Here is a 57,671-nt window from a genome sequence, read left to right as displayed (position 1 = left end):
GGGCAAAACGTGGTTGTCTCTCGCTCCGGGCTGGCGGCAATGGCATACAACGAGGGGAAGGCGGGGGAAATGACCTCTGCCGGCGACAGTCTTTACCTGGGCGCGGAGCTGCCACTGGACCGGCTGCAGCGCTATGCGATTCTGGAGGAAATGGCTAACAGCCCGACGTGCTCAGCCGCACTGAATATCCACATTGGCCACGCACTCGCGCCGGACAAAAAAACCGGTCTGGCGTTCTCTATCGTGCCGGTTGATCCGTCATACACAGAAGGCGCGGCAAGGGCCAAAGAGCTACAGGACGATCTCGGCGCGATGATTAACCGGCATCTGCCGTCGCTGGCTATGACCATGGCGATTTTCGGCGTCTCCTATGTCCGCCCCTATGCCCGTACCGGCAAGGGGATCACCAGTCTGGAAAATAGCTATTACTCGCTGCCCTATTTCATCCAGGAGTTTTACAAAGGCGATCAGCTGGTGGGCTTCGGCGGAGATTATGTGCTGGCACCCGACACCCACACCCGCACGCTGTCTGCGCCGTGGTCGCTAGTCCCGATGAAAAATCCCTACTGGACGCCCACGCGCAACGTGCAGCCGGTCACGTCCGGCAATCGTGGCTACTCTCTGCTGTCGGAAGAGGAAGACAAGGAGGTTGCGGAGACGCAGAACTACGGCACCAGCTTCCTGGCGCATGCCTATGAACCCTTCCTGAACCTGGTCGGCGCGCTGAATGCGCTTAAGGCGACGCGCTACAACGCCGCCAAAATTGACCGGCTGATTGCCCTGACCACCAACTCACTCGATCCGGTCGTCGGAGCGAACTACACCCGCACCGTTTCGCAGACGCTCAAACGCCACGGCGAAGCGCTTCAGAAAAAAGCCGTGAACGGTAACACCATGCCAACCGTGATGAACCATGTGATTCCTGTGATGGGTGACGGTAAAAACGGTATTACGATTGATACGCAGTCGATACCCGCCGACATTACCGGCATTGAGGACGTGATGTTTCACCTGCGCCAGCTGTGCGCCGCGCTCGGTATAGACTCAACTATGCTGGGCTGGGCCGATCAAATGGCTGGCGGACTGGGTGAAGGCGGCTGGATTCAGACGGCCATTCAGGCGGCACTCCGGGCGCAGTGGCTGCGACAGGGTGCGCAGGAAATGATTTACCGACTGATCGACATTCACCTAGCGTTCAAATACGGCAAGGTGTACCCGGTTAACGATCGGCCCTATGTCGTGCAGTTTAACTCCATGAACACCGCCATTCAGGAAGAAGAAAGCCGCGAAATGGACGCCCGCGCCAACTTCATTACCCTTATGGTGCAGGTCATGGACGCGCTACAGGCCAACAACAAGCTGGCGGAAAATGACACGTTCATGCGCTACCTGTTCAGCGATCAGCTGAAAATGGACGGCGGCACGCTCGACAAGATGCTGGCGGAATTTGAGAAGAGCAGGAAGAAAGCGGATGCGCAGGAGGATGAAGGCGGCAGCGGAATGATGAATGAATCCGCGCCTGACAGCTCCGATCCGGTCAGCTGGACGCATGAAGAGCTGGTGGCATTTGCGCGTTACGTGACGACACCCGGCAGCTGACAACCAATAAAAAAAGGCCGCACGCCACTTTCAGGGGGTGTGCGGTTGATAAAAATCTTATCAATGCGGATATACCTGGATGACAAAAACAGAGGTGCTGTGCGTAACGAAATTATCATTCGGAATTGGTACTATTCATGGCTATCCATAACCCGTAATAGCGACAGATGAATGTATGTAAAATTTATATAACAACCTTTTTCACATTAGCCCGTCTGCGTTAACAAAACTTAGCATTTTAGTTTTACTTTTAAAAACATTTTTTAACGGACTATAGATTTACCCTGCACTAATTATTAATCGCGTTGTTTAAAACCTCACCATTCAGCAACATGTAAGTGACTGAATTTAAATTTTCACTTCATAAATATATAGCCAATTTAGCATAATTTTTGAGAATAATGCCAGACCAAAAAAACCATATAGAGTTAAGCCTTACAAAGTTGTACTTCCCGGTGTTATCTAATTTCCATGGACAAAACAAGAGGTAATTTTGCCCGGATAATTAAAATGACTATTACTGGCTTAGTAAATCACGCTGATTATTAATAAGCGTTATTACATGAATACTTGTTAACGTATTAATTGCAGGAAAAAAACCGCACGCAGGTAAGCCTTCATGCGGTAACAGACAGCCAGTTATCAGGAGACTGTTTTTGTGGTATCAGATGCAGCTAATCAGGCCAACTGTAAACAAAGTGCTGCACAGCAACAGCTTCAACACCTTTTTTAATTCTCACAACCTGCTGCGGGCCGTGCTGCGGCTGAGCCATTGCGCTCTTCATTACGGCTGCTGCTGGCATAACTTTTGCCCCCCCATCGGACTGGCATTTCTGTGTCGCTATCACTACCTCCGGTTTTGCTTTAGACACAGGTCTCTTTGTATTTACGGTGCGCCGTTTCTGGCTGAGGCTTGCGAACTGCTCTTTACGGGCATCAGCCTGTTCGGGGTTCTGTTTCTTGAGACATACCGGGCAGTGTTCAGTATTACGATGATGTACCACCGCTACTGTCATTGCCTGCTGCGACGTATAGAGGGTGCCGATAAAAGTCCGGCTTTCAGGCGATTTCGGGAGTAAGTTACAGCCTTCCCGGTGCAGCAGCGTGCCGCTTTCATAATGAAAAGACACGTAGTATTTCTTTGCTTTTAACATGTTAATTCCTTAAGCAAGGATGATCCTGATTATACAGGAAAAGGATAGTGATATTGATTCTTATTATTAATCTTAAATTGCGGGCAGACACTACTATATATTCAGCCTGGTACTGACATATATACGCCCGAAAGAGACGATCTGGCAAGCGGAGTAATTTAAACTGAATTAACCGCTGAAACCTGAATCAGCTCTAATTTGCGACACTATGACAAATTGCCGATTCAGTGTAGCAGCGAAATGACCTGCCAGTCTGACGATAGAATATCTTCAGGCGTAGGATCATAGAAAAATAGCACGCCCGTTTCACCCATGACGATAAATGTCTTCTGGCTGTCAGCGTCATTCTGAGTAAAAACGTGAACGGGTGTATTACCCCATTTGGCACGACGGCAGATGACGCTTTCAGTCTGGCTGATAGCGGTCATAGCACGCTCAAACAGTAGTGTCGCCGGGGGTGGCGTGTCGGGGATGTCAGGCATGAAATGCTCCTTGTGCGAAAAGAAGCGTCACTACAGGAGGTTCCAATCTCCGGGTGGTGACGTTGACAGGGTTGGAACTACCGGTGCACAAGAAAACCGGCCTACCCGAAGGTAGCCCCACCAACGCCACCATAGATACGCCCGGAGTAATCCGGACGTGGTAGCGCCGAAGGCACAATGTGCCAGTTCTCATGCTTTTTCAGGGTTCCAAGCCTGGCCGCTGGATCTCTTCAGCGGCGCGCACACTATAGCCACCGTGCTGATAAATTCAATATGTCTTATGTGAAATTATCCACTGGTCAATAGATCCAGCCATTATTAAAGAATCACTAACCCCATAAATTACAACCTTTCTACCATCCTTTCGTGCAGGCAACCGCCAGCACTGCCGCCGCTTTACGGGGCATCCCATAGTAATTAAGAGGAAGTTATGGAAGCACTCCGCACGGTAACGGATCGTTTTTCCCTGATTGATAAAATCCGCCGCTTTACTCCACAGAATGACCGCAATTACCTGCTGCGATCGGTGCGCGAAACGTTCGCCAGCTCCGAAACTCAGGAGCGCATTCAGCTGGGAGAAATGTTCGGCTATTACGGCCACGGACGTCGCGCCGCCTATTACGCGAAGACCGGACGGCTAAACCTGCCGGAATTTGCAGTCGTCATGATTGACGGTAAGCCGGTCACGCTGGAAAACGTACCATCAAACCGTACGCTGGAGGCCAGCGTGGATGATAACGGCATCGTGACTCACGTTCAGGAGATTCTGGACACCGAGCCTGGCAACATCGTTGACGGCATGAACCGTTCCCGCGCTGGTGGCTGGTCTTGGGCGACTGGCGGCGACGATAACGCCATTTCAAAAGTGACCAGCTTTCACGGCTTCGACTACGTGACCAATCCGAACTATATCAGCCAGGATCACCCTGCACTGCTGCTGGAATCGGCCAATGAACGCGCCGACGCCATTCACGCGGGGCTAATGGAAAAGGGGTATTCAGAAAATCAGGCGGCTGACATTATCCAGCACTTTGAAACCCTGCGTAGCCAGACGGCCATGCTGGAATCTGCGGATTCTTCGCTGCTGGAATCGGCGCTCCACATCGAGCACGGCAAGCGTCTGGAGCTGGAGGAACGTCTGCGCAGCGCGCAGCTGATGATTGAGAGTGCAGGCACCGTGGCAAAGGCGCGACGCCGGATTATGAAGGATGCGCTGGCTAACATGCCGCTGTTTTTAAGTAAAGCCCAGCAGGCGGCATTATGCCGTATGGATACGCCTGAAGATGCGCAGATTGTCGCTGCAATGCTGGAATCAATCGGCACAAATGCGACGGCAACACTGCCAATCGGATCAGCCCACCAGCACACATTACCACAAACGCGCCCGCCAGCTGTGGTCTCAACACCACTGCTATGGATTAACCCAAAATAATAAGGCAAGAAGAAAACCGTGCCCTGAAAACTGGGGCACGTTTTAGTCAAAACTAAAAATTAGGAAAAAACTGAGTGTTGATCCTTTTTCGGATCGCGTTTATCATCCGCGCTCAAATTCAGTTTAGCGACTGAATGAGAGGACGAAAAAAAATCGCCTGTTAGCGCAGACGATTTTCAACAACTTTGCGTGGTTTTGCGGACCACACCGGCGTTGTGCCGAACAGCTTCTTTGACAGGAAGTTGCCATTTAAACCACTGTGACGCAGGCATTGCACCTTGTGTCTCGTGGATGACAACGTGCCTTAGTTCCCGACCTAAAAAGGAACTGAGACGTGTCTCTGTGCCGAACAATTAGGAACAAAAGACGTGCCTATAGTATCTAATAGCGCCGATCCCGGCAACACATTTCCCGCACATCGCTCAAATAACGAACACAGATCTATCCGAATTTCAGGCTTCAATCTCACTCATATAATTGAACTTTCCCCACTACCAAAATCACTCACACGCGTTTTAAAATTTGCCTGCAACCTGGCTGGTTCAACGTCTGACTTCATCATCGTTAAGTCACTCAGAAATCTGGCTGAAGATGCAGGGTGCAGTATCTCTACCGTTCAGCGCGCTTATCGCTTAGCCGTCAAGCTGGGTATCCTCAGCTATGAAGAACAGCGAGACGTTAAAAATCATAGCGTCAGCAAGCCCAGTAAATACACATTCACCAGCAAAGCGCTGTCGTTTGTTTGTGCAAGTCTGGAAGCGCTGAAAGAGGCCAATCTGGAGCCTTCAGGGCGTCAAACCATTGTCAGGAAGATAGTTGCTAAAGCATTCTTTAAAAACAATTTTATCCACGCTACCCCTAGTCAAAATGAACAAGCCACCCCTGGTCAAAGTGACCAACAAGAAGTAAGAGATCACTCCAGTAAAAGAAAAAAACTAAATGGGGAACCATCAAATTCTGACACGCTGGAAATGACTAAAGACAAGCCTGAGACGTCAGCACCTGCTAAAAAGTTTGGTTTTTACCAGAATACACAGAAGCAATTGGCAGCCGCATCGTCAGCAGCACAGAGCGAACGGCGCGCAGAAGAATTTCAGCGCAAAGGCGGAATACTGCATGAAGCGTATCAGGCGCTGAAGTCCAGCTTTAAAACTAAGTCTACTGGTGATCGAAGCCCTAAAAGCCGCCGCTATGTTGACTCGTTAAGCGGCGACTACTCAAAAGTTGATTATGCGATCCCTGAAGGCTGGCGCGGCTGTTAGTCGGTAATTACACCTCCGGCTTTCTGGTAGGCATTGAGTAGCGTCTCAATGGCATGCGTTTTCTGACCATACGGCGATCCGGTCAGTGAGGCCCAGATATCGTTGGTTTTACCAATTGCCGTGCGGATACGTCCGGCCAGTACATCAGCATAAGCACCCTGCTCTTTAAGCAGCTGATCGAGTAAGCGCTCTTGTGAGGCAGGACTAAAATCAGGCAGGTTCAACTGTTTTTTGTAGGCAGGCCAGTAGCGGTAAAGCTGCTGATAACGGCCCGCTGCCGTGGATGCCAGGCCATTGCTGTTAAGCTCTTTTGCGCGGCGATGTGTAAACGGGTGATCGCTGAAGTCGGTAAAGACTTCGCCCTGCTTTTCGCCCAGCCCTGTCACAATGACGTCATAGCCATTCGTGCGGGTTAATGGGTGGGTACTGGTGCCTTCGGAAAAGGCCAGCATGTCGCCAAAGGCTTTACGGTTCGAAGATTGATCCATAATGATTCCGCTCTCAGTGTTGATGAAGAGACGGACTGTATGGAGTTTGTAATTTGCGCTGGGAAGAAACGCCGCATGGTGTGGCCATTGTATTAGCTCATAGCGGGCATTAAGCACCTATAGTCCGCTCTGTGCCAGAAGCGGACTTTACCTCTACGTCAGCACGTTGGTACTAAGACCAGAAATTGCTCTCATGCTACATACCAAGATAAGTCTTCAGCAGCCTTGGGAAATCAGCCCTCATTGAGCAATACATCAATATCATTGGACACTATTGCCGTAATATTTTGAGTAATCTTTTCCACTGGCCAATTCCACCATGCCAGCTTTTCCAGTGCCGCTATGGTTTCATCTGTAAAACGTTTTTTGATAACTTTAGCAGGATTTCCTCCCACAACCGCATATGCCGGTACATCAGAAGTAACGACCGAGCGTGAAGAGATAATTGCACCGTTGCCGATAGTCACTCCTGGCATAATCAATGCATCATACCCGATCCATACATCGCTACCGATCACCGTGTCACCTTTGTATGGCAAATCACCAGCTTGTGGCATGGCTTTTTCCCATCCATTTCCGAAGATATAAAACGGAAAAGTAGAGAATCCAGAAAGCTTATGATTTGCTCCATTCATTATGAATTGAACACCTTTTGCGATAGCGCAAAAGTTACCGATGATTAATTTGTCGCCTACAAAAGGGAAATGATAAAGAACATTCCGTTCGAAGTTTTCTGAGTCCTCGGGATCATCGTAGTAGGTAAAATCACCAACAATAATGTTGGGATTTGTTATCGTATTTTTAATGAAACAAACCTGAGGAAAACCCTCCATTGGATGTCTACAGTATGGACTTGGCCCGTGCATAACTCCTCCCGATTTGAATAGTTCTATTACTTCAAGGCTAACACATCATGATGTGAGTAGTACTTTGGTTATAAGTAAAAATTCTCGCGTTTTGAACTTCTACTTTTCGCTCATAGCGGACGACCCGTTCACGTTAGGCTTCCTTGTGACAGCGGCGAAATTCGCTATTTCCGATAAAATAAAAAACCCTGAAGGGTTAGTGCATTGATTTATTGATAAAATTGTTTGTCGGGATGAATTTTTTATTGTTAAAGGAATGCCTGAAGCGGCTTAAAGTGACCTGTATTTTGACAGCAGAATTCAAAAAAGATCTACGGAACGTAAGGAAGGAATTAAGCCATCCCGTAGGATGGCTTAAGAGATACTGTTACTGAGATGACAGACCTCAGAAATGCGCCTGGCAGCACGCCGTTTACAGACATATAAAAGAAGTAGTTAACGGAAATTTTAACCAGCGTTTGTGCGGAACACGCTAACAGCGTCCCTCAGATTAGCGGCTCGACTTGCAAGTTCATCAGCAGACGATGCTGACTCTTCAACGAGCACGGCATTCTGCTGTGTGACCTGATCCATCTGAGTAACGGCAATATTTATCTGCGATACGCCTGCACTCTGCTCTTCTGAAGAAGATGAAATCTCTCTCACCAGCTGTGCTGTCTGTTCAATCGCATCCATACTCTCCTTCACTTTTTCACCTGCATCCCGGGCCATCGAAATGCCCTGCTCAGCATTCTCCACAGACTGTTCGATCAGTCCTTTAATTTCTTTCGCCGCGCCAGCCGAGCGCTGTGCCAGCGATCTGACTTCCGCCGCAACAACCGCAAAGCCCTTACCGTGCTCACCGGCCCGGGCAGCTTCAACAGCCGCGTTTAACGCGAGAATATTCGTCTGAAACGCAATCCCATCAATGACAGAAATGATTTCCTTAATCTGCCCTGCACTGCTGCTGATTTTCTCCATGGAACCCAGCACTGATTCCATTGCCTGACCGCCACGCAATGCCGCGCTGGTAGCCGAGCTGGCCATTTCTGCAGCATGGCGGGTGTTTTCAGCATTGTTGCCGATGATCGAAGAGAGTTGTTCCATACTGGCGGCTGTTTCAGCCAGCGATGCAGCCTGTTCTTCCGTCCTCGCAGAAAGATCGCCGTTACCGCGGGCAATCTCCTCAGATGAGGTGGCAATGGTGACAGCATTACTTTTTAATGTTTTTCTACCGTCACCGTCAGGCGCTGACTCATCTGCAGTAATGCCTTAAGCAGACCGGCTGTTTCATTGCGTCCTGTCACGGAAAAAGATGCGGTCAGATCGCCTTCTGCCACTTCAAGCGCAAGCTTGGACGCGGCACCGATAGGTCGTGTTACAGAACGGATAATAATCAATGCGAAAACGACAGAAAGCAGGACCATAAAGAGAAGAACGCTCAGCAAACCATACTGTGCATGCCGGTGGTCCGTAATCTGCTGGTTCAGCATGTCATTCAGTTCATTACCGCCCGCAATCGCGTAGGTGCTGAATCTGTTAATCGCGCTGGTAAAAAGTGCGGCATAGTCCTGAGGACTCTGATTCGTCATACTGCGGCTAATAAATAACTCACCTGCAGTTTTCAGGGCATTTTGGGCTTCCTGTACGGCCCCGTCGGCATCGGCACTGAATTTCTGCTTCAGCCCTGTATCAGACGAAAAAAGCTTCTCTGAGTCCTGAGCAAACATATCCAGATTATAGGCACCCGTGCTGATTAATGATTCCATACGGACAGAGTCAGCCTCACTAACGGCTTCTTTCCTTGCAAGCAGTGAAGTCCCGAACGCACGAATTTTACCCAGACTTTCGGTAAGCTCAGGCAATGATGAGAAATTGCTGGTAATCAGGCGGTACGTACTGATATCTGAATCAAGCGACAGACCGTAAAAATCCAGCACGTCGCGGTTTGTGTTAAGAAGTTTGCGGATGAGTTGCGCATGTGCGTCAAGGCTGGCCGTTTGATCCAGTTTCGAAGCATCAATGTCCTGCTGCAGCGCGTCCCACTGTGCACGCACCCCATTAATTTTATCGATTAAACCCGCACTGCCTTCTGTCTGCGCCATCTCTTTCTTGATGGCATCGGTGATAGTAACAATGTCATCTCTAACACTTAGACGCGATGAGGTGGCAGGATTTTTTTGCGCAATAGCGAGGGCTGTTTCAGCGCGATGGCGCTGTATCAGATTCAAGAGGGCAAGGATTTTGTTTTCAGCAGGCACTCCTGTGACTTCTTTCTGCTTGTCCTGAATATATTTATTACCTTCTGACACAAAAAGCACGGTAGGAACTGAAAAAAGAACAAGGCAAAACAAGCCCAGAATTGCAAACTTAGCGGTAAGATTAATATTGTTAAGAATATTACTCATTTTTACATCCTGCTGAATTAATTATTATAAGAACACAAATAATGCAGATTAAAAGCATCTTAATCATCATTATCGGTCAACTATTCATTAACTTTATAGCAGGCGTAAGAAAGAGAATATTTAGGTTGAATAGCAATAAGGTCTAACCTGTTACCCAGTAATTAGCCAATACTGATGTTAGTAATTACCTCATAAGGGGTAGGAAAGATTGTTAATATCAACTTCTCTCTTACAGCGTTTATACATGATTCATGTCCGCTTTGTGCCAGAAGCGGACATTACGAATAAAAAAATTTTTGTGTTGACCTGCGTAGAAAAAAACGGGTTTCTGTGTAGATAGCTAAACCTGAGAGCTTAAGCACCTCATCAACTTTCATTGTAAGGACGACCGGATGCCTGACTACCATTTCTATCAAAAAGGTAAACAGATAGTTGCGTTAGAAAATTCGGAAGAAAATCAGGCTTTTAATTTAATTAGCCAAGGCTATATAAAGCAATTTGAAGAGGTTAGTGCTACTACGAAAAAAAACGCACTCACGCGTCTTTCTCACATTCGTACAGATAATCGGATAGATCAGCGTAACTTTTTAGCAGGTGCTGGCACGATGCCGTTGATAGGCATTATGACAGCAGTCGCAGCTTTTCTATTACGAAAAAAATAACCTTGACCGTGACTAAGTCCGCTTTTCGCTCAAAGCAGACGATCAGATTTAATGATGTGCAGCCAGTGAAAACCGTCAGCTCAAGTCTGAGCTGACGCATATTATGAACCAGTAAAATTAGCTCGTTGCCTGCGCGCTGACAGACTCGAAAATGGCAAAGCTTAACCCCTTACCTTCACCAAATTCCTCCTCAATTTCTCCTGATACCGCCGTCAGCACGTCATTCAGCGTCAGCTCACCGCCGCCGAACATATCCCCCAACGCCTGCTGCTGGTGTAACAACTCGTCGTTGATCTTCTGCGCCATCTTTTTAAACGCGGCCCCGATACGTTTTGCGCTGCGGTTGTTTGCCACAATAAACAGCGCCAGCGCTTCGGCCTCTTTGCTGGATTCTTCAAATAATCCCTGCTGCGCCAGTACTTCCTGTATGGCCTGCCCGCTATCTTTAGCCTGGCGAACCAGTTTGATAGCATCCTGCAACGCAGCGATTGCCTGCTGATCGAGACCATCAACCGACTGCACTCCATCCACCAGGCCGTTGACGGCCTGCCGGTGAACGTCTCCGGATAACATCTGCATCTGTGCAAACTCGCTTGCCGCTGTGTTGAGCGCTGTCAGAATGTTGCGCATTTCCGGGTCCGGCTCTTCGGATACCAGCTTAACCAGCCGTTCGTCTTTGTAGGCACGGGCAAAGATCGCATTCTGCATGCGGTCAATCAGCTGCTTCGTCGGGCGCCCGTCTTCGGTCAGCAGGCCTGCGGTCGCTGTGTCGCCAATCTCTTTCATGAATGCCCGGATAAAGCCGTCGTTTGAGCGTGCCAGTAGGTTGCCGTCGTCGGACGGATTGAAGATGGCCATCAGACGCTCATCGAGCATTTCGGCATCGACAAAGGCCTTCTCACTCGCCGCCATTTCCTGCAAATCGGAGAGGTTGGAGTCTTTCGCAAACTGCGCACAGTCAACGTCGGTAATGCGCTCACGCACCAGTACCGGCATATCCATCTGCGCGATATCCGAAGCTTTAAGGCCGTAATCTTTTGCGTGCTCAATCAGATACTGGCGGTACTCGTCGGCCTGCCCCTGCTCATAGGCGCGGGTGATCCCCATCGAGCGCCCGTTACCCGACTCAACCACGTTATCTGCGCCCACGATTGGCGCGCCGTGGCTGCTCATGCCTGAATCAGTCAGCTTTGCCGGTCTGAGGTTGCCTGCGATTTTAGATACCTGCACTTTACTGGTCAGGCGCGTGCGGTCGCGTGGCTGCAACTCAGCCGGGAAAAGCGGGTTTATTGTGCCGTCGAGGTTGTTAGAAATAATCAGGTGGCGCGCATCCACCACCTTAAACGCCGTCTTTACCTCCTGCCCTTTGCCGGTAACGACATATGACGATCGCCCCGTTGTGGTCTGTGCTTTACGCATTGAGCCCACCAGCCCGATCAGGGCAAATATGCTGCCAGCGTCGCTCAGCAGATTTCGTAATTTCTCGTTAAGCATTTTGTTCCCAGGAATAAAAAACCCCGCCGAAACGGGGTTGATGTTTAAGCAGCGAGGCCGCTGGCGGCTATCCAGCTGGCGGTCTGTTGTCTCGCGTCGTCGAGCTCCAGATAAACGCCGATGTAGTCACCGACACGGCGCAGCGTCTCAACAAAATCCAGTTGCGCCTGGCTGATGAACTTACCGGCCAGAAAGTCAGTAACAACTTCGGGAACGGGCTGATCTTCCTTCACGGGTTCCGGCTGTGGCTCAGTGACCGTCGCGGGTGCCGGTTCGCTGGTGGCGGGTGCTGGCGCAACGCCATAACCCAGCTGGAGCATGATCGCCTCCATCTGGTCATTGAGATCCAGAAGGTCCAGTCCCTTAACGGTCGGGGCTTTGATAATCAGCTCGTCCAGCTGGTCGGCTAAATCCAGCTTTTGCAGTGCGGTTAAGGTCATGCGGCCACCCCGTTACGCTGCACGGCCACCAGCAGATCGCTAAGGTGCTCCACGGCGTCATTGACCAGCGATTCGTTTTCATCGAATACACCCGCGGCCGTCAGTGCGGTAATGGCCTCACGGACCTGGTTACGGCCAGCACGGATCACGTCCATATCGTCGGTATCGAGCGAAGTCAGCCCCTGAAGGTAATCAATCGCCTTCTGCGCCTGGGTGTCTGCTTCCGGCACTGGCTCAGGCTGCGGTTCTGGTTGTGGCTCTGGCTGCGGGGCTGGCTCTGGCTCAGAGGTGCTTAGTTCCTCCACCAGCGGAATACGCTTGCCGGTGATCATCGCGGCTTCTACAGCCTTCAGATAATCAGGGCTTTGATTAACCTCCACATAGTCCGCCGCCTGCTTCATCTGCTCACTGCCATAACCCAGCGCTTCGGCCCAGGCATTTACCAGGTCAGACGCCCAGCCTACAAGATCGCCCAGGCGCTTCGCCGCTATCCAGAATGGGTCAGTGCTTTCACGATCGTCAGTCACGTCTGTCTCTTCCTGCTTTGGCTCATCTGCTGCAAGGATCTGCAATCTGGCGTCAATGGCCTGATTGAAGTAGGTCAGGTCTTCGCCTTCGGGGTAGGCAACGCCAGTACGGTTTTTACGGGCAACCATGCGCACCTGTTTTGCGTAGGTGTCCGGGTCTTCTGCGGACATTTCCAGATACTGCGCGGCGTAATCGCTCATCTTGTCGGCCACGGTTATGGCCAGCGCATCGAGATCCGCATGCGTCGGGATCAGCTTCAGCTCAAAGTCAGCAATCTCTTTGTCAGTAAGTGGACGGTCGTAGGAAATGATGCCGTTACGCGCAACGCCGCTGTATGGCTGGCCTTCTGCTGGCTGGTCTGCAACGAAGGCATATTCTGGCGGTACCGCGCCGATACCAACTGGCCGGTTTACCATCGCATAGCGCCAGACGGCTGCGGGTGCGACAGGTTGTGGTTCTGGCTCTGGCTGTGGCTGTGGTTCTGGCTGTGGCTCTGGTTGCGGCGCCGGTTCAGGTTGTGGCTCCTGCGTCAAAACTGGCTCAGCACTGACACGGTATTTATCCGCCGCGCCGGTGCGGTAGGCCTTCAGCAGTTTTGTGGCGGCTTTACCTATTTCCGCGCCCTGGCTGGATTTGGACGGCATTTCAAACGTGGTCCCATCCGCTTCGGTGATGATCACCTTACCTTTAAGCTCTCCGTCCTGGTCATAGCTGTGATAGCGGACCGTCGCGCCGTTGCTCAGCGTCGCCTGTCCGTCCATGTTCAGGTGCGCTTTAACCTGGATAGTGCGATCGCTGAAAGTGTCCGTGCTTTCAGACTCACTCGCTTTCGCCTGCTGCAGCGCCGCCAGCTGGCCGGTAAGGTCGGCATTGATCTGGCGCTGGGCTGCGACTTTGCCGCGCAGCGTCTGCTCATTATCCTGCTGCATCTGCACGCGTGCGGTCTGTGTATCCACCACTTCCAGCAGTGCAGACTGCTGATCTGCCAGCTTGTCCGTTTCGGCCTGTGTGGTCTCCACTTCGGCGCGTAACTTCGTCTGTGCATCCTTCTGCTTTGTGAACTTGCCGCTGTTCTTCTCGATCAGGTTGGAAAGCGCCTGCGTGACCTGCTGCAGCGACATATCCCGTCCGCCAATCGGGGCCACAATGTGTGTCACGTCGCGCTTGTTGATCAGGAACTGAAACGCCACCAGCGTATCCTGATTACGGATCTTACCGTTGTCAGCGGTCGGAGAGTGGAACACCAGCGACACGCTCTGCCCGTCTGATAATGGAATCAGCGCACTCATAACCGGTATGCTGGCCACACGGCGAACTTTACCAATCACCGCGCCGCCCACAGTTTTTTGCCCGGTAGTATCAGCGCCTGCATCGTCAGTACCGGCGCTGATATTGGTCCCGTTCAGGCCACGGTTTAACGCTTTCACAAAGGCGCGCATGGTCTGCGCCAGACGCATGCGCTCGGTGCTGATTGCCTCAAACATCGCACCCGGCACCAGACTTTCATTTCCCAGGTAGGTGTGATCTATATCGTCGATAGTGACGCTTTCCAGCATCATATCCGCGCTGCTGCCGGTCATCAGGCCGTCATAAACCGCCTGCGCCAGCACTGCGCCCGGTGTGCGGTTCTGGAGGTCCAGCACCATACGGTTGCTTAAAATCTCATTCATCATGCTGCCTCTTCCAGTTGGGCGATCTGCTCTTTCAGCTGGCGGGTGATCGCCTGCTCCTGATTAAGCTCGGTCTGTAAGCTGTCCGCGTTTTTCTGTACCGCATCGGCATCCCGCGTCAGCTGGTCAGCCTTCGCCTGGGTGTCTGCGATACCTGCTTTATAGGCGTCACGCTGCTGGCGCACTTCGGCCAGCAGCTGAACTGACGATTTCACGCCGCGTTTTGGCTGCGGTGAGTCGTCTTTGCTGGCGGCGACGCGTGCCATCTTGCGCGCCAGCGCCTTCTGAAATGCCGTCGAGCCTTTCTTAAACAGCGCGGCCAGCTGGCGTCCGAGATCGGGGATCGTGGTGACGTGGGTAAATGGCACGTTTTTGCCGTTCAGCTTCAGGCCGGAAATGTCGCCGCTGTCGTTGACCTGCACGGTCATGACCTGCTCATCCATGCCGGCGAGGCTGAAGGTTTTAGTGGGTACACCATCCTTTTTACGGGCTGCGCCGGCGGCGGTGATTTTTGCCACCTCATAGCCGCTGGTGGCGATCGCCTTTTTCAGCTTCGCCAGCCCTTTTTCGTTGAGCTCGTCAAAGCTAAGCAGGACATAGGTCTTAGGATTCGACATGGTATTCCCCCTGCTCTGACTTACTCAGCTGGTAAGTTCTGGTGACGGTATCCTGCAGCGGGAAAATACGGTAAAGGGGATTAAGACGGCTGTTACCGTGAGTGACACGGACTGTCAGATACCATTCACCCGGCTCCAGATAACGCGTATCGATCAGTAGAAACTCTTCACTCACCCCTTTTGGCGAAAGGTCCAGCGTGCGCTGTTTGCCGGAGATAACGACGGTCGGATCATTGCTATCGCGTAGCCAGTACTCAATTTTGGCTCCCGCGAGTTTACCGGCACAGGCAATATTCAGGCGGACCGGGAAGGCCAGCGCATTGTCACGCACTACCGCTACACCGCAACCCAGTAATGCCACTTTTTTACGTGCGAATGCGCAGCGATCGATAACCATCGCCGCCGCCATTGCTGTCATAAACAGGTTCTGGAAATCAATCATTGGCCGGAGCCTCCTTTTGACCCAAATACGCCGTTTATTGCCGCAATGAGTCGTTCTTTAAACACAGTTGAAAGTTCACGCCAGTTGTTACTTGCAACCAACACGGCGAGGTAAATCACGATTTCGTCCAGTCCCTGCTGTCGCGCAAAAAAATAAGCCGTCAGTCCGGTAATCAGCGCCAGCACCAACTCAGTGGTGAAATTGAATACGTTTGGTTTGATCCGGTATTCGCGTACTCCCAGCAGGAATACGCCTGTGCCGCTCAGCAAAGACAGGAGAAGCGAAACCGCGAGCATTTTTTCTACATCGGTCACATACCCCCCTTAGCACCTGGTAATCAGGTGGCGTGAGCGTAAGGAGTCTGTAATTTAGAGAGGTAAAGAAAAACAGCGCCCGGAGGCGCTGTTTAGAGTGAAAGGCAGGTATTAAATGCTTTTTATCGGATTGAAACTGGCTCAGGAGGTGCTGGCCAGACAATTTCTGCAGGTGATGAAGTAATGACGGCTTTAAGTGCTTTTACATAGCCATTCCACATCTTCAGAGATGCACGGTCTTCATCGCTGATTTCATCAAGTAATAGGTCATTTTGCCATTCATTCATAGTTGCACGGGCTGCAGCAATTAGCTTGTCACGCTCAGCTTCTGCTCTGATGATTAGCTCACTTTCGCTATAAATACGCGGAACCACACTACCATTGCTATATGACCAATTACCGGTGTTGTTCGCTTCTGCTGGTACATTGTCAGGACTCAGCTCAACCACACTTAAATTCGCGGGCCAGATCTTAGATGCATCTGTTTCAATAAACCGAACGACACCAGCATCGTCGTAAGCAATTTTAATTGTATCTTCCGCAAATCGTGTTAAATGATAGTACCAATCAAGGCCGTCTTCCGTTTGCAGGAAATATGCACCAGGCATGATTAAGTCACGGTGTTCATGATCATACGGAGTTAGTTTTTTAAGAGTCAGCATTTTTACACTTGTCCTATGGTGTACCAGTTACCGTTCACGGCTTTTTGAATTGCACGATAAAAAATTGTATCGCCGCCTGGTGTTGAGCCTTCCGTATACCATCCTGTCATTACGCAGCCACTAGGCACCTTATAAGTCCCGTTAAGTATTCCCCCTCCCTCGCCTGCCAGACGTACGTCCGAAACGATGTCGCCTGAACCACGTTGAAAGAAAGTTCCGCTTATCCAGTTACTTAAGTACCCCCCCCAGCATCCGCCGTAAACATTACCGTCGCTCTGAACAAATGAGCCACCATTGCCGGTATAAACACGATCACCAGCGACGATGTTGCCGCCCACATTGAGTTGCTGATTAAAGTAGCAATTGCCACCAATAGCAACGTCGTGACCCATATCGACCCTGCCGGTTCTAGCATTAAAATAAAGAGGCCTGAGATTATTCCATGTTCCCATCGGATCATTTTGGTTCGTTGCCATGAAATAGAAGTTGGTACCATCGAAACGCTGAAAAACACCAAATCCGCCGCTAATGATTCGAAAAGTATCAGGAGTACCAGAGGCTATCGGCTTATCAAAATAAACGCGTGGCCCAGAACCATCCAAAGTGAAGAACCGGGTATTATTGGAATAGAAGTCAAGCATTCCATCAGAAGGACAAATTAAACCCGTGTCCGAATCCCCAATATTGAGGGAGGCTGCAGAGCCAGCAAAAGCACCTGTCCCGAAGTTACCAATATTTATATGCGTTGATGTATAAAATGGCCCTGTTACATAAGCGCCATTATTAAAATGTGCATCTTGATCGACAATTAGAGAACTTCTTACATTAGTCACTCCCGACAGGTTAATGTTACCAGCGACGATATGCATGGTTGCTTGACCGCTCGTTTTGGCGGTGGTGGTCGCATCAACGATTATTCGGGCATCGTAGTCATTTGTAGTAGCTGTTGATGAGTTAAAGTCGATATACGGGCTAGCAGACAAAATACTCAACGATGATTTTATGTATGCATCACCAAACACAGTTAGTGCGCCTTTGACATCGGCACTGCCGTTGACTGACAAAGCTACCCTACTGTCAGGTAGCGCTATGTCCACTCCTCCAATAATTGTCTGTCCACGCAAATAGTTTGGCGCGGTTCCCTGCATATACAGGTTCCACCGATTTAATCCCGCACGTTGCGTCATCAACCCTTCAAATGCATAGGCCGCTTTAATACTCAGATTGGCTTTGTCAAAAACGCGGAATGACGACATTAGCCCTACAGTGGCGTTGGTGTTAACAACGGTGCTGTTACCCCAGAACTCAACAACTTCAGGCAAGTTTTGTCCGGTGTTTCCGTCACCTACTGACATTTCAACGCCAAAACCAATACCCCGAACTGTCGCGTCTGCACCAAGATTAGCGTAAGCCATTGCAGCAATCTGGGTCGTTCCTATCAGATTACCTTTGCCGGGTGTGGAGTTTCCAATTGTCAGCATACGACCTGTGCTGTCACTGCTACCGCCAAGTGCCAGATGCCCTTTATCGCTGAACAAAGCTATGTCCTGTTTCCAGGTTACACCATTGTCACGGCCATCCACGTCCAGATGAAGGCTACTGCCATTTCCTCTTAAGCGAAAGCCAGCCGAGTCAGCGTCACGGTCAATGAAGGTGACTGTAGGCGCAAAGCTGTTAACCGTGATCCCCTGAGTGCCATCATTGCTGCTGCCCGTTACCACCAGCGCGGCATTAGTCAGATCGCCTACCGCTGTTGCCCCCTTCGCCAGGACGTTTACCGGGCCGGTAAAGTCAGCGCCCCTGCTTACAGTGAGGTTGCCGCCAACAATCGCGTTGTTAAGGAGGTTCATTGTTGAAACATTGGTCTCGCCCGTACCGTCGCCTGACAGGGTGAGCCATGTACTTGTTATTGAGTTACCCCAGGAAACGCCATCGTTACTGTCTTTGGACTGGCCGAAATACCAGTGCAGCGTGTCATCTGACTTTTTCCCACGCAGGTAGTAGGCTTTGTCTTTGGTTTTTGGCTTCAGTTGAAGCGTAATTCCGTCAGCAGTGAACAAGCCCGCACCATCAGAAGACAGACCACCCCCACCCGTAATCGCCAGCCCGCCAGCACCCTGTAGTGTGGCTAAGCCGTCTCCACTGTTCAGAACAAGACGCGTCGCAATAACACCTGTTGATGCACGCGCATCAATCGAAATTTTGCCTCCGCCGTGCGTCATGTTGGTGGTTGTTATCCCACCGAGAATCCTACCGCTCCATGCATCGCCACTCACTGCCGCCACACGACCAACAATCTGCATAATGTCTGTTTCATATGCAGGTGGCTTATCGTCAGGCTGATCGGTCCTTAGAAACGTCATGGAAGGCACAGACGGTTCAGACCGGATCACACCAATACGGAAACCGGCGCTGATTTGAGAACCGACGTCGAGATTTTTTGAAACAGTCAGCTTTGGCGTATTGATATTGGTCAGCTTACTGGTGCTAGTGATATCGTCGTTATCGCCCGCCTTTGCCGCACCCGCTTTTACCAGATCGGCAAGAGTCATGCTGGCGCTGTCCATCATCTTTCGCCAGCCGTTTTGGTCCGCGCCCACTGTCAGTCCGGACCACGCCCAGTCGCCAGAAACCTTAGCTGCCACACGCAGATACATTACGCCACCCTGCGCCGCCAGAAGCTGCACCAGTGACGCGTCGGCATCATATTTCCGGCGCATGTTGAATAGCTGGCCACGCAGCGTCTGCGCGGTTTTGCCAAGTTCAATTGGGCCGTCACTGAAGGTGCCGCTCAGTGTCCAGAAAGCATTTTGCTCAGTCACAGACACGTCAGCCAGTAAGGTGATTTTGCTGTCCAGTACCAGCGACGGCGCACCCAGGCCAAATGCGCCCACGGCCATCAGCGCACCCGCCGTCATATCCAGCGGGTTTTTCTGCTGATCCGCCTGCGCGGCGGTACCGAGACCGAGATTTTCCCGCGCCTCCGGCACGTCCGGCAGATCGGCCAGATTCTCACTGGCAACCAGCTGCTTCTCGTTGACCAGCTGATCCAGCTCGATGTTTTTACGGAACATCGCTTTGTCGTGAATATCCGAGCCGTTATTGGCAATGACCATATTGTTATCGATCATGCCTTTAAGGATTTTCAGCCCCTTGAGGTTAGCCGCAATCAGCTCATCGTCGCTGGTGTAAATCGAATCCAGCGTGATACCGACCTGCCGATTGATACGGTAGTTGGTGACGATCATCGCCTGCGTAACCTGCGTGGTACCGGTTGGCACAAGTACGCGGCAGAGCTCCAGCTGGTTCGGCGTCAGCGCAACTGAGATATCCTGCGCAAAGACGCGTGCGGCCTGAACTGTAGAGGTGATATCAACCTGATCTGTCTTCACGCCCAGCTTGTAGTTTGCTTCCAGCACGATACGGGTAGTTTTGCCCGCCACGACCGGGAGCGTCAGATCGGCCAAGTGCTGCACGGTGATCTGATGTGCGTTTACGTCGAGTGAGGCCGCGCCCTGCCCGCCTTCCGCCCCTTTTGAGGTAACGATGACATTCAGCCCGGAACCGGCGACCGGCGCAAAGCCCAGGTAAAAACCGGATCGCACAATACCTTTCAGTTTGCGGTTTAAAGCGGAACTGGTGTAGGTCTCCAGGTACTGCATATCCGCCGACAGCGGCGCGGTGCCATACGCCTTCCCTGCCATAACGCCGATATCGGTAATTTCATTACTGCTCATGTGCGCTACGCCGTTTTCTGTTCGATGGTGACGATAAGGCGGTAGGCCTTACCACGGAATACGGTGTCCTGCTGCAGGCACAGCACGGCAAAGGCGTTGCCGTCAGCGTCCACCAGCGTCAGCGTATTGAGGTCATAGGCTTTGCCTTCCGGAAGAATGGCTTCATCCAGTTGAATGGTGATCGAGATATCCGCGCCGGTGCTGGTGAGGACCAGAGGCGTTTCAGTGAATTTACCGGTCAGGTTATCGTTGCTGAACGTGGAGGGAATATCCGCGATGTTCCAGCCGCCAGCGGCGTTACTGGTGACGAGCGTTGACTTGCCCCAGTAGGCTTTAATCATCTGGAAGCGGGAGCCCTTGCCGATGGAGGATTCAGCGCGACGGATGTAGTAGTAATCCAGCAGCTTCGCTTTAAACAGCTTGCTGCTGACAGATATAGTATCAGCCATAAAAAAAGCCTCTCAGAGTTAAGAGGCCAGAGGGTATGGAGTTCGTAAAATCCGATGGTCAACTACGCGACAAATTGCTCATAAAAAAGCGTGGCGATCGTGCCGTTGCCGCTGCCGTCGTCGGGCAGAGCCAGAACAAACTCTGGCAGGCCGTCAAAGGGAAACGCCATTGTCACGCTGCTGCCGTCCGTGCTGGTGGCTGTGACGCCCTGGCTGTTGCCCTTCTGGATGCCAACGTACTGCACGCCACCGTCCGTGAATAACCGGGCGCGGCTGTCACTGGCAGCGCTGGCGATATCAATGGGCGCTGGCGCGGCGTCTGGCCTTGCGAGGTAGTCATTGGTCCAAGCATCTGCAGCAAACATATCGTAGCGTTCGCAGCGCTTAACCTGACGTAACGGCACGGCGGGAATATCGAACTGCTGCTGTGTGGCCATGTGCAGGTTTTTGATCTCCGACTGGAGATCGACGTAAGACAATTTAGCCTGATAGTCGATACCGGCGCTGATAAGCGTGATGTTTTCAGCGTCTGCGCTCATCTCAAACGAGATGAATAGCGCTACGCCGTCAAACACGATGTGCAGCGGCAGCAGCGGCGCAATGATCCGGTCAAACTGGGTTAGCAGCTTCTGAACTGCTTCACCCTGCTCCAGATAACCATAACGCCCATAAAGCTCATTCAGAGCCACCGAGATTTGCGCCCGCGACGTCAGAAAGAACTCGCCATACTTCGCCTCTGCAATCGCCAGGCCTTCTTTTGTGGTGAAGAAGGTGCCATAGGGGGCCAGCTCCTGATCCACCGGCGCATACAACTCCTGCCAGCTGACCGGCAGGTTATCGAACTCGCGCCAGAACGTAGAGGTGATCGGCTTATCGGTGCCTTTAAAATGCACTTCGTCCAGGCGCTGTGCCAGCAGTACGGGCCTGCTTGTATCCGTGGTCTCCGCAACAATGAAGAAGCGGCCATATTCGCTCATGCGCAGCGTCAGATCGTCCTTGTCCATGGTGTAGTAGCTTTTGCGGTTGGTAATACGCTCCAGAATCGGCTCTACCGTTTCCTCAAAAATGCCCTGAAGTGTGTTAGCAAACCCCGACCATAACTCAGAGCCCTGCTTTTCCTTCGTAAGACGGTCTTTTACCCAGTTTCTGATCATGGCCGTGCCTTACAGATAGTTAATATCAAACGTGGAGTTAGCCACATCGAGATAGATAAAATCATTCAACTGCAGGGCCGTTTTCATATCGTGCGGAGTCAGTTCATAGGAGATAAACAAGTTCAGCTCTTCAATCACGCGCCACAGGTCTTTTACCTGAACCTGTGAGAAGTGCTTACCGGCTGCAACGCCATTCTGATCGCTGTCGCCAAACGTTGTTGCATCCCGTCCAAATCGGGCCTCAAGTGCTTCCTGAACGGCTTTTTTAGCGTCTGACAGAATGACGTTCTTCTTCGCCAGCGCGGTCAGTGAGATCGTGAATGGCTCTTCCTGTGTCCGGACGTAACGAAAGTTCTTATTAAGCTCATTCGGAATAGACGTGACAGCTGTCATGAGCATGGTTTCAAGCTCAGCCTGTGTGTACCCCGGCTTGTGACCACAGAAGAAAATCGTGTTGATGTTGCTCAGTGACTTAATGCCGGTTGATAGCTCCTGCTCCTGCTCACCCCAGGCACTGATCCACGACATACCCGGTACAGCACGATTGAGGAAGTACTTGTAGTCACCGCCCCACACTACCTGTTCGTCATAGGCCACGTAGTACTGCGCCCGGTTGCGCGTTTCCTCCGTGCTTTCAAAGCCGCTGCCGCCCGTGATTGGCGTCGTGGTCACGACTTCGATCTTGCTATTCATGTCGGCAATATTACCCGCTGGCGTCAGTTTTTGGCCCTGCGTCAGCGTGGTGTCGCCCCGGCTGCACCACACATCCAGATCAACCTTACTGCCGGTCTTCGGCATTTTCCCGATCGCTCCGTCACCAAAGCGCACGCCCAGCTGCTCAGAGGGTTTGTAAACCAGCACGTAATGCTGGCTGGTGCCACGGGAAAGACGAAACAACGGGTTATTTTGCCACAGCGTTTTGTTCTCGTTTTCCGTCACAAACACGTCCATCGAGACAGTTTCCTCCGTGATATCACGCGGCAGCATTACCGTATAAAACGGCGCTTCGGCGTCAATTGCAGAGGATACGTTGACGTGCTCCATCTGGCGGACGTCGTTAACTACGACACTACGGCCAGCGGGGATGGTCACCACATCGGTTGTGACGTAAGGCAGCTGTGCATTCGACAGAAACTCTGCGTAGATTGGTAGCTGAATGTCTTCACCTGTTTTATTGGTAATCTTCACACTGCCCCATGACGGCGTGATTAAGTGACCGAGATAATTGCGGTCCTCCGCTGCGGCCAGAATGCTTGAGCGCTTAGTTGCTGTGGAGATAAACCCCTCCGTCAGGCCGCGCTCAGCTGTAGTCTGTGCGGCATAGATAATCTGTGCACCAAACACGGCCATCATCTGAATGAACTGGCTGTTGGTAAACTTTCTCCACCAGCTGTTGGCCTGCAGCTTGCCGTTAAAATTTTCCAGTAACTCCTGAATACTCACAATTTACCCCGATTAACTTTTGTTCATGGATACGGTCAGCGGACCGTTTGATGTAATGAATGTGATTTGCCAGGTATCAACGTTTTCCGGCGCGCAGCGGATAGCACGCAGACCCAGCCCTGGCAGATCGATACGCAGCTTCCTGATAAGCGCAGCCTCCACTGCAACCTCTGTTAAGTGGCCGATTTCGGAACCGACCGGCTCATGTTTGAAGTCCTGCATGGTGTTACCCCATCCCGGCAGGCCGTAAACGCTGCCCTGTGGCGTTCTCAGCCATTCCTCCAGTCGGGCAAGCCATGCATCTGACTCCCCGGCTTTCACCACCACGCCGCCCTGATCCACGCGCATCAGGCAGTCAATTTCGTTTTGCATGCGTTAGTCCTGCAGTAGTTCGTTGAGCGCCGCATCGTTGATGCTCAGCGTTGATGAGGTCCGGGGTGCGGGTTGCGCTGTGTTAACCACTTTGTCCGGGGCCGTATCGCTCTTTTTCTTCGTAACGCCCAGCAGTGCCTCCAGCTGGGTGCGCATACCCTTCAGCTCTTTAAGCATGTCCTGATCGTGATTGCTGGTGTCGCCGCTCATCATCGGGCGCATGCCGCTACGAGGAAGATCCGTTACGTTCTGGATCTGTGCCGGGTGATTAAGAAGAGGCTGCTGTGCTGGCCGTGTCTGCGCCGCACTGCCGCCACTCAGGTATGACTTACCGGCGCTGGCCAGCGACTCAGTGCCGCTGTCGATCCAGCTGCCAGCCTTGCTTGTGAGTGGAGATATGGTGCGGAGCATGCCCGGATCGGTAATGCCTGCCTGGTCCAGTACGCTGCTAACCATGTCGTTGCCGCTGAAGCCTCCCAGCGTCTGACTGAAGGTGTCACTGACCGCGGGCATGATTGAAGCGCTGACCGCTTTAGCGCCGTCCATTGCCCCGCCCAGCATGAGGTCAAACAGCCCGTTGCCTTCTGCCGGTGTGGCTGGTGTCTGTGTGCTGGCCACAGTGATCGGCGTGTCAGACGTGGCTGATCCGGGACGTGCACGCACGCTGCCGGTTGAGACATGAGATACAGCGGCAGGACGGGAACGGCTGGCTATCTGGTCAGGTGCCAGCGCCGCCAGCTGGAGGCCTGCCGGAATTGATTCGCCGCCAGGAAGGGACAGGCCGCTGGTGGGACGCTTGCGGGACATACCGGCCACGCCCATTGATTCAGTCGCGCCCTGCACTTTTCCGTCAGCCCACTCGTTAAGCGCTTTAACCTGCCCCCACGCGCCAGCTCCGGCGTGTTTGATTTTGTCCGCTGCGCCGTTAGCCGGCTTATCCTTACCGGCTTCTTTTGCTGCAGCAACCTGCGAGGCCGTGGGCGCTGCCGGGGCCGCTACTGGCACTGGCGCGGGTGCTGCTGGTGCCGTGACAGGTACGGGAACTGCTGCCGGTGCGGCGGCAGGTGCCACGGCTCCAGCGCTCAGCTTCACCTTGTCGCCCGCTGAATAGAGCGAATCCGCCGCAACTGGCGCCTGCCCCTGCTTCGCACGTGCTTCATTCACCGACTTCAGGGATTCATCACTGAATTTCCCGCCGACCCACTTACCATTTTCATTGTGGCCAATGGCGTTCGTCATGAAATCGTTAGTGACCTGCGGATTGCCGCCCTCGATGGTGGCAATACCGCGCATCATCTGCGTCATGACTTTGGGATCTTTAAGGTCCAGCTGCTGATCGCCACGCACGCCCAGCTTCTTCGAGAGCGAGTCAACGTATTGCGACGTGTCGTTTTCACTGTTGGGCGCGTACAGCTTGATAATGTCCTGTACGGTGTTCAGCTTTTTGTTACCGGCTGCTTTAGACGTGCCTTCTGAGTAGCTTGTCAGCTGGTTAGCCAGCGCCCTGAATCCTTCCTCTGGCGTGTTGAACTTAGCAAACCGGGCCTCACCTTTACCGTTTTTGGCCTCCAGGCTTGCGCCCTCCTGCCCCACATAGTTCAGGTTGCCAAAGTTGTTGTTACGGAAGGATCGGACTTTCGCATTAGCGCCACCAATATTGAGATCAGCGCCAATGCTATTCTGCGCAACGTCTGCATAGTCAGTGGCGCTTTTACCCTGCGTACCAACGCCGTCTACGCCCCACTCGCCACCCTGCAACTGTGTACCGAGGCGGTTTATAGCCGTGACGGTTTTATCTGTTCCATCGGTGATCGCTTTCGTCTGATCCGTACTGCTGCCGGTCAGCTTTTCATACACGCCTGACGCGCTGGTTGAAAAGGCGCTGAACATGTCGCCCACTTTACTCAGCCCGGAATCCAACCCTTTCGCAATGTCGCCGGTATCAAACGTCAGTGATTTTGCTACCCCGTCCATACCCATTGCAGACGCACCTGACGCCAGCAGGCCGGACGCACCAGAGACCAGTCCACCCATGTTCAGCACGTTTGCTGCTGTGTACTCACTTTTCTGTCTGCCACTGACCGTATCGCCTTCTTTGAGGCCAAAGGCTTTCTGCTGCCCATCTGTGTCGTTATACCCCTCGTATGCGTCCATGCCCGCGCCGATTACGGTCCCGACCAGCGGGATCGCTTTAAGGGCAGTTTTACCGGCGAGTTTACCAGCCACTTTCAGTCCGCCTTTCTCTGCGGTCTTCTCCGCTGCGGCTCCAGTGGTTTTCTCAGCGACTTTGAGGCCCGTTTTGCCTGCGGTGCTCTCTGCGACTTTTAAACCGCCCTTTTCAGTGGTTTTTTCCGCTGCGGCCTGCGTGGCTTTCTCACCCGACTTTGCCGCTTCACCGCCCGCCAGGCCACCAGCGGCAAGTGTTGCACCGGCTGCAGCTGTCGTGGCTGCTACGCCGCCAATCGTTGCCGCTTTTTTGCCACCCTTGAGCACACTCAGCGCTTTCGACAGCAGGCTTTTCTTTTTCGGCTTAGGTTTGGGTTTAGAGGCATCGGGCTTGCCTTTACCGTCCGGCAGCAGATCACCGGCTGCGTCAGCAACATCAGCTGCAGCTGACAGCGCACCGCGTTTACGACCGCGGCGTTTACGCCTACCGGGGATCAGCGAATCCAGCAGCCCCGCGCCATCCTTGCCCGACGCATGTGACAGCTTTTTGACTTCCTCGCGCACATCGTCCAGGGCATCCACAATGCGATCGTCATTGGCGGCGATAACTTTGGTCTGTTCCTGCGTTACCTGAATAGCCTTAGCCTGTTGAGCGTTTTTAAAGCCGTCAGCTGATTTTGGCTTACCGATAACTGGTGGCGTTCTGGCCTCGGTTGTTACAGGTGGATGCGTTAACGGCGGCTCCATTTTCAGCGCGGCATTACCTTCGGTTTTGCCCTGCATGAAGTTTTTCAGCGTCACGACGTTCTTTCCGAATTCGGCAGAAATGTCGTACATGCCTTTACCCATCATCCATAGCGGACCACCAGCAGCCGTGCCAGCAATGTCTGCGCCTGAAGACATTCCATCGCTGTTTGACTCGGTGGCAGATTCCAGCATGCTACTCAGCGATCGGAAAAATCCCTGCTGCTGCTTTTGCTCAGCGCGGCGCGCATTTTTATCCTGCGTTGCAGCAGACGCAGCGGCAGAATCAGTGCGTGATTTAAAGCGGCCACCGGCATCACGCCCAGGCGTTTTACCACCTGTTGCCGTGGTGTCAGAGTCTCTATCAGAACCATTTTTTAACTGACGTTGAGAGTGTTGATTTCTGACGCTTGTAACGCCACCTGATACGCCTACGATTTCTTTTTTATTACCTTTATAAGGTAATTTATCTTCTACTTCTAAACCTTTAGACCGCCTCCAGCGCTTAAGAGAGACTGTATTGGTGATTTTATTGCTTTCAGAGTGTTTTTTATCATCTTTTGCGCGCTTTTTTGTGACGCTTAAAAGGTTATTTTTTTCTAACGGTAATTTTTCTTCATTTTTCTTACTATTTTTTTCTTTTGATACGTCTTTTTTTGATGTTTTTGTTTCTTTACCAGCTGTATTACCCCTTCCCGTAAGCGATCTTGTTACCTGAACGTCTGGATAATTACGACGCTCATTTTCAGGATGAGAAGGGCGCAACTTTGCGATTTCCTGCCGGATTAGAGCCATTTCCTTAAGTTGATCGCGGCTGGCATGCTCAATTACCCCAATAATCTTGTCTAATTCTTTAAAATTATTCATTGAGATCTGATTCTGCTCTGTTTCAGTTGCTCGGTGAGCGTGTTGTTCATCTGAATGGCGCGCCATAATGGCAGTGCATCAACGTCACCGACAGGCTGGCGTGCGGTCAGCGTCAAGTTGTCAATGATGGTTAGCCATCCACTGAGGTGAAAATCGTGGAACAAAAAATCCAGAGCGAAATGGGATATACAGTTGAGTCGTGTACTCCTGCATGCCCTCCTTTTCACAGGCACACGGCGGGAGCAGAAGTTGGACTTCACCCTGTGTGATTTGCATCAGCAGGCCGTGGCGCAAGTTGCGCTGCATCAGCTGAATGTGTGCCACCAGCGGCGCGAACTCGAGATCGGGAACCATGCTTTCCAGAATGTCGAAACGGCGATTTGCGGACTCTTCGAAGTTCTGCGGATCGTCATCGAGCGCAGTGCAAAGCGCGAACTCTGCAATGCGCATGCGCATAATGGCGGCTTCATACTCCGGCGCGTCAGCATCCGGCAGACCGGCGCGCATACGCTCCAGCATTTCCTGACCGCGCCCGGTCAGCGGCTTAAGCGTCCACTCAGTCGGTACGCCATTTACAGGGACATTCACGCGCTCATAGGGCGCGATAGTCAGCAGCTCTACCGTCTCCGCCAGTTCGCTCAGATCGAAGTCATAGGTGTGCAGTTCCTTGCAGTGCTCGCAGCTGTAGTGAAACGCCTCCATGTTGTCAGCACGGCTGTTAATCATGATCCACCACAGCGCTGTGCGGCGGTCCTGTGCGGTCCAGTCGCGGCAGTCATCAATCGGACCTTCCTGCAGTGCATTCAGGTACTCCGTAACGCGCCGTTCATCGCCGATCACGTCAGGAGAGCAGTATTGGAGGGCGTCTTTGATCACCGGCTGTCGGAAGATGATTTCAGTAGCAGGGCGCGACGCCAGAGGCAGTGGAGGAATGATCACTGTGTTGTCCTTCAGAATTTAATGAGGTTTGATGCAGACGATTGAACCTGGTTTGTAATTCCCCCGGTTACTCCTTTCAGCAATCCATTTGCGAGGCTTCCGGCGCTGGTGTACTTCACGAATGTCACCGGAATAGTGACAAACTCGCCCACGGCATCACGGGCGCGGGAGATCTCGCCGATTGTGGTGATAAAGCCTTTCATTTCCTCTTCAAGCGAGGTGCGGCCATCCTGTGAGACGCGGTAGATCCGGACGTTAAGCAGATACGCTGGCGGGAGGTTAAACGTGCCATCTCCGTTGGAGATACGCGCACGGCGCTCCTTAAACTTCTGGAGGATTTCGCCATCCTCATTGTCACGGACAGTCATCGAGACAGAGCCCGCCGTAACGTGCGTGGGCTTCACAAACTCAGCACCACCAATCAGCTTACTTTCGGTCTCAACGTTGCCTGTGCTGTAGGTGATATCTTTCACGTACATGTCCACGCGGGAGAAGCCGTCTATCTCAATGTTCCACTGCCAGCCCTGCGCGTAGCGGATGCGCATAGCCATTTCCAGTATCGTTTTGGCGTTGGCCAGCTCAGGCGGGAGACCTGCATACGATGCGCCATTACCGCCGCTCATGGTGGCGGATGCACGGGAGAGGATGTTGGAAATCAGGTTACTACCGGCCTGCTTGGCCGTACTGGAGGCAAAGCCTTTGATATTCCCGGCCAGACCGTTAAAAAAGCTCATAGCGCCCCCTTACCAGGTGCTCATTGCGGGGATGATTGCGCGTGTAGCGGCGATCTGCATTTCCAGATCGGCTTTACGCTGGTGAAGCGTGGCCTCGTCAGGCAGAAACGATGCGTCGAACTTACCGGCGATATGCAGGCGGCGCAGGCGCTCAACATTCGGAATAGCGATCAGCATTTCCAGGTAGTCTTCAATCAGCCCGGTAATGTCTGGCGGTAGCTGTGTCTCTTCGTAATCGCAGTCACGAATATTGCGGAAGTAGAGCAGGGTAAACGGCCATTTCTCGCGGCCAGTCAGCTCAAGCTCAATGGTTGATTCATAGGGATCGGCATATACCAGCGCACCATTGAAATCGTTCACGTTTACCAGTGACAGGTAATCAGACGGAAAAGGGAGGCTTACGCCCCCCGTTTTTTCAATGCGTTTACGGCCTGGTACACCGGCCCGATCCTGATAGACGCCGAGTGCCTGGCGGAGAAGGCTGGTTAACAGCGCCTCTTCATCCACCAGCAGCGTCGTGAAGCGCGCTTTCACGGCCTCAAGCAGTTCGACCGGCGTCATGGTTATTCAGCCCAGTTGTAGACAACGCGAAGCGGCAGCTTAACGGCAGTAGTGGTGTCTTCAGAGCCAAAGTCCACGGAATCCGAGTACACCTTGCAGTGCATGTAGCTGCGTGTCAGGCCAGCGCTGTCACCGCCGTTAGATTCTGCTGCTGCAGCAAAAGTAATATCAACGTATTCCTTGTTGAGCACCATCTGGCGAACCGCTGCAAACACGTCACCTTTAATGGTCTCAACGCAGGTCATCTGGAACTCACCAGAGTTTTTAAGAGTGCCATGCTGGCTAAACTTCATGCCGCCTGGTGCCACGTCTTCCACGTCTTCACGGGCCATTTCCGGCAACTGTGTGGTACGGACCAGAATCGACAGGTTGGGGTAGCCTTTAACAGTCACCCAGTACTCAGAGCCGATAAGTTTTTCACCCGCTGCAAGGTTCTGGTTAAAGCGTTTTTTCAGAAAAGCCGTGTCGGCTTTCGTATTGGAAAATCCGGACATAATGTGTTCCTCAGATAAACATATATGGAATATCAGACTGGTTCTGGACGCTCAGGCCGGAGCACTGGAGCGTGACGGTGTTGTGGGTGTAATGCCCGTCAGCTGTGCGTGGCGCGTCCAGCTGGTAGCCGACGCTTCGGATCACCACATCCATCAGCTTCAGGCGACGGCCAACGTCCATGATCACGGGGAGAGGACGGCGGCCACCCGGCATGGCGGCATTCAATTCAGGCGAGGCCATCTGCTGCAGCGTCATGATTGCGTCCATGACTTCCACCTTCGCGTTCGTGGTGGCCATCAGGTCTACAACAATGCTGAACTCAGGCGGCTGCTGGCCTTCCCAGATAAGCAGGGAGTTAAATTCCGACTTAGACGTATTGCCGCTTGCAGCCTGCACGCCACCCGCCAGCTTGCCGCCAGCAGCACTCACTGCACCGGCGACGCCGCCCAGCGAGTCATTGGCAAACGGAGATTCCCACATGGATTCAATGCTGGCGGTGGAGCCTTCCCCGATGTAGCCCACAACCATCGCCGTTTCTGACGTGATATAGAGTTTCAGGAAGGGGCTGACCCCATCTGGCATGATTGCACCGCAGATCATCGCGCTATCCTCATTGCAGCCGGGATCACCCGGCTGCTATCCCTTACAGGCCGCGTTTTTTGCGCAGTTTCAGTGATTTTTTACGGTGCGCATTCGCCATCGAGCTGTGCGCCTTAGAACGGGCCTTTTTCAGCGCCTGTTTCTGGAGCGACGTCATGCGGCGCTTCTTCGGACGCTTGCGGACCAGCGTTACAACGCCATCGCGCACGGCTTTGAAGGTGGACGACTCAAGCATGGCTTCGCCGCCTTCACCGCCAGCCACGGTGTAATCTGCGATCGCTTCATCGTCCTCAGTCAGGCCGGAAAGCGCCTCGTAAACGTTCTCAGCGGCGCTGTCATCGTCGTCATCGATCATGCTGGTGACGTCATCCTGATCTGCGCCCATTGCAACGGCGGCGTTCGCCAGCTGGCCGAGTGCGGCGTTAAAGGCATCAACCTGCTCGTCATCCAGATCGTCGTCTTCAGACAGCGAATCCAGACCGGCCAGCACCAGTGCCAGCGCTTCAAAGCTGTCGGAATCGGCTTCGCCGTCCTCAACCCAGCCCGCCAGCAGAGAGGCCGCAACGGAACGGGCATCTTCGCCAGCGCGACGCTGCACGGCTTCAAACATCGCCACAGTGCGATCCAGTGCGCCGTTGCCTAAGCCCGCGCTTTCCAGCATGGAATCTTTTACAGCTGGCTCTTCAGCTACAGCAGGTTTATCGAATGCAGCGCCCAGCAGGCCATGCGTTCTGTGATTAAAAATGTTGTTCATAATTTCCTCTGTTAACGGAACAGCGTTGGCTTGCCGACGATGCGGCGGGAAGAGCCGGTAGGGCAGACAGACCAGGAGGCTTCCCACAGGTCGATATCTTTCTGCACGACGGAGACAACAAACGGCTCAGTGCCTTGCGTGACGTCACGCGGCTTGACCAGGGCTTCAGCGGCAACGAAACGATCCAGCAGGTCTTTTAAGCCCTCAGTCAGGCCTCTGAAGGTGATACCGTCCGGTTCATGCTTCAGCGCTTCTGCCACGTCATAAAAACCGCGTGCGATCGCGTTCATCAGTGAACTGATGTGCTGCAGGCGCAGGTAGTTGTTTTTAGCGAACGTGGTCAGGGAGTCGTCGATATACATGTTCCCGGCTTTGTCGAGGCTGACCGGGTTAATGCGCGCAGTTACAAAGGCTTCGCGGTCGATCTCGTCCAGGTTAGGGATAGGCTTGATGTTCTGGCGGTTGATGATTGCGCGGGATACGCCAGCCGGTGAGTAATGCCAGCCGCCGACGTCGGAGACCAGCGCCACGCCTTTTGCTTTCGCCACAAAAGCGTCACAGGAGATACCCCAGTTAACGTTAGTGCCGGTGAATGCGTCGCGTGCGGTGTACGGCCAGTAGTAGCGTGCTGGCTGGTGTGAACCGCCGAGGCCGTGGCCCAGCGCTTCTGCCATCGCCGCTGCTGACAGCTGCGCGCCGTGTACGTCGTAGAACATGTCGGTACGGGTGTCTTCCGCCAGCTTAACCAGCGCCGCGATCACGGTCGGGTCATAGCAGCCCAGTGACAGTACAGCCGTCCAGGAGAACATAGATTTACGCAGAACTGTCAGGGCTTTGGTGTAGTCAGCCGTGGCAATAGCAGACAAATCGCCATCCACGCCGCCGCTGAATTGCATGTCGTCGAAGCCTTCAGTGATAGGCTGCATCAGCGTTTCAACGTCGTCCGACACGATAGCGCGCAGACGGGTTGAGCCATTTTCCAGCGCGGTCGGCAGGAAGGCAGGCGAACCCATATCGCTGGTGGCGTTGGTGTTGAATGAAATCTGGTGAGATTCCAGCACTGATTCGCCGCCAGCTGCGTCAACTTCCTTCAGCGTCAGGATGTAGAAGCCCGGTGCCGTCGTGTCGGTTTCCATGCTCAGGGTGCGGTTTGCTGAGGCGTCGCCATCCTCGATGTAAATCATCGCTGCAGCGCCAGCCGCCAGAACCGGATCGGAAGACGGTGCAAAGTTGCTGGCCACCACGCTCAGCTCCTGCATGGTTTTGTCGGCCATCAGGGACAGGGCAGGGATCTTCATACCCGGCGCCGCCACGCGGACCACATAACCATCACCGCCGTTAACGGCAGTCGCTACGTGACGCAGTGGCTCAAACGCCGAACCGCTACGCGGGTGAATGGCTTCGCCCAGCACTGACTGATAGTTATCAGCCGTGACGCGCAGCACAGAGCCAATTTTGCCGCGACGGGCAATGACCAGACCGGCAAAGACGGACGCGCCGCCAGATGCAACGGAAGTCGTCGCATCAGCGTTGACTTCCGACACCGAAATGCCGGACGCCTGGCCCACAGAAAAACGAATCTTATTCATGTGAAATGTCCATGAAATGCCCCCTTAACGGAGGCGTTAAGGGGGATTAGCTGCCGGTACCGGTGCCGGTTGCCGCTGCTTCAGGTGCGGTTTCGCCTTCGATCTTCTTACCGGTCAGCATGCTGTAAGCGCCGACTTTGGTATTGGTCAGGGTCAGCTTGGCGAAGTAGTTTTCACCATTGCGCGGGTGCAGCTCGTTCAGGGAAGAGCCCCACAGCGTTGTGCGGTTGACCAGTGACGGGTTGGTTTCATGGACATACGGAATGGCCGGAACAGCGTCGCCGGCGATCAGGCCTGCGTCACCGATGGAATCACCGCGGCCGTAGAAAAGAATGTCTTCTTTAGCCAGTGCCACGCCGTCTAACACGAACTGATCGCAGATAGCGGTAGGGACTTCGAAGATCTGGTAAATACCAAACAGGGTGCCGATACGCTGGATGTACGGTGACTGCACAAAGTTAGGGTCAGCCTGGAAGACGTTAGCAGGTAGGCTCTTCAGGAAGTTCGCCGCTTCACCACCAGCGAAGCCGCCACGGACACCGGCCTTACGGGTGCGGTTAACCATGTCGGTGCTCAGCTGAGTGATCGCGTGCTTCATCAGGCCTACCCACGATTCGTAGGTCTGGCCTTCCGGCAGTGCCACGTCAAATTCACGGTCATAGACGTTATGGAAAGCCATTGTGCGAAGGCGCATCATGTCCTGCTCATGGCTCAGCCAGTTGCGCATAGCGGTAAACTGGGTAGAAGACAGGTTGATGCCAAATTCACGGCTCAGATCCGACGCGGCCATAACAGTGTGCTCAGACGCGATCACGAACTGTGACGGCTTAACAGTGAACTCACGCATGGACTGGTTGATAACCGGGATCAGGCCTGGTGCTTTCTCTACGTTGATTTCAACCTGTGCCGCCAGCTCAGTACCTTTAGCCGGTGCATCGGTGAAGGTCACAGCGATGGTGCCTTTCTCGTAATCAACCTTACAGGTAGCCGCAAACACGTTGCCTTTAACGTCTTTGTCGGAGAAATACAGGTTGCCGTCGCCGTCATCGACTTTGCCCGGACGACGGTTGATCAGCAGCTTGGCGCGGCCAGCGCGGATCGGCATATCAGCGCCTTCAACGGTCTTCATTGAAAAGGTGAAGGTTTTCTTGGTGCCGTCCGGCTGCATTGCGGCAGGGAAGGGATACAGGCGCTTCATCTGTGAGTACACAGCAGCAGACTGCATGTGCATCTCGTCGCCCTGATCAAAGTCACCGAACTTGGTACCGGCGACGTTCAGGAGCTCGTAAATCTTCGCTTCGTCGCGCTCACACGGGACAAAGGTACACGCGTCGCTGGTGGCCGCGCCAAGTACCGCTGGCAGGATCAGCGCGGCAAACTGCGCCTGACGCATTACGCCATCAGAGGTGCGCATGTCAGCTGCGACAGATTCAAACATCGCCTTGCCGTTGCCTTCATGTTTTTCCAGGGCTGATTCGATCATCAGGTTTTCCAGCGCACGGCTGGCGTTCGCCAGCTGATCAGCTGGTGGATAGTGACCGTGACGCTCTTTGTACTCGATCATGCTCGACGCCCAGGCGGTGCCGACAATACGGCAGAACTCCGGGTTAACGCCTTCAAACATCGGGTCTTGGCGTACTGCAGCGCCAATGTTCTGAGACATTTCGACGCGATCAGAGATCATCGCGCCGGAAGCATTGCGCTGTGCATCAACGGTAAAAGCCATGACACGCGAGGCGCGGGTCATGATGTCCTGCTCACGCATACGTGCAGGGGTAATATCTTTGCTCACAATTCAGCCCTTTTTTCAGGGCGCGGCTGCGAGGGAATTTTTGACGAGGCAAATTTATGCGGTTTGTACTTTGCGGTGTGAGAGAGGCAAGAAAAGATTTTAAAATCTAAGGATAATTTTTATATTTTGATGTACCTTTCCGGCATGTAATTGACCACTGGTAATCCTCATGTCTTATAAGCTCTATTTTCAGTACACCAACGGCACCAAATCCCACACATTAGCAACCGGAAGTCAGCGCGACGCCCGTAATCATCTGGACTATCTGCTCAGCGAATCAGAGCCACGTTCTCTGGCTAAGCAGATCGTCATCATGTACGGCGCTGAAATCATCATGGAGGCATGCCCGACGTTAGAGGACGATGCTATCCGTAGCATGGCGCGCTGGCGCAGGGCAGGGAATACGCAGCAGATGCACAATCCGGTAACAGCGTCCATTTACATGCCACTCGCGGCGCGTGAATTTCTGGTTAATCAGGGCGACGGTTCCCTGGCGGCGGGCATGCGTAAAATTATGCTGGAGATTGGCGGGCCGGAAGTGGCAGCGGGTTATATGGCTGAAGTGACGGCATCAGCTGATAGTGCCGCTCAGGCCGCAAACTGAAGATTTGCAATTGAAACGGTCTTAGTTATGACGAAAAGCCGCTATTTCAGCGGCTTGAAATATCTGTCATGAGCTAGCTTTAGGGGTAACTATCTCAAAATCATCAGGAGAAACACCAAATGTGGTGATAAAGGCATTCTTCGCCCAACTCTCCAAATCTTCGCTGCTGTAATATTTAGATAACCATTGAAAGTTATATTCAAAATCTCCAGGTTCTAGTATCCACTGTTGACAAAGTTCGAAGAGAACCACAGCCAAATAAAACTCTCCAGCTGTATCCTCAAGAGTTTTTTCGGCGATTCCAGGTAACATTGAAGGAGCAATATCCATATTGAGGTTCTCTTTGAAGAGAGCCTGATGTTTCAAATAAAAATGATCAGTGGTGGTATTTCTACGCTCACCCTCTAAATAGATTCCAGGCCAGCAGAAAAACTCGGGGTTTTTAAGCTTGTCTTGCTGAAAGCTCAGGAATCGCGCTAAAATCAGACGTACTAGCAAATTCCCCGGCTCAAAATTAAACTTTTCATTATCCTCCATCAATTTGATAATGCTTTCCTCATTATCGCACCAGCTGGAGAATTTTTCCAAATAGATTATTGGAGGGATAACGCCAATAGCCTCGCACAAAACAGTGGATATCACCCAATATTCCTCAGATGAATATTCAGTGATTAACCCTTTGAATTCAGGGTACTCATGCTTTACTGCGTTACAAAGGTAAACAAAACGAATACCTGGGTCTGTAGCATTGACAAATTCTTCATACTCAACAATATCAAATGGGAAACCCTCAGCTGGATTAATTGCTATATCTATCAGTAATAAATACAGTGCTACGAGAGGACTATCTACACTTTTAGGGCATTCCTCTTCAAGGATCTTCAAGAAAAGCGTAAATGCCGACTCATATAGACCATGCAGCATGCCTACCTGTCTAAATTGAAACCAATCTAATGTTTTATTAGATACAGTATGCAAATATAGCATCTGATTGAATCGCGCCTGACCTTCATATAAATCAGCTGTCCCAATAGGTGGGATGCCTATACTTTTTTCCCCATAATAAAAACCGCTAACTTTCTCATCTGCAAGCCGTCTAAATTCATCTTGCCAAGCTGCGGGATTCGGAAGGAATGAGTAATCCGGATCAAAAGTTGTAGCAATCAAGCCTAACGACGAAGCATATGTAATATTGAAAGAATGACCTACTGATTCAAAATATTTGCTTTTATAACACTCCGTTATTTTTTTTGGTCTTTTTGTTCTTACTTTATAAAAATGAATATCATGGAAGGTGTTTAATATTTGATTTATTGCTCTAAACTCTGGATCATCAGTGTCGTCAGGTCGATGACAGTTGTCACTATAGGTAGTGATCGGTTTTTTTTTCCCGCTTAGTGCAAGATAATCTTTGAAAAACTTTAAATTACTTGTTATTTGAGCAGGTAAACTTAAGCTCATAATCAACCCAGAGGTTGAGCCAACAAATTGCCACCAATGCAAGTTTTCATGGAAAAGAGTTGAAGTGGCTTGATAAATTTCGCCTGGCATTAGGTCATTAGTAGGTTCACCTGATTCAACTTTATTGAGAATTTGATGAACGTCAGGATGTAATCTCAGTATGTATACAAGATGGTTATAAAACCCCCTAATATCGCTATCGGAGCCTATAGGGGACTGTGCGTCGCTAAGTTGAACGTCATTCAATAAGTTGGGGGTAAGTTCCATGCCATCATCCTTGTCAGAAATAAAGTTACAATCACTTTACTCACAAAACCTGACAAACTAAAGCATCAGTAAAGCTAACATTTCAAGCCGTTCACAGATAGTTGCTCTAACGTTTACTTCTGTGAGCGGCTTCTCCTTTAGATGTGAGCTACAGGCGGGCGTTTTGCTCTGATATCAGTTCATTTCGCCGGTTGCACTCATCTATTATTGTCAAAATACCCGCCACATAAGCGGGTAGCTGGTCAGTGAATCCGGGTATGTTTTCATCCACCTGGCACGGCAGGTAGGCTTGCGCTTTTTGAGGCGGCAGCTCCACCAGCTTTGTGACCATCACGACTTCGGGTGTTAATGGCTTTGGCTTTGTCCCGGAGCATGCGAATAACGCTGGCAGGCAAAGCAGTATGATTAACACCAGCAAGCAGTATCGCACGGTTGATTTCATCAATTTCATTCTGACTATCCTCTTTAAGTTTCTCTAATTCCTGCTCCAGCTCCGCCTGCTTCTGCACGTATTCCTGTCGGTCCTTTTCCCGCTTGGCCAGGGTCTGCTTCAGCGTATCTACCTGCGCCTGCTGCTCAGAAAGCGAGGCTTTAAGGGTGCTGTTATTGCCGGTGAGTGTTTTGTTATTGGTGGTGAGCGTGTCGTTGGCTGATTCCAGCGCTGCAACGTGTGCAAAGTGGTCTGTAACGGTCACATAGCCCTTATGGCCCAGCAGTAGCAGTGCCGCGCAGAACGCCACGGCGATAGCGCGTTTAAGCCAGCCGGTGAAGGTGATTTCACTGAACATGGTTATTCCTGTGTAAGCGCAGCCATGACGGCTGCGTGCATGAGAGAGGTCAATCAGTTCACCTGGAATCCGGCATCGCCTGTTGCGACTGTCGATCCGCAAGAAACCTGATCGTCAACGCACACAATGCCTTTGCCATTGATGGTGAACCATGGACGGCCAGAGACCGCCTTTCCGTTGTGGGTGCTTTTGCCGTCCGTGTGGTCCTTAAACAACTTGCCATCCACTAGCACGGCCTTGCCGTTGATGGACAGCCCCGCGTCAGCCTCGGCAGTCTGGCGCGAAGGGAACAAACCGTGTCCGGAGCAAACGGAATCCAGTGTACCGGCAGCAGGCATTAGACCGCCCCGGCGCCGGAGCGCGCGTTACTGGTCATTGCGACTCCATCAGATCGTAAAAATCATCCGGGATATCACTGAAGGTCACGAACAGGCCCAGCCAGACGGCACGGCTTGCATCGGTGATATAGCGCGACAGCTTGACGGTGCTCAGTACCTTCTCAACCCATTTGGTCTGCGTCAGCTGGTCTGCCGGAGACATTTCGCTCCAGACGTCGGTAGACATATCGCGCCCCAGGTTAAGCGCATAGATCGCGGACCACATGACCGGCATCAGATCGACGGTCTCAGGCTCATCTGTCAGTGAGTATTTAACCTCCAGGTAGTATTCAGTTGTCGCCAGGCAGACATAGGTCGGGATCAGCAAATAGCGGTGTTCCGGACGCATGGCCATCATGCGCACGCGGGTATCTTCCGCCGTGGCATTTGCCATCGTCTGCTCAATCATGGTGTTGCGCGTGGTGCGCTGTGACGGGGTGAGACGCCAATACGGCGTTTCCATCAGCGTGCGCGTTTCACGCGAATAATCGTACTCATAGGAAAACTGCGGATCTTGTCGCATTGCCATGTTCAGGTTATGGAAAAGCTCAAAGTGTGTGGTCTTACGATTGCTCATAATTCATCCGTCCTGGTTAATTGAGCGGGGAGAATAGAGGGTTTGTAATTTAGGTGGGGGAGCGGCTAAGCCAGAATTAAGAATTTAAAGTATAAAGTTTTTATAAATATCGATTTAATTTTTTGCCACTTTTCCCGTATAGTCTGGCTTCGCGGCAGGTGGTGCCGACGCTTACAGACGAAAAGGAACGTAAAATGAATGATGTTTATGGACGAATGATCCCCACTGTTGGCCTGCCTATCCAAAAAACCGTGCTGGCATACTCTGAAAGAACCGGTGTGCAGTTGCTGGACTGTGGCGAAAATTGCCAAGGGCGCTTTGAAGTGGTTACTAAGAATGTGCTGGTGGCCTGCACAGACAGTTACGCGAGAGCGAGAGACTACTATTTTAAAGAGACCAGCCGCCTCACCAATGAGTACCAGAGTGCTTACAACGCCAGGGCCAGAGAAGCAAAGGCGGCAGGGCTTATCGGCTATATCTTCCGTGAATATGTATGTAATCGCATCACGATGGATCAGGCAATAATGCTGCTCAATACGCCTCGCGGCATTCCGGCAGAATCACTACCAGCCTTCAGGGATGCTGGGATGAAGCTAACCTAAGATTTGGCGGTTTCTTCTTAGCACATCCACATGGTACGGAAGTCCGTTATAGTGCCAAAGGAAGTTGATGTATGAGAGTCATGCACGTATATAATTGCGTTAGAATGACTTAACGTTTTAAGGATGAAAGGTAAAGCACTATGACAGTTAATGAATCAGAGTTATTGAAGTCCGGTTTTACTGATGCTGATTTGAAAAAAATCAAAAATAATATTGAAAGCTATGGTGGAACGCTGGACGAAGCAGTAGTGGATTTAAAAAACAGATTTAGAGTCCTGTTATGGATCGTTTCAGCCTGCACGCTAGTATTTGTATTCCTTCTCTGTTTCTCGACTAAGCCATACATTTTAGGTGGAGGCTTATCTCTGCTGATCGGTGTCGTCATTGTGACGTTTATTCAACCGCCAGTGCTGGCCTGGAAATCATGGCGCTACTGGCGGTCGAAAAAAGGCTTAGCTTGATTGGTTACTTATGCTGAGTAAATCGAATGTCACCTTAGCCGATACACCCCAGCCGATTATTTTCATGGTCAGCTTTGGACGGCTCATGGTGTCAATCTTACGGAAGTAATCACGGGGCAGCCATCTGAAAAGCCGCCATGCGCCAGGCTTTCTCGCCAGCCCCCAAACGCTATAAACACTGGCTGTGAGCGTTACCGTGTTGTACAAAGCCAGTCCTGACTCTGGTTTAAATCCCATGAATTTTGCAGCCTGCATTGCCCCATCGGCAAACATGCCTTCTGTTTGTACATCAGACAGGTTGTTAATAAGTTCTTTGGACAGGCCATTAAGCCCGTCAACAACGAGAACGGCACCAGCCAGCACGCCAAGAGGTGTCATTGACGCGATCATCAAAGCACCGCCAACAACAGCAAAACCTGAAAGCGCGACATGAACAGCGGAAATCATGTAACCCACAATTTTGTTGTTCTCGCGTACAAACTCCACTTTGGCATAGAGTTGTGCTGCCTTTGTGAGCAGTAATCTTCCTTGCTCTTCAAGGTTTTCTGTTTCAGATCTAAGCTGTTTAACGCACTCCAGACATTCTTCATCAGATTTTGCTTGTCGGGCGGCGGCAAACTGCTTATCAACAACCGATTTTATTTCCTGGACAAACTGCATCCGGGTAAGCCCATCGTTAAGATGTAAGGCTGACAGCCTGTTAGCTGTATCAATCAGCTTTCTGGCTTCAAGGTTGACCATTGTTTCAGCCCAGGCTTTATTCCTTCCACCTGAGCGCATCATTCCAAGCAAGGCTGCGTCCATTTTTATCTCCCTGTACATTACATCATCAATAATACTCGCTGATTACTGGCTGTAAACAGTGGCAGACCGTTCCATTGGTCATCAATAATACTCCATTAAAAATTGGCATCAAAAATACGCGCTCTGCTGATAGTCTAGCAAAGACAAAAAACCCGCATAAAGCGGGTTGGGTTCGTTTCAGAGAGCGGCAATTATGTCGTTGACCGTTTTGCGCGTCTCACTTTTGCAGGACACAGATCGGCGTGTGGCCAGCGGGGCGATTCTGAAGCCGTTGCTGATGTACAGATGCAGAATGGCAGGTGCGCTGCTGTTTGTGATAACCACCTTAGCCCCACGCTCCCGCGCTGCCACCAGGCACTCCACCAGCCGCACCTGATCCGCGAACGTGAATGAGGTGCCGCTGTAGGCCGTAAATCCGGCTTCGTCCGGCAGAGGCTCATACGGTGGATCACAAAACACTACGTCACCTTCACCCGCCTGCGCGATCACATCCTCAAACCCGGCACACATAAACGTCATTTCTTTCTGCATGGCGGTGAAGTGCGCCAGCTGGTCTACAGGGAAGTAGTTCGCCTCACCCTTTTTATTCCAGCCCACGTTAAACAGGCCTTTTTGATTGTACCGGCACAGCCCATTAAAGCTGGTGCGCATCAGCGCCAAAAATAACGCCGCATGACGCACAGCGTGCGCCCCACGCCCGTTAAACTCGTCCCGAATATCGAGATACGCCTCATTAGACAGACAGCCTCGCTCCAGCTGGTAGGCCGTCTTAATTACGGCATCAGGATTACCCTGCAGCTGATTGAAGAGATTAATAAGGTCCGGGTTAACGTCGCCCAGCAGGTTGCGCTTAAAGCCTGCGTTGATAAAGACCGTACCGCTGCCGACGAAAGGCTCAATGAGACGATCACCGGTAGGAAGCATCGCCCTGATTTCATCCAGTACAGAGTGTTTGCCACCCGCCCATTTCAGGAATGAGCGGGGGTATTTGTCGTCCGCAATCCTGCGCGCCGGCGCACGCTTTTTCTTTGCCGCTGGTGGAGCGGGGAGGGCTGCTGGCTGAGGCTCAGTTTCGCCAGTCACCACCATGATCTGATTAGCTATGCGGTTGCCAATCCAGCGCATAACCGGCACGGGCATGGAGTTCCCGATCGCTTTGTAGCGAGGACCATCAGCCGCCAGCCGGTGTGCCTCTTCTTCTGGCATGTCGGGGTGTGTCAGGCGAAGGTATGCAATCTCATCAGCGGCAAGGGTGTTGCGCTTCTTTTCGGGGATCAGGGTCCAGCCATCCGGAAAGCCCTGAAGACGCTCACACTCTTTAGGCGTCAGGCGACGCACTTCGCACTGGCTGACTACGGATGGATAGCCCTGACCGGGTTTACCTCCACCCGCTGACAGCGCGCCGGTGATCTGGCCATCACCGTTAAACAACCGGAGCTCGCCACGGGTGTTCTCGGCAAAAGCGGCATGCTCAACACATCGGGCAACACACGGCGCAGCGTCACCTTTCCCCGTTTCCCCCGATTCAGCGCTCAGCGCATGGCAAACGTCAGCCATGTCACCGCGGCCATTACGCGCTATGCGAGTCTGGAAGCCGTAGGCCACTGCTGGTGGTGCGCCAGCATTAGCATGGCTTTCAGCATGCCCGCCTGCTCGTAAAGTTGGAGATATGCCCTCTACCACATCCTGCCCGTAGTCTTTGGAAGAGAACGCCAATATGACATTCTCCTGCCCTTGATTGCATCCGATGGTAGGAGCCAAATTATTTAGTAGGTTTGGATCCTGTGTGCCATGAATAACGCGCACTGCACTACTTTCATGGTCAGCGCCAGATTTAGCCCTTAATGCTGAAATCCCTTCAGCAAATGAGCCATGTCCATTAGAAGAGAAAGCCACGACAGGCGTACCACGCCCAGTACCATCTTCTGACGCATCATACCCTTCTGCTGTAAGGGTGTGGCTTACCTCGCCAGTAGCGCTCTGCACTGCAAACGTCTCAACGTCAAAATCATTGCGCTGGCCTTTGGCTGTCAGGCACGCTGCTACATCCAGCGCCCCGGAGCAATTGCCACCACCAAACGCAGAAATTAAATGACCGGCTGCGGCATGGGAGAAATCAGGGCCACCGACTCCAGTCCCACATGCAGTAAGAGGGCCAGCAACTGTCAAACCGCCGTTAAGTTCGAAGTCTCCAAGCCCGCCACCTGCTGAAGCGCGTGAAGTAACAGTTCCGGTAGTTTCCTCTGGCGATTTTCGGCTCGGCGGAGAATCCCGGCGCACGCCGTCGAACTCAAGAAGTACTTCTGCGGGATCAAAGTCGTTTCGAGCACTTGAGACAACGAACACACGGCGGCGGCGTTGGGCCACTCCGAAGTATTGGGCATCAAGCAGTCGCCAGGCGAGTTTGCGCTGTCTTCCAATAACACAACCAGACTTTGGCCACTTTGCCACGTGCTTACCGGCGCTTTTTTTCCAGCGCCAGCCGGGTCCGCTTTTACCTGGTTCAGGTTGTGGACCTGGTTCGAACGCTTCATTTTCTCCAGCCATACCGGCAAGGAAGTATCCAAACGCGTTGTCTTCGGTGCTGAGACTTCCCGGCACGTTTTCCCACAGGTGGACGGCTGGTGGTTCGCCGTTTGAAGCTCTTTTTTCGTCAATGGCATTCGCTAAATCTACATAGGCAAGGGTGAGTTGACCGCGTGGGTCATCAAGGCTTTTACGGAGTCCGGCGATAGAAAACGCCTGGCACGGGGTGCCGCCCACCATCACGGCGGGGGCAGGGATGGAGCCAGCGCGAACGCCGGCGGCAATCTTTGTCATATCGCCCAGGTTAGGGACGGCGGGATAGTGGTGCGCCAGTACGGCCGCGGGAAACTTTTCAATCTCTGCGAACCATGCCGCTTTCCATCCCAGCCCTTCCCACGCCACGCTGGCCGCTTCTATGCCCGAACAAACTGAGCCATAGGTGATCATCGCTTCGCCTCGCCGCCCAGCGCTTCCACCAGCCCGGAGAAGAAGCTGGAGAACTCGGACGCAAAGAGTATGAAATCAGCCAGCATGCGTGCGCGCTGATCCTCGCGGTCGATATCATCATTCTGCTGGGTAAGCATGTCAGCGTACTTAATGCCCTTAATGCTCAGGTCATCAGATACGCGGCATAAAATGCGCTCCTGCCAGTCCAGGCTAAGCTGCGTGACCAATTTCCCGGCTTCAATGTGCGTGCGCACTTCATCGCTCAGTAAATCCTGTTTTTTGCAGCGGATTTTGCCGCCATCTTCCAGAATTGCCGCCAGCTCGGCCTCATCGCCCAGCGCAAAACCGGCAGGCAGTTCTGCGGCGCGAAGCCATTCAGTCAGCGTCAGTTCAATGGGATCAGCGGTCATCATTGGAATAACCGGCAGGGAGCCGATTGTTTTGCGCAGCAGAGCCAGCATGTCCTCAGCGGCTTTCGCGCTGGCCGCGTCAACATAGATACGGCTGTTAACGCTGTCGATCCAGATATAGGACTGGGAACGGCGCGAGAAAGCACGCGGAAGAAGCACACACAGCGCCTCATCTCTCAGGCTTACCCTTTCGTTGCGGCGCACCTTGCGCGACTGATCGCGCTCCATTTTCTCCACTTTCTCGGCAACGTAATCGTTGAGCGTGGACACGGGCATAATTTTGCTTTCGGTCTGACAGCACAGCAGGTACTGACCGTTCTCAGCCAATAGCAGGCCGTCTGACGTTACGTTGATCCAGCCTGATTTAGCCATGTCCTGTGCAGCACAGGGAGAAAACGCCATCGTCTGCAGCTGCTGCTCCAGTTCCTCTGCATCGAGCGGAAGATCCCGGTTCAGGCTGTAGACCATGACGTTTTTAAAGAAGGGTGATTTCATTCAGGAATGTCTCAACTAAAAGAGTTATGACATTCTAAATAATATTTTATATTTAAGATAACCTTTACTGACTGAACGCGAATTGTGGTGCGGTTGCGCTGAATGGTCCGCCAGACTGGAACACAATTTTTCCGCCAACTTTGATAGTCAGGTTGCCGCCGACGTCGATCACCAGATTCCCCGGCCCCAGCAGGTAAATATCCCCGCTTTCGTTCATACCGACACGCGAACCGCTGGCAGTGTTGGCTATCTCATACCCGCCACCAGCAGACCGGATCTCCAGCAGATTATTGCGGTGCGACACAAAATCCGTGGTCGGACTCAGGGAAGGGCGCGCAGGCGCACCGTCAACGGCTGGTGGCTCATACCCGCCACCCTGTCCGGAGGCTTCAGGCGCGACGCTTGGGACGCCGCCCGGTGCCGACTGCGCTGCGCCGGTGATCAGCGGGCGCCGCGTATCCGGTTTCCCGCGGCCGTCTTTGTAAGGGAACTCCACCCATACCTGATCACCCACGATGCAGGGTACAAACGTGTTGCCGATTGGAAGCTGATATTCCGCCCAGGGCAGGGTATCCGCGTCCACGTCCTCCCACTGCGGAGTAAGGCGGATTTGCGCCCGCATGTGTCCCTGCGGGTCTTTTGTGGCCGTGATAATGGCGCGTTGCTTACTCACTGATTGGGTACTCCTAAAATCATGCGCGTGGTGTAGCCAATCCGATCCTCATGGTGAATGACCGCAACGGCGATAAAGTTTTTAGGCAAGGTTTCGTCTACCTGGTTTTCCGCGTCATAGCGATGGACCTGCACACCAATAACCATGCCTGCTGTCAAGTCCGCGTTGCCGCTGACTTCAATATCCAGCTTGGAAATAAGCACCCTCGCCATGTTGGTCAGCGTGGCTACATCGGCGTCAGAAATGTACTTAACCGGCTTGGTCTTATCGCCCACGGCCACGTAACCCTCTGTCATGGAGTAGCCGACATACTGATAATCGCGGCTGCTGGTGGCGGCGGCGTCCTGGTTGATATTGCTCATCTTGCTGATCGTGTATTCGGCCTGCGGGTTGTTGGCCTCATAGACAAACGCCGCCTTTGAGCCGATCAGCTTTGCCATGTCCTTCATGCAGAACTTCCCGCGAGCGCACCAGACCAGCGCGCCGTGATCGTCAGCAATCTGGCGCAGGACGCCGGACGGCTTCTCGCCCATATTCAGGTGATAGGTCATCGCTTTGCGGAATGCGTCAGCCTCAATCGTCATTTTGCCTGCGAACTCCGCCATGACGTCACCTGGCTGGCGGTCGGCATACAGGCGAACGCGTGCTGATGGGGTTTTAAGACGCTTCAAATCCGCTGATACGGCGATGATCCGCACCACGTCACCGCTGGCGGGCGCCGATGTCACGAAAAACGTCTCGGAATACGCGCCGCGCTGCCCGGTCGGGTCGCCCAGCTCTGCCACCAGCACAGCGCCAAACCGTGCGCCCATTTCATCCACCAGCTTTCCGGCAGGATCGTGTGCTTCCAGGACCAGCAGCGGCGCAGTCAGCGACGTCTTCTCGATGTAAATCACGGACGTTATCCAGCTGCGCGGCATTTCAGCGCCATTGAGCAGGACCGACTGCAGGAAGTACTGCATAGGCTTATTCTGCTGATCAGCCATCAGTTGCCCCCCGGTGCCAGCTGGGTGTCATAGCGAACGTTGCGGGCATTAACCTCATGCGCGGTCAGCACATCAACCATGACAATCAGCGACGCCTGACAGGCGTAAATCCGATCCTGCGTGAAAGGGGGCGACATATCGCTGAACATGATGGTTTTGGCATCCTGAATGCTGCAGTTGAGTTCTACAGGCCAGTGGACCAGCTTTTCCTGCGCGGTGAAGTTAGTGGTGAGCCGGGAGCGGAAGTTAGCGGCCAGCGTGTTGCACATCAGCGACAGCGTATCTTTGTCACTGGCAATCAGCGTGATGGAGTAATTAAGCGAGGCCTGTGTCGCTTCAACCTCGGCAAGCGGCATATTGCCCTGTGACGGGTCGGTAATGTCGCCGTAATCGCGGTCTATCTCCTGATCGTTGTTGTCGTAGGTGATATCAAACCCGCGTGACAGGTTAATCAGCGGCAGGGCGTCACGGTTAAGATCCGGCATTTCCGACGGTTTCACGCTGTGACGTCCGGCGCCCGCCTGGCGAACGGCGCGCAGGAAGTCCATGACGTCATCAAACTTGCCGACGAATACGCGATCTTCCGGCTTTCGCGCCAGGAATGAGGCAAAGCGCTGCTCATGCTGGCGCGGCCCGGTCATTACGGCGCTTCTGAATACGTCATTCAGCGCCTTTGCAACGGCGGCATCGGCGCCGGTAAAGCCGGTACTCTCCACTTTGCCGGTGCGTGTTTTCACCCACTCGCGGGTGCGGGAAAGTATCTGATTCATTCGATACGTCCGTTGCTGGTGGTGTCAAAATTGCGTGCAGGGATGCAGTAGTAAAGCGATCCGACATTCTGCGTACCGAAGCCGTAAATGCGGTGAACGTACCACCAGCGGCGCGCCAGGTTGCCGCTGGCCATCTCTTCATTCCACTCAAGAATTGAGCCAACCGGCACACCTTCAGCGGCAATGCGCAGGATCTGCACGTCGTCAGTCAATCCGTCCTGTTCGCCATCGGCATCGAGCACCTGGAAACTTTCGCGCTCGTCCGGACAATCCAGCACCGTGACAATGACCGGATCAGCATCTTCATAGCTCAGGTGACGCTGGTTGTTGTTGAGCTCGGTAAACGACGGCTGTTCAAAGCCCGTTTCATCGTCCACCTCGCCAACGTCGCGCATGTCCGGCAGGTATAGAAGCGCCTGAAAAGCGCTGTAATCGCTCTCAATCGCTTTAATCCAGTCGCGGCGGACCATGTTGTTAAACGAGGCGTGGCCTTTGTAGCGCGGCTTTAGCGCCGTGCTCTGTTCGCGTGCCGCGAGGGTGTCCGGGAGCGGGGCGCTCAGCGGGTCATGATTCTCACTGCTATTGCTGTTAGCGTCATCAGGACCGCCAGCGGTATCGCCATCGGGTGACGTGGCGGCGGTCGGCGCGGCGGCGTCCAGATCGATAACAGCGCTGCTGCTATCCGGCGTATCGACGGCGGAAGAGGGTTGCTCTGTTTCACTGCTGGTGGCCTCGTTGATCGTTGGTGGATTGTCGGCCAAAAATTCGTCGTACCGTCCCATTACTGATTACCTGCTTTTGTCTGGTTTTTTGCGTATTCAATAAACATCTTCTCGGCCTGGGCGCGGGGCGTGCCGCTCAGCACCAGGGCGTCAATGAACGTCTGGCGCTGGATCTTCGCCTGGTCTGCCAGCTGCTGACGCAGAAGGGCGTTTTTGGCCTTTTCGTCCGCCAGCTCCGCCTGCTTCTTCGCGGCGCGGGTGCGCTGCGCTGCGGTCAGCTTCTTGGCACGGGTCAGCTGGCCGCGCAGTTTGTCGATCCGCCCGTCGTCGTTGTTCAGGCGCTTCGCCAGCGCGCCCATGCGCTTCTGATACTTCTCATGCTCACGCTTAACAGCGGCGACGTTCGTCTGTGAACTGCGGTTGCGGTTGAATTTCGCTTTGTCAGCGTCAGTGAAGTGCTCAGTGGTTTTGCGCGGATCGTCGCCATAGGCGTTGTTACTGGCGCTTTTATGCAGTGCCTGGCCGATGCGCACCTGCCATGAGGCGGATTGCAGACGGGTGAAGGCATGAATGACGTGCTTACAGGCGACGCCTTTCAGGTTCGGGTTTTTCTCTTTGGGGTAGGCGTACTCTTTTGGCGGGGCAAGGGCGAAGTTGCCTGCCGTGGCGATGTAGCGATACCAGTACTGGTGACGGCCACAATCGCAATCAAAAGAGACGCGGCCAGCGCAGAGTCGCTTGGCAATTTTGGCTGCGCTGTCTTTGGCATCGGTGATTTCCTCTATCAGCTGATCCCACTCTTCAAAGCGGAATTTCACACGGTGATGCTTATCGAGCGAGGCGGCGGACGCCTCCACGCTGACGGTCAGGACGTTATGTTTAAGCGTCGTGGGCGTGGCGCGCTTAATGCCGCTTCCGTCGTCTACCCGGTTGTTGGCGCGCTTAATGTCGATCTGCTGACTACCGGCCACCAGCTGCGCATACGTGATACCGGCCTGTGAAGAATTGAACTGCTGGCGGGCGTCGGCGCGATTTGCTTCAAACCCTTTCAGATCCTCTTTCGTGAAGAACGTGCCGGACTTCTTTTTGCCCAGGGCAATAATGTCGTCCAGCGCCTTGTTCTTCAGGGTCAGCGGGTTGAGCGTGCGCCGCGCTATGCGCCGGGATTTACGGCGGTCTTTATCAATCTGGTCAAAGACGCGGGAGAACTCTTTGGAGGAAAGGCCTGCCGTGTCGTAGCGCCCGGACCGGGTGCGGGCAAACGGAGTATCAGCCACTGATTAACTCCGGCTTGCCACCAGCAAAGTCGCGTATGCGTCCGCGCAGCCATGCCATATCCGGTAAAGAAAGCGTCTGGCCTGCTGGCAGCGGCTCCATTTCTGACTCTATTCCGCATAACAGACGGAACACCCAGCGCAGATCGTCATTACCTTCATAGGCGCGGTATGCCGCCAGGTCAGCGCGGAATATCTCGTCGAGACGGATGGTGTAGTCGCGGTTGTCTTCGTGGAATGAGGCGGATCGCTTGATCACTTCCTGATGGAAGAGGCTGCGTAGCACCACGTCACTGATCGAGCGATCGTCGAGGCGGTTATAACTCACAGGATACGTTCCTCGTCACTGATTCGCTTGCCGGTCAGCGACTCCGGCACGGCTTCAACGGCTTTGATTTTTTCATAGCCGATGATGCGTTTAAGCGAGTCCATTAGAGACGGCTCCGGCTCTGCGGTTGCGGCGGTCATGGCGTTGATATAATCCGCCGACGCCACGTTGTTGTAACCCACGGCGAAGCAGCACAGGATGGTCAGCACCTGCTCCGGGCGAATCTCGCGCCAGTTGATCCGGTAGACCTCTTCACCGCTGGCGTTGTACTCCACCTCAACGATGGAGTCGGGAATCTCAAATGCGCCCTTGTTCTCTGCTGGCAGCGCAATGTTGTCCTGTAGCAGGAGCTCGTTGTAACGCTCGATGCCAATTAGCACCGCTGCGCGCCCGTCGCTTCCCCGCGTTTTGAGTGAGATATGGTTGCCGCCGACTTCGTTGGCCACTTTGCCGGTGGCTTCATCCACCAGCACCTTAAAGCCCTGTTTGCGCAGTGCTTCAACGTAAGGGGCGAGTTTGGCCAGCTGCTTTCGCATGCCCTTTGGCAGCGTCTGCGGCTTTGACATAACGAGCGTGTGCTCTTCGTAAATGGCGGTGATCGCCATCGGCAGATTGGTTGAAAGGCTGATTACTGCGATTTTCTGTTTCACATCTGTACCCCTGAAAAGGCGAAAGGCCGCATATAGCGGCCTCTCTGGCTTTTAACGTTCCCAACCGCGCGTTGCAGATTAGGTAAGTTGTCAAAAATTCCATCAGGGAACCGCTAACAGCTTGGGGCGACTGTAAGCGGTTTGTAATTTGCATAGTTACGGGTCAAGCGAAAAATAAAAATAAATTACAGGGTTGGTAGTAAGTGCGTTATGCCCGCAAGCGCATAGGCTTTGATCATCAATTCCTGTTCAGTGCCGTTATGCCGGGAGAACTCAGCCTTGCCGCCCGTAATGCCGTCCGCATGTACCGGTACCAGCCAGGGGAACTCTGCGCGAATCTTTGCCGGTGCAGCGTGCTGGTGGTGCGGATCGCAAAGGGGAAGTTGCAGCAGATGTGCGCCGGGTTTAGTCCGGCCCTCGATGTGATGCAGGCTGATTAGTAACGATTCTTTACCGTGTTGCATGCAAGCAATGCAGGGCAGTTTCCCCAGTGCATCCATAACAACGCGTTCGGCTGCAGTCGGTGTGCGCCCTTTAAGGCCTCTTCCGGACGCGCTGGCGCGTGTTTGCCGCTTCGCTGCCACTGGTGCTGGCTTTTTGTCTTTCAGGCGCTCAGAGACGCTTACAGCGCGTTTTACTGCTTTAGCTTTTTGCTCTGCAATCCAGTTAGGGGAATTACGTTTTTCAATCTGCCTGGCAAGCATCCTGCTATTGCTGGCTTTCTGCTTTGCGTACTGCTGCTGCCGAAACTCCGGGTCTGCCAGTTTTGCTGCGTGTTTTTCTCGCTGGCGCTGCTGTGCTCTTGCCTGTTTTTCCCGTGCGGCCTGAAAATCTGTGCTTTCCATGATTTAACCAATTCTAAAATATTTTTTAGATTGTTGATCACCTCGCGGAATCTGTAAAGCAATCCGTAATTGTCCACTGGTTATGGCACTTAGTTAATCATCACGGCAGGTTATCCACTTATCCACTGGATAGATCATATAAATCGATCATATAGAGATCATAAATAGATCCTAAGAGATCACCTTGCTTTCAACTTGCTGAATTAAATAGTAAAAAGTGGGTTTTACATTAGTCTATTCATGGTAGAAGTTAGTCTATTCATGTTGAGTGTTAGTCTGTTCATGGTAATTGTTAGTTTATTCATGGTAGGGTGTTAGTCTATTCATGGTGGCGGTCATAAATATTCACATTACTACGTTCAGGCGATATCAATGGAAAATGGTAATCAAATCAAGACAATAAGTGATGCCTTGTCATTTGTTGGTGGTGAAGAAGGGAAGACTTATACACTGACACCAACGGCTAACAGAACCGTTCAGCCAATAGCATTGATGCGCTTGGGAGTCTTTGTCCCATCGGCCAAAAATAAGCCCACTACAGGACGTGGTAACTCAACTATTGATGCCTCAGAAGACTTGCGCGAGCTAGAGATAGCAAAAGCAGAGGGTTACACAAATATTACTATTCGTGGCAGTCGCCTCGATATGAGTACGGATTTCAAGACTTGGATAGGTGCTATCCGGGCGTTCTCTAAGTATGGCGATCACTCCAACAGGATAGAGTTGCCTTTCACTGAATTTGCCAAACTTACCGGGATTGCCGTAGACGATATCAACCAGCGTTCACGCGATCGTTTTTTTGCGTCGCTTAATCGCATCGCATCCATTGTTGTTTCCTTCAAGAACAAAGATGGCAGTAAAGCTACGATCACCCACTTGCTTCAAAGCGCAACGTTCGACATTGAGAAAGACATTATCTCGCTTGAGGGTGACTCCAGGCTATGGGAGCTGTACGCATTCGATCATAAAGTCTTATTGCAGCTAAAAGCTATACAGGCACTACCACGCAAGGAATCAGCCCAAGCGCTCTATGTATATATTGAGAGTATGCCTAACGGATTCATACAGATATCACTGGAGCGATTGCGGGAGCGACTTAATCTGACGTCCAGCGTTAGTGCTCAAAATTTAGCGGTAAGAAACGCTATGAAGGAGCTACAGAAGATAGGCTATCTGACCTACTCAGAAGTGAAGAAAGATGGGGTAGTGTACTTCCAGATCCATTCGCGTCGCCCAGAGCTGTTACCTGTCGAATGACGTTAGGTGATTCATGGTGAACGTTAGGTGAAAACCGGTGACGTGCGCATAACGTTAGGTGATTCATGGACGGCATTAGTCTATTCATGGTAAATGTTAGAAAATAGCTGCAATTTTAGGCGTCATGCGGGCGAAATGACCAGCACACCATGAATAGACTAACGTTAAGTATTCGCTGGTGGTGAGAACCATGAATAGACTAATGCATGCCATGAATAGACTAACATCCATGCCATATCTGGTTTGATTTAACTGCTGCTGCCCGTCACGAAACCAGCAATGTTTACCGCGCACTTTTATCCCGACCACCAGCATAAAAAAAGCCGCCCGAAGGCGGCTTACTGTCAGTTGCTGTGGATGACTGTCACCGGCACGTAGATGTTGGTATTGATGTTCATACCCTCACCTCCGGTTGGGTGCAGTAATGCCAACAGCAATGACACAACAATAACGTTGTATCTCATGCTTGAGGCCTTACGATTTGACCTGTAGCGTTCGGGGCGCCGCGCAAGAGAATGAGAACTTCTGCTTGTGCTCGGTCTTCATTGTTAACAGGGCATGCAAGGTTCCGATTGGCTGAGAAACCACCTTGCCGCATTATTTAACGTTGAAAAAATATACTCTTTACAACGTCTTCGAACACTAGTTTTTACTCTTTCTCGCGCTGAGAAAGTTTTGAAAAAACTGAATTTCCTGAAACCACGTTTTATTGAAACTCACTTTTTTGCAAAAGTGAGCGAAAATTTTTCGTCGCTCACAAGTTGCAACCACAATCGCAAACCGTATACTGGCTTTGAGAGCTTCTGCTTGTGTTTGCTGATTCAAGCAAATCTGCAGTGGTAAAAATCGCCTGAGAACGATTTTTGCCTTTCTGGAGAAGTGCCTGAGAACACCTTTCTGGATTCAACTAAGCCGCCTACGGGCGGTTTTTTTGTATCTGAAGCAAGGATACATCAACATCAGAGCAGTTTCATTGCCTTAAAGGCAGTAACTTTTTGTATAAGCTGCTACGCAAATACTCCGAAAGTAAGCGTTTTCACGGCCTGATACATATCGTAGGTCCATTACATCACAAGCCTCAAGCGTTATTGCTTCTATAGTGAGTCTTATTACAATTTCGCAACATTTTAAGGCATTCTACCACACTGTTTAGCGTGACTCCCTATGCCTCAGAACAGTCATGTAAAGCTCCCTGACTGGCCTTTTCCACATCATTATGTTTTTTTTATCGGCTTTCAACTCTATGCGATAAATAGCTTTGCGTCCCATGCGCGCCATTCATACTGTGCATAGATAAAATCATAAATGCAGTGGTTCTTCTCGTGCAAGCCCACCAGATATAGTGTTTTGCAAAACGCACATAGATTGAAGGGAGCAAGTCAGCAGGGCTGGGCCTTGCGGCCCAGAAAATTCTTTTGTAAATGTCGCAGGCCAGAAAAGTGACAAAATAGTCGAGAAGGAGGCCGCGCAAGCAATATAAGCATGGCTTGCGCAAGCAGAGGTAAAGCGCGGGGATAATGACGAGTTCTTAGATATTATGTTTCAGCAGAGCGAAGAGCATTGGCCTGCTATCAATAGTGTTTCCCTTCAGGTCTTTACATACCCAATTCTTTTTTAGGAACGTGATATAGCAGTCAGTGCGATTTATCCGTAACGGCTCGGCTCTACCAGCTTCCACAAAGCCTTTTGCCTTCCAGTAACCGCGCAACTTATCCAATTCGATCTGCTTCAAACCTAAGTTCATAGTGGTGAAATTAATAAAATTTTAGAATGTACTTATTCTTATATGAAATCGCCCACTGGTCAATTCCATACTTCTAATCTTATACTGTATTTTTGTACAGTGATAAGGAGGGGCTATGATGCGATTAGAAGTGATAGCAATACCGGACGAAGCCGCGCCACGACAGGCTTTTAAACAATTTCTCGAAACGGTTGCAGCAGGCTTCCCGTCTCCGGCCATTGGATATGAAGACACACCGCTGGACCTAAATGATTATTGTGTCCGGGCCAAAACGGCGACTTATTTCGTGCGATGTGAGGGTGAGTCGATGATAGGGGCCGGTATTTTTGACGGTGATTTGCTGGTGGTGGATAAATCGAAGGCAGCGGCAGACGGGCAGATCGTAATTGCCTCAGTAGACGGAGAGTTTACGGTAAAAAAGCTGCAGCTTAGGCCGGTGCCGATGCTGCTGGCCATGAATCCGCGCTATAAGCCGATCCCGATAGAACCTGATGCACTGGAAATATGGGGGGTGGTTACTTATGTGATCCACCGTACTGACAATGTTCCTGCACAGTGACGTTAACGCATTCTACGTGTCGGCGGAGCTGGCATTCAGGCCGGACCTGCACGGGCGTCCTGTCGTGGTGGCGACGAACAACGACGGCTGTATCGCGGCGCTGAACCGCGAAGCAAAGAATGTGGGCCTTAAGCGGGGCGATCCGCTGTTTAAAATCCGCGATACCATTCGGCGCTACGGCGTGGTGGTGTTCAGCAGCAACTACACGCTGTATGACGCATTCAGCAAGCGTTTCCATACGATAGTGGGTGAATACGTTCCGAACCTGGAAGCGTACTCGATTGACGAGGTTTTCGGCTCTCTGGACGGCATGGAAAAGCTGGTGGACTTCCAGACCTTCGGGGAAGAGATCAGGCGCACCGTAATCCAGCACACCACGATGAAATGCGGCATAGGGATAGCAGAGACAAAGACGCTCTGTAAGGTAGCCACGCACGCAGCAAAGACCTGGCCTAAAACAGGCGGCGTGGTGGTGCTGACCGACCCGAAACGGCGCGACAAGCTGCTATCGTTGCTCGACGTCTCCGAAACGTGGGGCGTCGGCAGAAAGATAGGGGCCAGGCTGCAGCTGATGAACATCAAAACGATGCTCGACCTTGCCCGTGCTGACACAACCATGATCCGCAAAAACTTCAACGTGATGCTGGAGCGCACCGTGCGGGAGCTGCGCGGCGAACGCTGTTTCGAGCTCGAAGAGAACCCGCCGACTAAGCAGCAGCTGGTGGTGAGCCGTTCGTTCGGCAAGCGCCTCACCAGCCTGGATGAAGTGAGTAACGCGGTTTGCTTCTTTGCCACCAGCGCCGGTGAAAAGCTGCGGCGTGAAAAGCAGTACTGCCGGAATATCACCGTATTCATTCAGACCAGCAAACACGACCCGCGCCGCCCGTATTACTCACGCGGTGCCAGCCATTCATTTACGACGGCCACACAGGATACCCGCGATCTGATTGATGCCGCCGTGCGCGGCCTCAGAGCTATCTGGCGCGACGGCTATGAGTATGCGAAGGCCGGAGTGATGCTGGGGGAGTTCTGCGGTTCAGAGCAGCAGCTGAACCTGTTTGACGAGGCTCCGCCGCGACCCGGCAGCGATAAACTGATGGCCGTGATGGACAAGCTGAACAGCTATCAGCGCGGCACGCTGTTTATTGCCGGTCAGGGCGTTAATCCGGCCTACCAGATGAAGCGGGAAATGCTCTCTCCGCGCTATCTGACGCGCTGGGAAGAGCTACCCGTCGTAAAGATGAAATAACTTGCGATAAGTTAAAAAATATCAGTAATTTAGCTTAAGTGTTATTTAAGCAGGATTAGTACCACTACTTTTAGTAGTGGCGCTGATCACTTCTTGATCGACTCTTAGAGTGTGCATACAATCAGAAAAAACCGAAAACGCATAAATTCATGAAATGCGTTAATATTTTTCTGGCTTGGAGTTGTACGGATATGACTGACACAGCAAACTTCGCTTTTGTTTTAATGACACTTTTCTTTGCAGTACTGGCGCTGGTAACTGTCACTACATTGTACAGATTGCCTGCGATGTTGCGCGCATTTGATGCCTGCATAACTAAATCAGACTCACTCAATTAACCTGCATTCGCTTTAAGTTTCTACCTGCCTGATGACCTGCTGGCTGCTCTCTGAGCCAGCAGGCTTCATTTGCCACCGCTCAAAGTGAGCATAAGATTAAATTTAAATAAATTTTAGAATGTAATAAACTCCAGCGTGGAATTAACCACTGGAATATTACACATGACCGGCACTACTAAATCCCTCAATTTGAGCCAGCCGTTTCTTATCAGCGCTTTAATCGCTGAAATCGCAAGACAATCACCTCATGCCAAAGTGAATAACGTACAGTTCGCTGCCATTGTGGATGCGGCTAACCGTGTAGTTATTGCCTTCAATCGTGATAGCGGTGATGCCTGATGACTGAACGTTGATCGCCACAGAGAACTGAGGAAGCCGCCATGATCAACGATCGTCTGACTGATAAAGAGCTGGAAATGTTCGCCGCTGAACCGCAGAACAACCTGGCATTTGCGCCAAATCACGCGCTGACGCAGATGATGGCCAGAGAGCTGTTGGCGCTGCGCCGTACCGGTTCGGAGCTGGTGGAAGTGGCAAAGGCAGGGCTGGAGTATATCGACGCGATCCCGGCTGATATCGCTGACGCATTTGACACTATGCCGGGTTTTGACCGTGACTGGGCCGAAGAAACCATAAGTGAGGTGAAACAGCAGGTGCTGATTGGTAAAAAGCGGGAACAGCTATAATATTTTAGCAGTAGCACGCTATGCGCAAAGCGTGCTACTGGTTTAGGTATTAATGTCAGCTAATAATTAACTTAAATATTCCATAATATTCATTATTACACGTTTTTGGAGAGAAAGATTTGTATATGTCAGCTGAGCAAAGTGTTTAATTGCGCGATCAAAATCTCTATCGATATTTACTGGAGTGCAAATAACGTCAGCTCCATTTGAACGAACTACAGGAGAGGCGACAGAATAATCTTCGCTATCTCTATAAAAAAGTGCATTGCCGTCTAAAGATAATACAAAGTTATGTCTAAACTTATGGGGTATAGAATTTTGGTTATAATAATCATCGATATCTTTGGCGAGGTCTGATGTATCGCCCTCAATTTTATTGCAAATCAAGAAAGTATAAGCGTGGTTCCAGTTTTGCTCCCTGTCATATATGTCGCCATTGTGACCAGCAGAGCGTAGACTAACTTCAAAACTAACCATTTTGACTTTTGCTAGTTTTACTAAAGCCTCTTTCAACTGCGACTGCTTCAAGTTAGATTTAACCTCTCCTATGCCTTTGATGCAATCAGCTGGAAAGAACTGGTTAAGGTTATCATCCTGAATTAAGGGGGTAAGCTCTTTATCATAAAGTATGATATCACATTGCGTACTTACGCTATTTTTTTGAGATACGATAAAACCTGTTGAAACAGCCGTATAACCCGGAATGAATGCTTTCAGAAAATCAGCAGTCAGATTTTCTCTATATCTTCCAAATTCAGCTGCATGAAACGTTTTTCTTTCGCTGTTAAAATACAGGTCTACTGAGTCATCTGAAAAGATACTCTTGAATCTTTTTGCCTTGTGATTAAGGATTTTATTTATTATATTTGCGCTCAT

Annotated in this window: 55 protein-coding genes and 1 pseudogene (1 of these 56 running past the window's edge); 12 read left to right on the top strand and 44 right to left on the bottom strand. The window is 52.1% G+C overall.

Annotated elements, in window-relative coordinates; all coding sequences use genetic code 11:
* Positions 1-1,599, top strand: partial view of a phage portal protein gene (locus EE896_RS22145; RefSeq protein WP_140916578.1) — the 3' portion only. 99 nt of this gene lie to the left of the window's left edge; 1,599 of the gene's 1,698 nt are visible here — the last part of the coding sequence; the start codon falls outside the window, past its left edge; its stop codon occupies positions 1,597-1,599.
* A gap of 674 nt (positions 1,600-2,273) precedes the next feature.
* On the opposite strand, the gene EE896_RS22140 is transcribed toward EE896_RS22145, so the two are convergent.
* The 3 genes from EE896_RS22140 to EE896_RS22925 all read right to left on the bottom strand — a co-directional run bounded on the left by EE896_RS22140 (position 2,274) and on the right by EE896_RS22925 (position 3,368).
* Positions 2,274-2,753 carry a hypothetical protein gene (locus tag EE896_RS22140; RefSeq protein ID WP_140916579.1) on the bottom strand — a complete coding sequence of 160 codons (480 nt, stop codon included), beginning with the start codon at positions 2,751-2,753 and terminating at the stop codon, positions 2,274-2,276.
* A 224-nt stretch (positions 2,754-2,977) separates the two neighbouring features.
* Positions 2,978-3,235: a Thoeris anti-defense Tad2 family protein gene (locus EE896_RS22135; protein WP_140916580.1), complete on the bottom strand. Its 258-nt coding sequence runs from the start codon at positions 3,233-3,235 to the stop codon at positions 2,978-2,980.
* Complete coding sequence (locus tag EE896_RS22925) at positions 3,228-3,368, bottom strand: ash family protein (protein ID WP_158601488.1); 141 nt, start codon at positions 3,366-3,368, stop codon at positions 3,228-3,230. Before EE896_RS22925 ends, EE896_RS22135 begins: the two co-directional genes overlap by 8 nt.
* Before the next feature lie 297 nt (positions 3,369-3,665).
* Between EE896_RS22925 and EE896_RS22125 the strand changes: the two genes are divergently transcribed.
* A complete protein-coding gene (locus tag EE896_RS22125; protein ID WP_140916581.1) occupies positions 3,666-4,667 on the top strand; it encodes a head processing protein in 1,002 nt (333 codons plus the stop codon).
* A 368-nt stretch (positions 4,668-5,035) separates the two neighbouring features.
* Positions 5,036-5,929 carry a hypothetical protein gene (locus EE896_RS22120; protein ID WP_140916582.1) on the top strand — a complete coding sequence of 298 codons (894 nt, stop codon included), beginning with the start codon at positions 5,036-5,038 and terminating at the stop codon, positions 5,927-5,929.
* Here EE896_RS22120 and EE896_RS22115 read toward each other — a convergent pair.
* The 3 genes and pseudogenes from EE896_RS22115 to EE896_RS22105 all read right to left on the bottom strand — a co-directional run bounded on the left by EE896_RS22115 (position 5,926) and on the right by EE896_RS22105 (position 9,670).
* Positions 5,926-6,417: a glycoside hydrolase family 24 protein gene (locus EE896_RS22115; RefSeq protein WP_140916583.1), complete on the bottom strand. Its 492-nt coding sequence runs from the start codon at positions 6,415-6,417 to the stop codon at positions 5,926-5,928. The genes EE896_RS22120 and EE896_RS22115 overlap by 4 nt on opposite strands.
* Positions 6,418-6,650: 233 nt before the next feature.
* Positions 6,651-7,283, bottom strand: coding sequence for a Vat family streptogramin A O-acetyltransferase (locus EE896_RS22110; protein ID WP_140916584.1), 633 nt, complete (start codon positions 7,281-7,283; stop codon positions 6,651-6,653).
* 447 nt (positions 7,284-7,730) lie between these two features.
* Positions 7,731-9,670 (bottom strand): annotated as a pseudogene (locus EE896_RS22105) (methyl-accepting chemotaxis protein).
* A gap of 392 nt (positions 9,671-10,062) precedes the next feature.
* Between EE896_RS22105 and EE896_RS22100 the strand changes: the two are divergent.
* Positions 10,063-10,332: a hypothetical protein gene (locus EE896_RS22100; RefSeq protein ID WP_140916513.1), complete on the top strand. Its 270-nt coding sequence runs from the start codon at positions 10,063-10,065 to the stop codon at positions 10,330-10,332.
* Positions 10,333-10,449: 117 nt separating this feature from the next.
* Here the strand turns inward: EE896_RS22100 and EE896_RS22095 are convergent, their stop codons facing one another.
* The 22 genes from EE896_RS22095 to EE896_RS21990 form a co-directional block, all read right to left on the bottom strand.
* Positions 10,450-11,826, bottom strand: coding sequence for a hypothetical protein (locus tag EE896_RS22095; protein WP_140916514.1), 1,377 nt, complete (start codon positions 11,824-11,826; stop codon positions 10,450-10,452).
* 44 nt (positions 11,827-11,870) lie between these two features.
* Entirely contained in the window at positions 11,871-12,266 is a 396-nt protein-coding gene (locus tag EE896_RS22090) for a ddrA (RefSeq protein WP_140916515.1), read from the bottom strand.
* Positions 12,263-14,467 (bottom strand): antirestriction phage head protein DarA, encoded by a 2,205-nt coding sequence (gene darA, locus EE896_RS22085; protein WP_140916516.1) that lies wholly within the window; start codon positions 14,465-14,467, stop codon positions 12,263-12,265. The genes EE896_RS22090 and darA overlap by 4 nt, the downstream gene beginning before the upstream one ends.
* Positions 14,464-15,081: a defense against restriction DarA-related protein gene (locus EE896_RS22080; protein WP_140916517.1), complete on the bottom strand. Its 618-nt coding sequence runs from the start codon at positions 15,079-15,081 to the stop codon at positions 14,464-14,466. The genes darA and EE896_RS22080 overlap by 4 nt, the downstream gene beginning before the upstream one ends.
* Entirely contained in the window at positions 15,068-15,523 is a 456-nt protein-coding gene (locus EE896_RS22075) for a lysis protein (RefSeq protein WP_140916518.1), read from the bottom strand. The genes EE896_RS22080 and EE896_RS22075 overlap by 14 nt, the downstream gene beginning before the upstream one ends.
* The gene (locus EE896_RS22070; RefSeq protein ID WP_052250668.1) at positions 15,520-15,837 is read right to left on the bottom strand and encodes a hypothetical protein; all 318 of its coding nucleotides are present in this window, start codon (positions 15,835-15,837) and stop codon (positions 15,520-15,522) included. Before EE896_RS22070 ends, EE896_RS22075 begins: the two co-directional genes overlap by 4 nt.
* Positions 15,838-15,959: 122 nt before the next feature.
* Positions 15,960-16,499, bottom strand: coding sequence for a tail fiber assembly protein (locus EE896_RS22065; protein ID WP_140916519.1), 540 nt, complete (start codon positions 16,497-16,499; stop codon positions 15,960-15,962).
* A gap of 2 nt (positions 16,500-16,501) precedes the next feature.
* Positions 16,502-20,236: a phage tail fiber protein gene (locus EE896_RS22060; RefSeq protein ID WP_140916520.1), complete on the bottom strand. Its 3,735-nt coding sequence runs from the start codon at positions 20,234-20,236 to the stop codon at positions 16,502-16,504.
* Between the two features lie 5 nt (positions 20,237-20,241).
* On the bottom strand, positions 20,242-20,685 hold the full coding sequence (locus EE896_RS22055; RefSeq protein ID WP_140916521.1) for a phage tail protein: 444 nt from the start codon (positions 20,683-20,685) through the stop codon (positions 20,242-20,244).
* Between the two features lie 62 nt (positions 20,686-20,747).
* Complete coding sequence (locus EE896_RS22050; protein WP_140916522.1) at positions 20,748-21,839, bottom strand: phage tail protein; 1,092 nt, start codon at positions 21,837-21,839, stop codon at positions 20,748-20,750.
* Positions 21,840-21,848: 9 nt separating this feature from the next.
* Positions 21,849-23,282 carry a baseplate J/gp47 family protein gene (locus EE896_RS22045; RefSeq protein ID WP_140916523.1) on the bottom strand — a complete coding sequence of 478 codons (1,434 nt, stop codon included), beginning with the start codon at positions 23,280-23,282 and terminating at the stop codon, positions 21,849-21,851.
* 12 nt (positions 23,283-23,294) lie between these two features.
* Complete coding sequence (locus EE896_RS22040; RefSeq protein ID WP_140916524.1) at positions 23,295-23,654, bottom strand: hypothetical protein; 360 nt, start codon at positions 23,652-23,654, stop codon at positions 23,295-23,297.
* Between the two features lie 3 nt (positions 23,655-23,657).
* A complete protein-coding gene (locus tag EE896_RS22035; RefSeq protein WP_153574592.1) occupies positions 23,658-26,759 on the bottom strand; it encodes a hypothetical protein in 3,102 nt (1,033 codons plus the stop codon).
* Positions 26,760-26,764: 5 nt separating this feature from the next.
* Positions 26,765-26,938, bottom strand: coding sequence for a hypothetical protein (locus tag EE896_RS22030; RefSeq protein ID WP_153574591.1), 174 nt, complete (start codon positions 26,936-26,938; stop codon positions 26,765-26,767).
* Positions 26,939-27,551: 613 nt separating this feature from the next.
* A complete protein-coding gene (locus EE896_RS22025; RefSeq protein ID WP_140916525.1) occupies positions 27,552-28,370 on the bottom strand; it encodes a hypothetical protein in 819 nt (272 codons plus the stop codon).
* A gap of 11 nt (positions 28,371-28,381) precedes the next feature.
* Positions 28,382-29,104 (bottom strand): phage tail protein, encoded by a 723-nt coding sequence (locus tag EE896_RS22020; protein ID WP_140916526.1) that lies wholly within the window; start codon positions 29,102-29,104, stop codon positions 28,382-28,384.
* 9 nt (positions 29,105-29,113) lie between these two features.
* Positions 29,114-29,665: a hypothetical protein gene (locus EE896_RS22015; protein WP_140916527.1), complete on the bottom strand. Its 552-nt coding sequence runs from the start codon at positions 29,663-29,665 to the stop codon at positions 29,114-29,116.
* A 2-nt stretch (positions 29,666-29,667) separates the two neighbouring features.
* Positions 29,668-30,159 (bottom strand): baseplate protein, encoded by a 492-nt coding sequence (locus EE896_RS22010; protein ID WP_140916528.1) that lies wholly within the window; start codon positions 30,157-30,159, stop codon positions 29,668-29,670.
* A gap of 10 nt (positions 30,160-30,169) precedes the next feature.
* Positions 30,170-30,760: a hypothetical protein gene (locus EE896_RS22005; RefSeq protein ID WP_140916529.1), complete on the bottom strand. Its 591-nt coding sequence runs from the start codon at positions 30,758-30,760 to the stop codon at positions 30,170-30,172.
* Between the two features lie 43 nt (positions 30,761-30,803).
* On the bottom strand, positions 30,804-31,514 hold the full coding sequence (locus EE896_RS22000; RefSeq protein WP_140916530.1) for a hypothetical protein: 711 nt from the start codon (positions 31,512-31,514) through the stop codon (positions 30,804-30,806).
* 11 nt (positions 31,515-31,525) lie between these two features.
* Positions 31,526-33,103, bottom strand: a complete 1,578-nt coding sequence (locus EE896_RS21995; RefSeq protein ID WP_140916531.1) for a phage tail protein — start codon at positions 33,101-33,103, stop codon at positions 31,526-31,528.
* A gap of 46 nt (positions 33,104-33,149) precedes the next feature.
* Positions 33,150-34,895 (bottom strand): capsid protein, encoded by a 1,746-nt coding sequence (locus EE896_RS21990; RefSeq protein ID WP_140916532.1) that lies wholly within the window; start codon positions 34,893-34,895, stop codon positions 33,150-33,152.
* A gap of 169 nt (positions 34,896-35,064) precedes the next feature.
* On the opposite strand from EE896_RS21990, the gene EE896_RS21985 reads away from it, so the two are divergent.
* On the top strand, positions 35,065-35,499 hold the full coding sequence (locus EE896_RS21985) for a hypothetical protein (RefSeq protein ID WP_140916533.1): 435 nt from the start codon (positions 35,065-35,067) through the stop codon (positions 35,497-35,499).
* A gap of 66 nt (positions 35,500-35,565) precedes the next feature.
* Here the strand turns inward: EE896_RS21985 and EE896_RS21980 are convergent, their stop codons facing one another.
* The 4 genes from EE896_RS21980 to EE896_RS21965 form a co-directional block, all read right to left on the bottom strand.
* Positions 35,566-37,227, bottom strand: a complete 1,662-nt coding sequence (locus EE896_RS21980; protein ID WP_140916534.1) for a hypothetical protein — start codon at positions 37,225-37,227, stop codon at positions 35,566-35,568.
* Between the two features lie 263 nt (positions 37,228-37,490).
* Positions 37,491-38,015, bottom strand: a complete 525-nt coding sequence (locus EE896_RS21975) for a hypothetical protein (RefSeq protein WP_140916535.1) — start codon at positions 38,013-38,015, stop codon at positions 37,491-37,493.
* A gap of 53 nt (positions 38,016-38,068) precedes the next feature.
* Positions 38,069-38,353, bottom strand: coding sequence for a PAAR domain-containing protein (locus EE896_RS21970; protein WP_140916536.1), 285 nt, complete (start codon positions 38,351-38,353; stop codon positions 38,069-38,071).
* Between the two features lie 34 nt (positions 38,354-38,387).
* Entirely contained in the window at positions 38,388-38,969 is a 582-nt protein-coding gene (locus EE896_RS21965) for a hypothetical protein (RefSeq protein ID WP_140916537.1), read from the bottom strand.
* 194 nt (positions 38,970-39,163) lie between these two features.
* On the opposite strand from EE896_RS21965, the gene EE896_RS21960 reads away from it, so the two are divergent.
* The gene (locus EE896_RS21960; protein ID WP_140916538.1) at positions 39,164-39,571 is read left to right on the top strand and encodes a hypothetical protein; all 408 of its coding nucleotides are present in this window, start codon (positions 39,164-39,166) and stop codon (positions 39,569-39,571) included.
* Between the two features lie 140 nt (positions 39,572-39,711).
* Positions 39,712-40,032 (top strand): hypothetical protein, encoded by a 321-nt coding sequence (locus tag EE896_RS21955; protein WP_140916539.1) that lies wholly within the window; start codon positions 39,712-39,714, stop codon positions 40,030-40,032.
* On the opposite strand, the gene EE896_RS21950 is transcribed toward EE896_RS21955, so the two are convergent.
* The 11 genes from EE896_RS21950 to EE896_RS21900 form a co-directional block, all read right to left on the bottom strand.
* Entirely contained in the window at positions 40,024-40,836 is an 813-nt protein-coding gene (locus EE896_RS21950; RefSeq protein ID WP_140916540.1) for a DUF4225 domain-containing protein, read from the bottom strand. The genes EE896_RS21955 and EE896_RS21950 overlap by 9 nt on opposite strands.
* Positions 40,837-41,013: 177 nt before the next feature.
* A complete protein-coding gene (locus EE896_RS21945; RefSeq protein ID WP_140916541.1) occupies positions 41,014-43,809 on the bottom strand; it encodes a class I SAM-dependent DNA methyltransferase in 2,796 nt (931 codons plus the stop codon).
* On the bottom strand, positions 43,806-44,714 hold the full coding sequence (rdgC, locus tag EE896_RS21940; RefSeq protein WP_140916542.1) for a recombination-associated protein RdgC: 909 nt from the start codon (positions 44,712-44,714) through the stop codon (positions 43,806-43,808). The genes EE896_RS21945 and rdgC overlap by 4 nt, the downstream gene beginning before the upstream one ends.
* A gap of 64 nt (positions 44,715-44,778) precedes the next feature.
* Positions 44,779-45,387: a baseplate protein gene (locus tag EE896_RS21935; RefSeq protein ID WP_140916543.1), complete on the bottom strand. Its 609-nt coding sequence runs from the start codon at positions 45,385-45,387 to the stop codon at positions 44,779-44,781.
* A complete protein-coding gene (locus EE896_RS21930; protein WP_140916544.1) occupies positions 45,384-46,373 on the bottom strand; it encodes a tail length tape measure protein in 990 nt (329 codons plus the stop codon). The genes EE896_RS21935 and EE896_RS21930 overlap by 4 nt, the downstream gene beginning before the upstream one ends.
* Entirely contained in the window at positions 46,373-47,143 is a 771-nt protein-coding gene (locus EE896_RS21925; protein WP_140916545.1) for a baseplate, read from the bottom strand. The genes EE896_RS21930 and EE896_RS21925 overlap by 1 nt, the downstream gene beginning before the upstream one ends.
* On the bottom strand, positions 47,140-47,925 hold the full coding sequence (locus EE896_RS21920) for a phage tail protein (protein ID WP_140916546.1): 786 nt from the start codon (positions 47,923-47,925) through the stop codon (positions 47,140-47,142). Before EE896_RS21920 ends, EE896_RS21925 begins: the two co-directional genes overlap by 4 nt.
* Positions 47,925-49,142, bottom strand: a complete 1,218-nt coding sequence (locus tag EE896_RS21915; RefSeq protein ID WP_140916547.1) for a phage tail protein — start codon at positions 49,140-49,142, stop codon at positions 47,925-47,927. The genes EE896_RS21920 and EE896_RS21915 overlap by 1 nt, the downstream gene beginning before the upstream one ends.
* Positions 49,135-49,467, bottom strand: coding sequence for a hypothetical protein (locus tag EE896_RS21910; RefSeq protein ID WP_008927056.1), 333 nt, complete (start codon positions 49,465-49,467; stop codon positions 49,135-49,137). The genes EE896_RS21915 and EE896_RS21910 overlap by 8 nt, the downstream gene beginning before the upstream one ends.
* Complete coding sequence (locus EE896_RS21905) at positions 49,464-50,117, bottom strand: maturation control protein (RefSeq protein ID WP_140916548.1); 654 nt, start codon at positions 50,115-50,117, stop codon at positions 49,464-49,466. Before EE896_RS21905 ends, EE896_RS21910 begins: the two co-directional genes overlap by 4 nt.
* 185 nt (positions 50,118-50,302) lie before the next feature.
* Positions 50,303-50,821, bottom strand: a complete 519-nt coding sequence (locus EE896_RS21900; RefSeq protein WP_372828728.1) for a Ref family recombination enhancement nuclease — start codon at positions 50,819-50,821, stop codon at positions 50,303-50,305.
* Between the two features lie 513 nt (positions 50,822-51,334).
* Here EE896_RS21900 and EE896_RS21895 point away from each other — a divergent pair.
* The 5 genes from EE896_RS21895 to EE896_RS21875 all read left to right on the top strand — a co-directional run bounded on the left by EE896_RS21895 (position 51,335) and on the right by EE896_RS21875 (position 56,795).
* On the top strand, positions 51,335-52,219 hold the full coding sequence (locus EE896_RS21895) for a RepB family plasmid replication initiator protein (RefSeq protein ID WP_122889998.1): 885 nt from the start codon (positions 51,335-51,337) through the stop codon (positions 52,217-52,219).
* A gap of 1,862 nt (positions 52,220-54,081) precedes the next feature.
* Complete coding sequence (locus tag EE896_RS21890) at positions 54,082-54,522, top strand: LexA family protein (protein WP_140916586.1); 441 nt, start codon at positions 54,082-54,084, stop codon at positions 54,520-54,522.
* Entirely contained in the window at positions 54,506-55,771 is a 1,266-nt protein-coding gene (gene umuC / locus EE896_RS21885; RefSeq protein WP_122889994.1) for a translesion error-prone DNA polymerase V subunit UmuC, read from the top strand. The genes EE896_RS21890 and umuC overlap by 17 nt, the downstream gene beginning before the upstream one ends.
* A gap of 500 nt (positions 55,772-56,271) precedes the next feature.
* Positions 56,272-56,448: a hypothetical protein gene (locus EE896_RS21880; protein WP_153574590.1), complete on the top strand. Its 177-nt coding sequence runs from the start codon at positions 56,272-56,274 to the stop codon at positions 56,446-56,448.
* Between the two features lie 41 nt (positions 56,449-56,489).
* Positions 56,490-56,795: a hypothetical protein gene (locus tag EE896_RS21875; RefSeq protein ID WP_238343258.1), complete on the top strand. Its 306-nt coding sequence runs from the start codon at positions 56,490-56,492 to the stop codon at positions 56,793-56,795.
* 66 nt (positions 56,796-56,861) lie between these two features.
* On the opposite strand, the gene EE896_RS22485 is transcribed toward EE896_RS21875, so the two are convergent.
* Positions 56,862-57,671 (bottom strand): DUF6602 domain-containing protein, encoded by an 810-nt coding sequence (locus EE896_RS22485; RefSeq protein WP_140916550.1) that lies wholly within the window; start codon positions 57,669-57,671, stop codon positions 56,862-56,864.

This window comes from Pantoea eucalypti (assembly GCF_009646115.1).
GTDB lineage: Bacteria > Pseudomonadota > Gammaproteobacteria > Enterobacterales > Enterobacteriaceae > Pantoea > Pantoea eucalypti.
This window is presented reverse-complemented; position numbering and strand designations above follow the sequence as displayed.

Bases quoted from the DNA above. Each gene is read 5' to 3' on its own strand.
- EE896_RS22140 (WP_140916579.1), bottom strand. From the start codon at position 2,753: ATGTTAAAAGCAAAGAAATACTACGTGTCTTTTCATTATGAAAGCGGC.
- EE896_RS22135 (WP_140916580.1), bottom strand. From the start codon at position 3,235: ATGCCTGACATCCCCGACACGCCACCCCCGGCGACACTACTGTTTGAG.
- EE896_RS22925 (WP_158601488.1), bottom strand. From the start codon at position 3,368: ATGGTGGCGTTGGTGGGGCTACCTTCGGGTAGGCCGGTTTTCTTGTGC.
- EE896_RS22125 (WP_140916581.1), top strand. From the start codon at position 3,666: ATGGAAGCACTCCGCACGGTAACGGATCGTTTTTCCCTGATTGATAAA.
- EE896_RS22115 (WP_140916583.1), bottom strand. From the start codon at position 6,417: ATGGATCAATCTTCGAACCGTAAAGCCTTTGGCGACATGCTGGCCTTT.
- EE896_RS22110 (WP_140916584.1), bottom strand. From the start codon at position 7,283: ATGCACGGGCCAAGTCCATACTGTAGACATCCAATGGAGGGTTTTCCT.
- EE896_RS22100 (WP_140916513.1), top strand. From the start codon at position 10,063: ATGCCTGACTACCATTTCTATCAAAAAGGTAAACAGATAGTTGCGTTA.
- EE896_RS22095 (WP_140916514.1), bottom strand. From the start codon at position 11,826: ATGCTTAACGAGAAATTACGAAATCTGCTGAGCGACGCTGGCAGCATA.
- EE896_RS22090 (WP_140916515.1), bottom strand. From the start codon at position 12,266: ATGACCTTAACCGCACTGCAAAAGCTGGATTTAGCCGACCAGCTGGAC.
- darA (WP_140916516.1), bottom strand. From the start codon at position 14,467: ATGATGAATGAGATTTTAAGCAACCGTATGGTGCTGGACCTCCAGAAC.
- EE896_RS22080 (WP_140916517.1), bottom strand. From the start codon at position 15,081: ATGTCGAATCCTAAGACCTATGTCCTGCTTAGCTTTGACGAGCTCAAC.
- EE896_RS22075 (WP_140916518.1), bottom strand. From the start codon at position 15,523: ATGATTGATTTCCAGAACCTGTTTATGACAGCAATGGCGGCGGCGATG.
- EE896_RS22065 (WP_140916519.1), bottom strand. From the start codon at position 16,499: ATGCTGACTCTTAAAAAACTAACTCCGTATGATCATGAACACCGTGAC.
- EE896_RS22060 (WP_140916520.1), bottom strand. From the start codon at position 20,236: ATGAGCAGTAATGAAATTACCGATATCGGCGTTATGGCAGGGAAGGCG.
- EE896_RS22055 (WP_140916521.1), bottom strand. From the start codon at position 20,685: ATGGCTGATACTATATCTGTCAGCAGCAAGCTGTTTAAAGCGAAGCTG.
- EE896_RS22050 (WP_140916522.1), bottom strand. From the start codon at position 21,839: ATGATCAGAAACTGGGTAAAAGACCGTCTTACGAAGGAAAAGCAGGGC.
- EE896_RS22040 (WP_140916524.1), bottom strand. From the start codon at position 23,654: ATGCAAAACGAAATTGACTGCCTGATGCGCGTGGATCAGGGCGGCGTG.
- EE896_RS22035 (WP_153574592.1), bottom strand. From the start codon at position 26,759: ATGCTGGAATCTGCCACCGAGTCAAACAGCGATGGAATGTCTTCAGGC.
- EE896_RS22030 (WP_153574591.1), bottom strand. From the start codon at position 26,938: ATGGTTCTGATAGAGACTCTGACACCACGGCAACAGGTGGTAAAACGC.
- EE896_RS22020 (WP_140916526.1), bottom strand. From the start codon at position 29,104: ATGAGCTTTTTTAACGGTCTGGCCGGGAATATCAAAGGCTTTGCCTCC.
- EE896_RS22015 (WP_140916527.1), bottom strand. From the start codon at position 29,665: ATGACGCCGGTCGAACTGCTTGAGGCCGTGAAAGCGCGCTTCACGACG.
- EE896_RS22010 (WP_140916528.1), bottom strand. From the start codon at position 30,159: ATGTCCGGATTTTCCAATACGAAAGCCGACACGGCTTTTCTGAAAAAA.
- EE896_RS22005 (WP_140916529.1), bottom strand. From the start codon at position 30,760: ATGATCTGCGGTGCAATCATGCCAGATGGGGTCAGCCCCTTCCTGAAA.
- EE896_RS22000 (WP_140916530.1), bottom strand. From the start codon at position 31,514: ATGAACAACATTTTTAATCACAGAACGCATGGCCTGCTGGGCGCTGCA.
- EE896_RS21995 (WP_140916531.1), bottom strand. From the start codon at position 33,103: ATGAATAAGATTCGTTTTTCTGTGGGCCAGGCGTCCGGCATTTCGGTG.
- EE896_RS21985 (WP_140916533.1), top strand. From the start codon at position 35,065: ATGTCTTATAAGCTCTATTTTCAGTACACCAACGGCACCAAATCCCAC.
- EE896_RS21980 (WP_140916534.1), bottom strand. From the start codon at position 37,227: ATGGAACTTACCCCCAACTTATTGAATGACGTTCAACTTAGCGACGCA.
- EE896_RS21975 (WP_140916535.1), bottom strand. From the start codon at position 38,015: ATGTTCAGTGAAATCACCTTCACCGGCTGGCTTAAACGCGCTATCGCC.
- EE896_RS21970 (WP_140916536.1), bottom strand. From the start codon at position 38,353: ATGCCTGCTGCCGGTACACTGGATTCCGTTTGCTCCGGACACGGTTTG.
- EE896_RS21965 (WP_140916537.1), bottom strand. From the start codon at position 38,969: ATGAGCAATCGTAAGACCACACACTTTGAGCTTTTCCATAACCTGAAC.
- EE896_RS21960 (WP_140916538.1), top strand. From the start codon at position 39,164: ATGAATGATGTTTATGGACGAATGATCCCCACTGTTGGCCTGCCTATC.
- EE896_RS21955 (WP_140916539.1), top strand. From the start codon at position 39,712: ATGACAGTTAATGAATCAGAGTTATTGAAGTCCGGTTTTACTGATGCT.
- EE896_RS21950 (WP_140916540.1), bottom strand. From the start codon at position 40,836: ATGGACGCAGCCTTGCTTGGAATGATGCGCTCAGGTGGAAGGAATAAA.
- EE896_RS21945 (WP_140916541.1), bottom strand. From the start codon at position 43,809: ATGATCACCTATGGCTCAGTTTGTTCGGGCATAGAAGCGGCCAGCGTG.
- rdgC (WP_140916542.1), bottom strand. From the start codon at position 44,714: ATGAAATCACCCTTCTTTAAAAACGTCATGGTCTACAGCCTGAACCGG.
- EE896_RS21930 (WP_140916544.1), bottom strand. From the start codon at position 46,373: ATGGCTGATCAGCAGAATAAGCCTATGCAGTACTTCCTGCAGTCGGTC.
- EE896_RS21925 (WP_140916545.1), bottom strand. From the start codon at position 47,143: ATGAATCAGATACTTTCCCGCACCCGCGAGTGGGTGAAAACACGCACC.
- EE896_RS21920 (WP_140916546.1), bottom strand. From the start codon at position 47,925: ATGGGACGGTACGACGAATTTTTGGCCGACAATCCACCAACGATCAAC.
- EE896_RS21900 (WP_372828728.1), bottom strand. From the start codon at position 50,821: ATGCTTGCCAGGCAGATTGAAAAACGTAATTCCCCTAACTGGATTGCA.
- EE896_RS21895 (WP_122889998.1), top strand. From the start codon at position 51,335: ATGGAAAATGGTAATCAAATCAAGACAATAAGTGATGCCTTGTCATTT.
- EE896_RS21890 (WP_140916586.1), top strand. From the start codon at position 54,082: ATGCGATTAGAAGTGATAGCAATACCGGACGAAGCCGCGCCACGACAG.
- umuC (WP_122889994.1), top strand. From the start codon at position 54,506: ATGTTCCTGCACAGTGACGTTAACGCATTCTACGTGTCGGCGGAGCTG.
- EE896_RS21880 (WP_153574590.1), top strand. From the start codon at position 56,272: ATGACCGGCACTACTAAATCCCTCAATTTGAGCCAGCCGTTTCTTATC.
- EE896_RS21875 (WP_238343258.1), top strand. From the start codon at position 56,490: ATGATCAACGATCGTCTGACTGATAAAGAGCTGGAAATGTTCGCCGCT.
- EE896_RS22485 (WP_140916550.1), bottom strand. From the start codon at position 57,671: ATGAGCGCAAATATAATAAATAAAATCCTTAATCACAAGGCAAAAAGA.